At 68.2% G+C, this 55,780-nt stretch carries 57 protein-coding genes, 2 tRNA genes and 1 pseudogene (2 of these 60 running past the window's edge); 24 read left to right on the plus strand and 36 right to left on the minus strand.

Translation table 11 applies throughout. The features are described 5' to 3' along the window. The 3 genes and pseudogenes from ACWW1C_RS26575 to ACWW1C_RS26585 form a co-directional block, all read left to right on the plus strand. Positions 1 to 369 (plus strand): annotated as a pseudogene (locus ACWW1C_RS26575) (hypothetical protein) (it extends 1,463 nt beyond the left edge of the window). Positions 370 to 479: 110 nt separating this feature from the next. Beyond that, complete coding sequence (locus ACWW1C_RS26580) at positions 480 to 827, plus strand: hypothetical protein (protein ID WP_455981039.1); 348 nt, start codon at positions 480 to 482, stop codon at positions 825 to 827. A 53-nt stretch (positions 828 to 880) separates the two neighbouring features. Continuing rightward, positions 881 to 1,249, plus strand: coding sequence for a hypothetical protein (locus ACWW1C_RS26585; RefSeq protein ID WP_455981040.1), 369 nt, complete (start codon positions 881 to 883; stop codon positions 1,247 to 1,249). A gap of 16 nt (positions 1,250 to 1,265) precedes the next feature. Here ACWW1C_RS26585 and ACWW1C_RS26590 read toward each other — a convergent pair. Both ACWW1C_RS26590 and ACWW1C_RS26595 read right to left on the minus strand, forming a co-directional pair. Continuing rightward, positions 1,266 to 1,341, minus strand: a tRNA-Thr gene (locus ACWW1C_RS26590). 57 nt (positions 1,342 to 1,398) lie between these two features. After that, positions 1,399 to 2,631, minus strand: a complete 1,233-nt coding sequence (locus tag ACWW1C_RS26595) for a DNA polymerase III subunit delta' (protein ID WP_455981041.1) — start codon at positions 2,629 to 2,631, stop codon at positions 1,399 to 1,401. 83 nt (positions 2,632 to 2,714) lie between these two features. Here ACWW1C_RS26595 and ACWW1C_RS26600 point away from each other — a divergent pair, with 83 nt between their 5' ends. After that, on the plus strand, positions 2,715 to 4,310 hold the full coding sequence (locus tag ACWW1C_RS26600; RefSeq protein WP_455981042.1) for an adenylate/guanylate cyclase domain-containing protein: 1,596 nt from the start codon (positions 2,715 to 2,717) through the stop codon (positions 4,308 to 4,310). On the opposite strand, the gene topA is transcribed toward ACWW1C_RS26600, so the two are convergent. The 3 genes from topA to ACWW1C_RS26615 form a co-directional block, all read right to left on the minus strand. Further along, entirely contained in the window at positions 4,307 to 7,135 is a 2,829-nt protein-coding gene (topA, locus tag ACWW1C_RS26605) for a type I DNA topoisomerase (protein ID WP_455981043.1), read from the minus strand. The two genes, ACWW1C_RS26600 and topA, sit on opposite strands and share 4 nt — an antisense overlap. Before the next feature lie 145 nt (positions 7,136 to 7,280). Beyond that, a complete protein-coding gene (locus ACWW1C_RS26610; RefSeq protein WP_455981044.1) occupies positions 7,281 to 7,874 on the minus strand; it encodes a hypothetical protein in 594 nt (197 codons plus the stop codon). Positions 7,875 to 7,979: 105 nt separating this feature from the next. Beyond that, positions 7,980 to 8,183, minus strand: coding sequence for a cold-shock protein (locus ACWW1C_RS26615; protein ID WP_043397302.1), 204 nt, complete (start codon positions 8,181 to 8,183; stop codon positions 7,980 to 7,982). A gap of 223 nt (positions 8,184 to 8,406) precedes the next feature. Between ACWW1C_RS26615 and ACWW1C_RS26620 the strand changes: the two genes are divergently transcribed. Together ACWW1C_RS26620 and ACWW1C_RS26625 are read left to right on the plus strand one after the other, a co-directional pair. Continuing rightward, positions 8,407 to 10,770 (plus strand): DEAD/DEAH box helicase, encoded by a 2,364-nt coding sequence (locus ACWW1C_RS26620; protein ID WP_455981045.1) that lies wholly within the window; start codon positions 8,407 to 8,409, stop codon positions 10,768 to 10,770. 55 nt (positions 10,771 to 10,825) lie between these two features. Continuing rightward, positions 10,826 to 11,866 carry a PAS domain-containing protein gene (locus tag ACWW1C_RS26625; RefSeq protein WP_455981046.1) on the plus strand — a complete coding sequence of 347 codons (1,041 nt, stop codon included), beginning with the start codon at positions 10,826 to 10,828 and terminating at the stop codon, positions 11,864 to 11,866. A gap of 12 nt (positions 11,867 to 11,878) precedes the next feature. Here the strand turns inward: ACWW1C_RS26625 and soxR are convergent, their stop codons facing one another. The 8 genes from soxR to ssd form a co-directional block, all read right to left on the minus strand. After that, positions 11,879 to 12,367 carry a redox-sensitive transcriptional activator SoxR gene (soxR, locus tag ACWW1C_RS26630; protein ID WP_455981047.1) on the minus strand — a complete coding sequence of 163 codons (489 nt, stop codon included), beginning with the start codon at positions 12,365 to 12,367 and terminating at the stop codon, positions 11,879 to 11,881. Positions 12,368 to 12,477: 110 nt separating this feature from the next. Continuing rightward, positions 12,478 to 12,792 (minus strand): Rv3654c family TadE-like protein, encoded by a 315-nt coding sequence (locus ACWW1C_RS26635; protein WP_455981048.1) that lies wholly within the window; start codon positions 12,790 to 12,792, stop codon positions 12,478 to 12,480. A 16-nt stretch (positions 12,793 to 12,808) separates the two neighbouring features. Continuing rightward, entirely contained in the window at positions 12,809 to 13,153 is a 345-nt protein-coding gene (locus tag ACWW1C_RS26640) for a TadE family type IV pilus minor pilin (protein WP_455981049.1), read from the minus strand. Further along, positions 13,131 to 13,334, minus strand: coding sequence for a DUF4244 domain-containing protein (locus ACWW1C_RS26645; RefSeq protein ID WP_455981050.1), 204 nt, complete (start codon positions 13,332 to 13,334; stop codon positions 13,131 to 13,133). Before ACWW1C_RS26645 ends, ACWW1C_RS26640 begins: the two co-directional genes overlap by 23 nt. Before the next feature lie 23 nt (positions 13,335 to 13,357). Beyond that, complete coding sequence (locus ACWW1C_RS26650) at positions 13,358 to 13,924, minus strand: type II secretion system F family protein (protein ID WP_455981051.1); 567 nt, start codon at positions 13,922 to 13,924, stop codon at positions 13,358 to 13,360. Continuing rightward, positions 13,921 to 14,709 (minus strand): type II secretion system F family protein, encoded by a 789-nt coding sequence (locus ACWW1C_RS26655; protein ID WP_455981052.1) that lies wholly within the window; start codon positions 14,707 to 14,709, stop codon positions 13,921 to 13,923. The genes ACWW1C_RS26650 and ACWW1C_RS26655 overlap by 4 nt, the downstream gene beginning before the upstream one ends. Further along, positions 14,706 to 15,872, minus strand: coding sequence for a TadA family conjugal transfer-associated ATPase (locus ACWW1C_RS26660; protein ID WP_455981053.1), 1,167 nt, complete (start codon positions 15,870 to 15,872; stop codon positions 14,706 to 14,708). The genes ACWW1C_RS26655 and ACWW1C_RS26660 overlap by 4 nt, the downstream gene beginning before the upstream one ends. Beyond that, the gene (gene ssd / locus ACWW1C_RS26665) at positions 15,869 to 16,948 is read right to left on the minus strand and encodes a septum site-determining protein Ssd (protein ID WP_455981054.1); all 1,080 of its coding nucleotides are present in this window, start codon (positions 16,946 to 16,948) and stop codon (positions 15,869 to 15,871) included. The genes ACWW1C_RS26660 and ssd overlap by 4 nt, the downstream gene beginning before the upstream one ends. A 505-nt stretch (positions 16,949 to 17,453) precedes the next feature. Between ssd and ACWW1C_RS26670 the strand changes: the two genes are divergently transcribed. After that, complete coding sequence (locus ACWW1C_RS26670; protein ID WP_455981055.1) at positions 17,454 to 18,311, plus strand: HAD-IB family hydrolase; 858 nt, start codon at positions 17,454 to 17,456, stop codon at positions 18,309 to 18,311. Positions 18,312 to 18,758: 447 nt separating this feature from the next. Here the strand turns inward: ACWW1C_RS26670 and ACWW1C_RS26675 are convergent, their stop codons facing one another. Beyond that, the gene (locus ACWW1C_RS26675) at positions 18,759 to 19,529 is read right to left on the minus strand and encodes an oxidoreductase (protein ID WP_455981056.1); all 771 of its coding nucleotides are present in this window, start codon (positions 19,527 to 19,529) and stop codon (positions 18,759 to 18,761) included. Positions 19,530 to 19,628: 99 nt separating this feature from the next. On the opposite strand from ACWW1C_RS26675, the gene acs reads away from it, so the two are divergent. Then, a complete protein-coding gene (gene acs / locus ACWW1C_RS26680) occupies positions 19,629 to 21,575 on the plus strand; it encodes an acetate--CoA ligase (RefSeq protein ID WP_455981057.1) in 1,947 nt (648 codons plus the stop codon). 51 nt (positions 21,576 to 21,626) lie between these two features. On the opposite strand, the gene ACWW1C_RS26685 is transcribed toward acs, so the two are convergent. Beyond that, positions 21,627 to 22,292, minus strand: coding sequence for a S1 family peptidase (locus ACWW1C_RS26685; protein WP_455984452.1), 666 nt, complete (start codon positions 22,290 to 22,292; stop codon positions 21,627 to 21,629). 117 nt (positions 22,293 to 22,409) lie between these two features. Between ACWW1C_RS26685 and ACWW1C_RS26690 the strand changes: the two genes are divergently transcribed. Both ACWW1C_RS26690 and ACWW1C_RS26695 read left to right on the plus strand, forming a co-directional pair. Then, positions 22,410 to 22,919: a phage holin family protein gene (locus ACWW1C_RS26690; protein WP_455981058.1), complete on the plus strand. Its 510-nt coding sequence runs from the start codon at positions 22,410 to 22,412 to the stop codon at positions 22,917 to 22,919. After that, entirely contained in the window at positions 22,919 to 23,884 is a 966-nt protein-coding gene (locus tag ACWW1C_RS26695; RefSeq protein WP_455981059.1) for an alpha/beta fold hydrolase, read from the plus strand. Before ACWW1C_RS26690 ends, ACWW1C_RS26695 begins: the two co-directional genes overlap by 1 nt. Here ACWW1C_RS26695 and marP read toward each other — a convergent pair. Genes marP through nth form a run of 4 tightly spaced genes read right to left on the minus strand, consistent with a single transcriptional unit; the run spans position 23,873 to position 27,157 of the window. After that, complete coding sequence (marP, locus tag ACWW1C_RS26700) at positions 23,873 to 25,066, minus strand: acid resistance serine protease MarP (protein WP_455981060.1); 1,194 nt, start codon at positions 25,064 to 25,066, stop codon at positions 23,873 to 23,875. The genes ACWW1C_RS26695 and marP overlap by 12 nt on opposite strands. After that, entirely contained in the window at positions 25,063 to 25,827 is a 765-nt protein-coding gene (locus ACWW1C_RS26705) for an NUDIX hydrolase (RefSeq protein ID WP_455981061.1), read from the minus strand. The genes marP and ACWW1C_RS26705 overlap by 4 nt, the downstream gene beginning before the upstream one ends. Next, complete coding sequence (locus ACWW1C_RS26710; protein WP_455981062.1) at positions 25,824 to 26,474, minus strand: TlpA family protein disulfide reductase; 651 nt, start codon at positions 26,472 to 26,474, stop codon at positions 25,824 to 25,826. The genes ACWW1C_RS26705 and ACWW1C_RS26710 overlap by 4 nt, the downstream gene beginning before the upstream one ends. Then, the gene (gene nth, locus ACWW1C_RS26715) at positions 26,471 to 27,157 is read right to left on the minus strand and encodes an endonuclease III (RefSeq protein WP_455984453.1); all 687 of its coding nucleotides are present in this window, start codon (positions 27,155 to 27,157) and stop codon (positions 26,471 to 26,473) included. Before nth ends, ACWW1C_RS26710 begins: the two co-directional genes overlap by 4 nt. A gap of 204 nt (positions 27,158 to 27,361) precedes the next feature. On the opposite strand from nth, the gene ACWW1C_RS26720 reads away from it, so the two are divergent. Next, complete coding sequence (locus ACWW1C_RS26720) at positions 27,362 to 27,673, plus strand: hypothetical protein (protein WP_455981063.1); 312 nt, start codon at positions 27,362 to 27,364, stop codon at positions 27,671 to 27,673. Between the two features lie 103 nt (positions 27,674 to 27,776). After that, positions 27,777 to 28,451, plus strand: coding sequence for a cAMP-activated global transcriptional regulator CRP (gene crp, locus ACWW1C_RS26725; RefSeq protein WP_020100982.1), 675 nt, complete (start codon positions 27,777 to 27,779; stop codon positions 28,449 to 28,451). Positions 28,452 to 28,504: 53 nt separating this feature from the next. Here the strand turns inward: crp and ACWW1C_RS26730 are convergent, their stop codons facing one another. From ACWW1C_RS26730 to ACWW1C_RS26740, 3 genes are read right to left on the minus strand one after another with little or no spacing between them, the layout of a single operon-like run. Continuing rightward, positions 28,505 to 29,308: an MBL fold metallo-hydrolase gene (locus ACWW1C_RS26730; protein WP_455981064.1), complete on the minus strand. Its 804-nt coding sequence runs from the start codon at positions 29,306 to 29,308 to the stop codon at positions 28,505 to 28,507. Beyond that, positions 29,305 to 29,760, minus strand: a complete 456-nt coding sequence (locus ACWW1C_RS26735; protein ID WP_455981065.1) for a RidA family protein — start codon at positions 29,758 to 29,760, stop codon at positions 29,305 to 29,307. The genes ACWW1C_RS26730 and ACWW1C_RS26735 overlap by 4 nt, the downstream gene beginning before the upstream one ends. Then, positions 29,757 to 29,918 (minus strand): DUF4177 domain-containing protein, encoded by a 162-nt coding sequence (locus ACWW1C_RS26740; RefSeq protein ID WP_090562576.1) that lies wholly within the window; start codon positions 29,916 to 29,918, stop codon positions 29,757 to 29,759. Before ACWW1C_RS26740 ends, ACWW1C_RS26735 begins: the two co-directional genes overlap by 4 nt. Positions 29,919 to 29,966: 48 nt before the next feature. On the opposite strand from ACWW1C_RS26740, the gene ACWW1C_RS26745 reads away from it, so the two are divergent. Both ACWW1C_RS26745 and ACWW1C_RS26750 read left to right on the plus strand, forming a co-directional pair. Further along, complete coding sequence (locus tag ACWW1C_RS26745; RefSeq protein ID WP_455981066.1) at positions 29,967 to 31,007, plus strand: ArsA-related P-loop ATPase; 1,041 nt, start codon at positions 29,967 to 29,969, stop codon at positions 31,005 to 31,007. Further along, positions 31,004 to 32,152, plus strand: coding sequence for an ArsA family ATPase (locus ACWW1C_RS26750; protein ID WP_455981067.1), 1,149 nt, complete (start codon positions 31,004 to 31,006; stop codon positions 32,150 to 32,152). Before ACWW1C_RS26745 ends, ACWW1C_RS26750 begins: the two co-directional genes overlap by 4 nt. Positions 32,153 to 32,165: 13 nt before the next feature. Here ACWW1C_RS26750 and ACWW1C_RS26755 read toward each other — a convergent pair whose 3' ends face one another. Then, positions 32,166 to 32,546: a hypothetical protein gene (locus tag ACWW1C_RS26755; RefSeq protein WP_455981068.1), complete on the minus strand. Its 381-nt coding sequence runs from the start codon at positions 32,544 to 32,546 to the stop codon at positions 32,166 to 32,168. Between the two features lie 172 nt (positions 32,547 to 32,718). After that, positions 32,719 to 33,024 carry a WhiB family transcriptional regulator gene (locus tag ACWW1C_RS26760; RefSeq protein WP_020100988.1) on the minus strand — a complete coding sequence of 102 codons (306 nt, stop codon included), beginning with the start codon at positions 33,022 to 33,024 and terminating at the stop codon, positions 32,719 to 32,721. A gap of 341 nt (positions 33,025 to 33,365) precedes the next feature. Here ACWW1C_RS26760 and ponA2 point away from each other — a divergent pair, with 341 nt between their 5' ends. The 4 genes from ponA2 to ACWW1C_RS26780 all read left to right on the plus strand — a co-directional run bounded on the left by ponA2 (position 33,366) and on the right by ACWW1C_RS26780 (position 38,334). Beyond that, entirely contained in the window at positions 33,366 to 35,801 is a 2,436-nt protein-coding gene (gene ponA2, locus ACWW1C_RS26765) for a transglycosylase/D,D-transpeptidase PonA2 (protein WP_455981069.1), read from the plus strand. Between the two features lie 103 nt (positions 35,802 to 35,904). After that, positions 35,905 to 36,855 carry a metallophosphoesterase gene (locus ACWW1C_RS26770; RefSeq protein WP_455981070.1) on the plus strand — a complete coding sequence of 317 codons (951 nt, stop codon included), beginning with the start codon at positions 35,905 to 35,907 and terminating at the stop codon, positions 36,853 to 36,855. Beyond that, complete coding sequence (gene cds1 / locus ACWW1C_RS26775) at positions 36,852 to 37,952, plus strand: L-cysteine desulfhydrase Cds1 (RefSeq protein ID WP_455981071.1); 1,101 nt, start codon at positions 36,852 to 36,854, stop codon at positions 37,950 to 37,952. Before ACWW1C_RS26770 ends, cds1 begins: the two co-directional genes overlap by 4 nt. A gap of 308 nt (positions 37,953 to 38,260) precedes the next feature. After that, a tRNA-Pro gene (locus tag ACWW1C_RS26780) sits at positions 38,261 to 38,334 on the plus strand. A 135-nt stretch (positions 38,335 to 38,469) separates the two neighbouring features. On the opposite strand, the gene ACWW1C_RS26785 is transcribed toward ACWW1C_RS26780, so the two are convergent. Further along, a complete protein-coding gene (locus ACWW1C_RS26785; RefSeq protein WP_455981072.1) occupies positions 38,470 to 38,742 on the minus strand; it encodes a hypothetical protein in 273 nt (90 codons plus the stop codon). Between the two features lie 218 nt (positions 38,743 to 38,960). On the opposite strand from ACWW1C_RS26785, the gene ACWW1C_RS26790 reads away from it, so the two are divergent. Together ACWW1C_RS26790 and lfrA are read left to right on the plus strand one after the other, a co-directional pair. Continuing rightward, on the plus strand, positions 38,961 to 39,536 hold the full coding sequence (locus ACWW1C_RS26790) for a TetR/AcrR family transcriptional regulator (protein WP_455981073.1): 576 nt from the start codon (positions 38,961 to 38,963) through the stop codon (positions 39,534 to 39,536). A 45-nt stretch (positions 39,537 to 39,581) separates the two neighbouring features. Further along, complete coding sequence (lfrA, locus tag ACWW1C_RS26795) at positions 39,582 to 41,102, plus strand: efflux MFS transporter LfrA (RefSeq protein ID WP_455981074.1); 1,521 nt, start codon at positions 39,582 to 39,584, stop codon at positions 41,100 to 41,102. 59 nt (positions 41,103 to 41,161) lie between these two features. On the opposite strand, the gene ACWW1C_RS26800 is transcribed toward lfrA, so the two are convergent. The 3 genes from ACWW1C_RS26800 to ACWW1C_RS26810 form a co-directional block, all read right to left on the minus strand. Next, positions 41,162 to 42,421 (minus strand): hypothetical protein, encoded by a 1,260-nt coding sequence (locus ACWW1C_RS26800; protein WP_455981075.1) that lies wholly within the window; start codon positions 42,419 to 42,421, stop codon positions 41,162 to 41,164. Between the two features lie 493 nt (positions 42,422 to 42,914). Beyond that, positions 42,915 to 44,060: a cation:proton antiporter gene (locus ACWW1C_RS26805; protein ID WP_455981076.1), complete on the minus strand. Its 1,146-nt coding sequence runs from the start codon at positions 44,058 to 44,060 to the stop codon at positions 42,915 to 42,917. Positions 44,061 to 44,083: 23 nt separating this feature from the next. Continuing rightward, positions 44,084 to 44,461 (minus strand): hypothetical protein, encoded by a 378-nt coding sequence (locus tag ACWW1C_RS26810; RefSeq protein WP_455981077.1) that lies wholly within the window; start codon positions 44,459 to 44,461, stop codon positions 44,084 to 44,086. Positions 44,462 to 44,605: 144 nt separating this feature from the next. On the opposite strand from ACWW1C_RS26810, the gene ACWW1C_RS26815 reads away from it, so the two are divergent. Genes ACWW1C_RS26815 through ACWW1C_RS26830 form a run of 4 tightly spaced genes read left to right on the plus strand, consistent with a single transcriptional unit; the run spans position 44,606 to position 47,730 of the window. Beyond that, positions 44,606 to 45,394, plus strand: coding sequence for a PadR family transcriptional regulator (locus tag ACWW1C_RS26815; RefSeq protein ID WP_455981078.1), 789 nt, complete (start codon positions 44,606 to 44,608; stop codon positions 45,392 to 45,394). A gap of 15 nt (positions 45,395 to 45,409) precedes the next feature. Further along, positions 45,410 to 46,279 (plus strand): oxidoreductase, encoded by an 870-nt coding sequence (locus ACWW1C_RS26820; RefSeq protein WP_455981079.1) that lies wholly within the window; start codon positions 45,410 to 45,412, stop codon positions 46,277 to 46,279. After that, complete coding sequence (locus ACWW1C_RS26825) at positions 46,276 to 47,022, plus strand: methyltransferase domain-containing protein (protein ID WP_455981080.1); 747 nt, start codon at positions 46,276 to 46,278, stop codon at positions 47,020 to 47,022. The genes ACWW1C_RS26820 and ACWW1C_RS26825 overlap by 4 nt, the downstream gene beginning before the upstream one ends. A 9-nt stretch (positions 47,023 to 47,031) precedes the next feature. Continuing rightward, positions 47,032 to 47,730 (plus strand): class I SAM-dependent methyltransferase, encoded by a 699-nt coding sequence (locus tag ACWW1C_RS26830; protein WP_455981081.1) that lies wholly within the window; start codon positions 47,032 to 47,034, stop codon positions 47,728 to 47,730. 3 nt (positions 47,731 to 47,733) lie between these two features. On the opposite strand, the gene egtE is transcribed toward ACWW1C_RS26830, so the two are convergent. The 8 genes from egtE to ACWW1C_RS26870 all read right to left on the minus strand — a co-directional run. Then, positions 47,734 to 48,867: an ergothioneine biosynthesis PLP-dependent enzyme EgtE gene (gene egtE, locus ACWW1C_RS26835; RefSeq protein WP_455981082.1), complete on the minus strand. Its 1,134-nt coding sequence runs from the start codon at positions 48,865 to 48,867 to the stop codon at positions 47,734 to 47,736. Then, the gene (egtD, locus tag ACWW1C_RS26840) at positions 48,864 to 49,859 is read right to left on the minus strand and encodes an L-histidine N(alpha)-methyltransferase (RefSeq protein ID WP_455984454.1); all 996 of its coding nucleotides are present in this window, start codon (positions 49,857 to 49,859) and stop codon (positions 48,864 to 48,866) included. Before egtD ends, egtE begins: the two co-directional genes overlap by 4 nt. A gap of 42 nt (positions 49,860 to 49,901) precedes the next feature. Next, a complete protein-coding gene (egtC, locus tag ACWW1C_RS26845) occupies positions 49,902 to 50,585 on the minus strand; it encodes an ergothioneine biosynthesis protein EgtC (protein ID WP_455981083.1) in 684 nt (227 codons plus the stop codon). Next, entirely contained in the window at positions 50,585 to 51,892 is a 1,308-nt protein-coding gene (gene egtB, locus ACWW1C_RS26850; protein WP_455981084.1) for an ergothioneine biosynthesis protein EgtB, read from the minus strand. The genes egtC and egtB overlap by 1 nt, the downstream gene beginning before the upstream one ends. Next, positions 51,889 to 53,175 carry an ergothioneine biosynthesis glutamate--cysteine ligase EgtA gene (gene egtA / locus ACWW1C_RS26855; protein ID WP_455981085.1) on the minus strand — a complete coding sequence of 429 codons (1,287 nt, stop codon included), beginning with the start codon at positions 53,173 to 53,175 and terminating at the stop codon, positions 51,889 to 51,891. The genes egtB and egtA overlap by 4 nt, the downstream gene beginning before the upstream one ends. Before the next feature lie 174 nt (positions 53,176 to 53,349). After that, positions 53,350 to 53,994 (minus strand): sensor domain-containing protein, encoded by a 645-nt coding sequence (locus tag ACWW1C_RS26860; protein WP_455981086.1) that lies wholly within the window; start codon positions 53,992 to 53,994, stop codon positions 53,350 to 53,352. 46 nt (positions 53,995 to 54,040) lie between these two features. Further along, positions 54,041 to 54,877, minus strand: a complete 837-nt coding sequence (locus ACWW1C_RS26865; protein WP_455981087.1) for a mycofactocin-coupled SDR family oxidoreductase — start codon at positions 54,875 to 54,877, stop codon at positions 54,041 to 54,043. 7 nt (positions 54,878 to 54,884) lie between these two features. Beyond that, positions 54,885 to 55,780 carry the 3' portion of an NADH:flavin oxidoreductase gene (locus ACWW1C_RS26870; RefSeq protein WP_455981088.1) on the minus strand. It continues 283 nt past the right edge of the window, so 896 of the gene's 1,179 nt are visible here — the last part of the coding sequence; its start codon lies off the right edge, out of view; its stop codon occupies positions 54,885 to 54,887.

Raw genomic sequence — 55,780 nt, forward strand, 5'->3', positions numbered from 1 at the left:
TTGCAGATGTTCACCGCGACCGGCCAGCTGGTGCCGGCCAAGGTGACGTGGACCCGCACCATCGTGCCGGGACCCGCACCGAACTGCGGCTACCTGGTCCAAACCGACGCACCTGTCACCATGCCGCTCGACGGACCGCTCTTGCCGGCCGACTGGACCGCAGAGCTCAACTACCTGGCCAACAGCGACGGATCCCTGACCATGTCCCTGCCCGAGGGTCGGGAAGCACACGTCCCGGTGCACCCCGGACTGAACCGGGTGTTCGTCCGGCTGCCCGGCGCCGGGGCCGCCATCCACGTCAAGGCCAACACCTCGGCGCTGTCGGTGTGCGTCGCCTCCGGGCCGGTGGGGTTCCTGGCGCCGCGCTGAGCCGCCGCCCGAAAAAGTTTCGAAAAAACTGTCCCCCTCGGGGACGGTGCGCACTCCTACCTGTGTCAGCAAGTCCGCCGGGGCCTGCGACACCCGAAAAGGAGAACGCCATGAACAGCACCACCACCGGGACCGCAAACGGCAAGCGGATCGCGCTGGCTGCCCTCTTCGGCACCGCCGCGCTGTACATCGCCCCGCTGGCGCTGACCACGCCGATTGCCGGCGCCGAGTCCCTGGCGACCCGCTGTGGAAAAGGCGGCGGCACCTTCGCCATCGGCACCCGGTCGAACGGGTCGATCATCGAGAGCTGCACGACGACCGACAAAGAGGGCGTCAAAACACAGTGCACCGAGGTCGATCACAAACCGCAGGGCTGCATCACCGTGCCGAGGACGGTCGTGCGGGGCACCCACATCCCGACCGGTGACCTCGCCCCGATTCAGGCCGATCACTCCTGACATCCGCGACCGTCCCCCTGCCCAGCCAGCCACCCAGAAGAGAAAGCACGTCAATGAACACTGTCCGATCGAACTCGACGATCAAGCCGGCCTTCGCCGCCCTGCTGAGCGTTGCCGCGCTCTATGCCGTACCGCTGATCCTGACCGCGCCGAGCGCCAACGCCACCGTCGGCAGCGATTGCATGGGTTCGAACCAGACCTACGAAACCAAAGTCGGTAACGGGCACCTCTACGAGGCCTGCACCACGACCGACAAGAACGGCGACAAGACGAAATGCTCGTACGTCGACGGAAAGGCTCAGGGCTGCATAGCCGTCCCGATGCGGAAGCCGAAGTTCAACGTGGACCCGAACGTCGTTGCGCCGGTCACCGAAACCCCGGCTGCGGATGGCGGCGCGCGGTATCCCGCCGCACATCGATAGATCGACGCGAAAGTTGTGGAGCCACCCAGGGGAATCGAACCCCTGACCTATTCATTACGAGTGAATTGCTCTACCGACTGAGCTAGGGTGGCGTGCCCCACCGAGGCGGGGCGGGACGAGTCTACGGGACGCGTCCGGTGCAGCCAAAGTCAGTTCCGTTGTCCGGCCCGGAGCGCCTGACCCATGGTCGCCACCATGGCGTCGACCGCGAACTTCGGCTTGACGTTGGTGGCCAATGCCTCACGGCAGGCCAGCACCGCCTCGATGCACCGCAGCAGCTGGTCGGCGGGCACGTGGGCGGCCATCGCGGCGGCCTTGTCGGCCATGTCCGGATGGTTGGCCGCGGCCACGTCCGTCGCCCGCGACGACACCAGCAGCGCGTCGCGGAAGTAGGTGGCGAGGTCGATCAGCGCCCGGTCCAGCGCATCGCGCGAGGCCCGGGTCTGGCGCGACTTCTGCCGCTTCTCCAGGTCTTTCAGCGCGCCCGCGGCGCCCCGCAGTGCGCCCGCCGCGCCTTTACCGGTGCCGCCGGCGCCCAGAGCCGTCTTGAGCTCCTCGGTCTCGGTCTCGTTGCGGCCCGCCGTCAGCGCGATCGCTTCGGCCTCGGCCGACGCGACGAGCTCCTCGACGGCCGCGTATGCCCGCGTCGGCGTCGCGGCGTCGCGAGCCAGGCCCAGTGCCCGTTCGCGGCGCGAGCGGGCCTGCTCGTCGGTGGCGAGCCGGCGGGCCCGGCCGACGTGTCCGCCACTGACCGACGCCGCCCAGCGCGCATCGGCCTCGGACAATCCGTCATTCTCGACCAGGACCTGCGCGATGGCCTCGACGCGCGGCGTCGTCAACGCGATGTGCCGGCACCGCGACCGCAGCGTCACCGCGATGTCCTCGGGATCCACGGACGGCGCACACAACAGGAACACCGTCGACGGCGGCGGCTCCTCGACGACCTTCAGCAGCGCGTTGGCCGCGCCCTCGGTGAGCCGGTCGGCGTCTTCGACGACGACGATCTGCCAGCGGCCAGTGCCCGGCCGGCGGGACGCCGTCTGCACGATGGCCCGCATCTCGTCGACGCCGATGGACAGCCCCTCGGGGATCACCCGGCGCACGTCGGCGTGCGTGCCCGCCATGGTCGTCGTACACGCCCGGCAGGCGCCGCAACCCGGGCCGCCCTCAGTGGCCTCCGCAGTGCACTGCAGCGCCGCAGCAAAGCACACGGCGGCGATGGACCGGCCCGAACCGGGCGGCCCCGTGATCAACCAGGCATGCGTCATGCTGCCGGTTGTGACACCGCTGTGAGCCGAATCACCACGGGCCGCGCGCGCTGCGGCCAGCAGCTCGGCTTCCACGGCATCCTGGCCGACCAAACGCGAGAAAACTCCGCTCATCGCGCCCCACAGTAACCGTCGCCGGCGACACGAACCTGCGCGCAGCGGCAATATCCGTCGCCCCGGCCCGATACGGTTAGCGGGTGGCCACCGATGTGAAACACATCGGGCGAATCAGGGGGTTCGTCCGATGGGTGGCGCGCACGCCGTGGCCGGTGTTCACGCTGAGCCTCTTGCAGGCCGACATCATCGGCGCCCTGTTCGTTTTGGGCTTCCTGAGGTTCGGCCTGCCGGCCGAAGACCGCATCCAGCTACAGGACCTGCCTGCAGTGAACCTGGCGGTGTTCCTGACCGTCCTGTTCGTCTCCTTCGTCGTGGCGGCCTGGCTGAGTCTGCGGCTGCTGATCCCGGTGATCCGCTGGCAACGGCGGGACACGCTGCACGGCGACGCCGTCGACCCCGTCTTCACCGAACTTGCCCGCACCCGGGCGCTCAAGATGCCCTACTACCGGACGCTGATCAGCGTCGGGAACTGGTTCCTCGGCTCGGTGGTGTTCATCATCGCCAGCTGGCCGGTGGCGAGCCGCTCGGCGCCCTTCGTCGCGGTGGCCAGCGCGCTCGGTGCAACCGCCACCGCGATCATCGGCTACCTGCAGTCCGAGCGGGTGCTGCGGCCCGTCGCGGTCGCCGCGCTGCGCGACGGTGTGCCCGAGAACTTCAAGGCGCCGGGCGTCATCCAGCGCCAGGTGCTCACCTGGGTGCTGTCGACGGGCGTGCCGCTGCTGGCGATCATCGTGGCGCGGCTGGCCGGCCAGTACACGACCTTCATCGCCCAGAACGAGCAGCTCAACACGCCCATCCTGCTGCTCGCCATCACCGCCCTGGCCGTCGGCCTGGCCGGCAACGTGCTGGTCGCCATGTCGATCGCCGACCCCCTGCGCCAGTTGCGGTGGGCCCTGGGCGAGGTGCAGCGCGGTAACTACAACGCGCACATGCAGATCTACGACGCCAGCGAGCTGGGCCTGCTGCAGGCCGGCTTCAACGACATGGTGCGCGACCTGTCCGAGCGGCAACGTCTGCGGGATCTGTTCGGCCGCTACGTCGGCGAGGACGTCGCCCGCCGTGCCCTGGAGCGCGGCACCGAGCTGGGTGGCCAGGAGCGCGATGTCGCGGTGCTGTTCATCGACCTCATCGGCTCGACGCAGCTGGCCTCCACGAGGCCGGCCGCGGAAGTCGTGTCGATCCTCAACGAGTTCTTCCGGATCATCGTCGACACCGTGAACCGGCACGGCGGGTTCGTGAACAAGTTCCAGGGCGACGCGGCGCTGGCCATCTTCGGCGCCCCCATCGAGCACCCGGACGCCTCGGGCGCGGCGCTGGCCGCATCCCGCGAGCTGCACGACGAGCTCGTGACGGTGCTGGGCACCACGGAATTCGGCATCGGGGTATCGGCGGGCCGGGCCATCGCCGGCCACATCGGCGCGCTGGCCCGCTTCGAGTACACCGTGATCGGCGATCCCGTGAACGAGGCCGCCCGCCTGACCGAGCTCGCCAAGCTCGAAGACGGCCACGTGCTGGCGTCCGCGATCGCGGTCAGCGGCGCGCTGGACGCCGAGGCACTGTGCTGGGACGTCGGCGAGACCGTCGAGCTGCGCGGCCGGTCCGCGCCGACCCAGCTGGCGCGGCCGCTCTCGCTGGCCTCGCCGCGGCCGGCTCCCGAGCCGGAAGCCGCCAGTTAGGCCTTCTTCGCGGCAGCCTTCTTCGCCGGCGCCTTCTTCGCAGCGGTCTTCTTGGCCGCCGCCTTCTTCGCCGGGGTCTTCTTGGCCGCCTTCTTCGCCGGGCCACGAGCACGCCTGTCGGACAACAACTCCGAGGCCCGCTCGTCCGTGATCGACATGACGTCGTCACCCTTGCGGAGGCTGGCGTTGGTCTCACCGTCGGTGACGTACGGGCCGAAGCGGCCGTCCTTGATCACCATCGGCTTGTTCGACACCGGGTCGGTGCCCAGCTCGCGCAGCGGCGGCGTGGCCGCACCCTGGCGCCCACGGCGTTTCGGCTCGGCGTAGATCTTCAGCGCCTCTTCGAGAGTGACGGTGAACATCTGCTCTTCGGTCGCCAGTGAACGAGAGTCACTGCCGCGCTTGAGGTACGGGCCGTAGCGCCCGTTCTGCGCGGTGATCTCCTCGTTGTTCTCCGGATCGACGCCGACGACGCGCGGCAACGACAGCAGCTTCAGCGCGTCGTCCAGCGTCACCGTCTCCAGATCCATCGAGCGCAGCAGAGATCCGGTGCGCGGCTTGGGACCGACGGGCTTCTTCGTCTTCTTGGCCGCGGACCCGGCGTCCGGCTCCTCCGGCGGTGCCGGCAGCACCTCGGTGACGTACGGCCCGTAACGCCCGTCCTTGGCGACGATCTCGTGCCCGGTCGCCGGGTCGACACCCAGCACCCGGCCCTCTTGCGGTGTGGCGAAAAGCTTTTCGGCCAGCTCGAGGGTGAGCTCGTCGGGCGTCAGGTCGTCATTGAGGTTGGCGCGCTGCGGTTTCAAAGCGCCATCGGCTGCCTCTTCATCAAGAACCATGCGCTCCAGGTACGGCCCGTTGCGGCCCACCCGGACGTTGATGGCGCGGCCTTCGGCATCGTCGAACAGCTTGATGGAGTTGACTTCTCGCGCGTCGATGCCTTCGAGGTTGACGCCGACCAGCTTCTTCAGGCCGCCTTCGCGGGCCACCGAGCCCTCGACGCCGTGCTCGCCGCCGAAGTAGAAGTTCGACAGCCAATTGGTGCGCTGCTCGGTCCCGGCGGCGATGCCGTCGAGCTCGTCCTCCATCGCGGCGGTGAAGTCGTAGTCGACCAGGCGCCCGAAATGCTGTTCCAGCAGCCCGATGACGGCGAACGCCACCCAGGCCGGCACCAGGGCACTGCCCTTCTTGTAGATGTAGCCGCGGTCCTGGATGGTCTTGATGATCGACGAGTACGTCGACGGACGACCGATGCCCAGGTCTTCCAGCGCCTTGATCAGCGACGCTTCGGTGTACCGGGCCGGCGGGTTGGTGGTGTGGCCGTCGGCGGTCAGCTCGGCGGCGTCGACGCGCTGACCCTGGGTCAGGTTCGGCAGCCGGCTCTCGGCGTCGTCGGCCTCGCCGCCGGCCTGCTCGTCGAGGCTCTCGACGTAGGCCTTGAGGAAGCCGGCAAAGGTGATGGTGCGGCCGGAGGCGCTGAACACCACCTGCTCGCCACCACGGGCCTGTCCGGAGATGCGCAGACTCAGCGTGGTGCCGCGGGCGTCGGCCATCTGGGATGCGACGGTGCGCTGCCAGATGAGTTCGTAGAGCCGGTACTCGTCGGTCTCGAGCTGGCCGTGCAGCTGGCCCGGGGTCTGGAAGACGTCACCGGCGGGGCGGATGGCCTCGTGGGCCTCCTGCGCGTTCTTGACCTTGCGCGTGTACTGCCGCGGCGTCGGGTGGACGTACTCCGGGCCGTACAGCTGCCCGGCCTGCGTGCGCGCGGCGTTGATCGCCGACTCCGACAGCGTCGTGGAGTCGGTACGCATGTAGGTGATGTAGCCGTTCTCGTACAGCCGCTGCGCGATGCTCATGGTGCGCTCGGAGGAGAACCGCAGCTTGCGGCCGGCTTCCTGCTGCAGCGTCGAGGTCATGAACGGCGCGTACGGCTTGCGCGTGTACGGCTTCTGCTCCACCGAGCTGACGGTCAGCGACTCGCCGCGCAGCCCGGCGGCCAGGGCACCAGCGGCGGCCTCGTCGAGGACCAACACCTCGTCGGGCTTCTTGACGGCGCCGAGGGAGTCGAAATCACGGCCGGAGGCCACGCGACGGCCGTCGACGCTGTTGAGCTTGGCGGTGAACTTCGGCGGCGACGCCGCGGCGTCAGAGACGCTGGCGTCGAGCTCAGCGGTGACGTCCCAGTAGCCGGCGCTGCGGAACGCCATGCGTTCGCGCTCGCGCTGGACGATGATCCGGGTCGCGACGGACTGCACGCGGCCCGCCGACAGCTTCGGGGCGACCTTCTTCCACAGCACCGGGCTGACCTCGTAGCCGTAGAGGCGGTCGAGGATACGGCGCGTCTCCTGCGCGTCGACCAGGGCGATGTCCAGGTCGCGGGGGTTCGCGGCGGCGGCCAGGATGGCAGGCTCGGTGATCTCGTGGAACACCATGCGCCGGACCGGCACCTTGGGCTTGAGCGTCTCCAGCAGGTGCCACGCGATGGCTTCACCCTCGCGGTCACCGTCCGTTGCGAGGTAGAGCTCGTCGACGCCCTTGAGGAGGTCCTTGAGCTCGGTGACGGTGGCCTTCTTTTCCGGGCTCACGATGTACAGCGGCTCGAAGTTGTCGTCGACGTTCACGCCGAGGCGCGCCCAGGCCTCACCTTTATATTTGGCCGGCACGTCCGCGGCGTTGCGCGGCAGGTCACGGATGTGTCCACGCGACGATTCGACGACATAGTTGGAGCCGAGGTAACCGGCGATTTTGCGCGCCTTGGTAGGCGACTCGACTATGACGAGTCGCCGGACCCGGCTGCCGCTACCGGCACCATCGAGGTCAGCCACCGTATCTATACGCTCCACTTCTTGGTCGGCACTAGGACACCGAATGAATGCCTAACGGTCATCCGGTTCCAAGGCAAGTCACAATTTGACACTCCGCGCGAGCCTACGCAAACCGGATGCGGCCAAAATATACGGCCTGTGGCCGCTAAATCCGGGGCCATTGCAGAAACGCCTCAGTGAACCCGGGCGGCTCACCCACGTTCTCTACCAGGCGTAACAGCCTCCGCCGACCGCTGATCCGCAGGGCCGGATGATGCCCCCTGGTGCCGATCAAGGTCGGCGCGATCCCGACCCGCATAAGTGCCGATGCCAACGTGGAATGAGTATCCGGTGCGTGGGGATCCAAACCCAACAAGTAGCCATTCGGCTCCGCGGTGCCCGCGGCCAGCACCCAGGCGCGCAACTCCCGGGGCCCCGGCAACCACCCGTCGGGCACGGTTTTGACCGCTCCGCGGGTCCAGTCCTGCGCCATCGGCGCCAGTCTGGCGTCGGCCTCGGTGCGCACGAGCGGGGTCTTCTCGTCGGTATGGGTGATCTCGGGCTTCAAGCCCGCTTCGGCGATCATCTCGGCCAGCGCCTCGGCCCGCCACAACGCGTCGACGACGACGGAGAGGCGGACTTTACGGCCGTCCGCCGCGTCGCCGGCCCCGACGACCTGTCCCGGCGCAGCGAGCAACCCGGTCAGGTCGGCGACCGCAGGCGGCACCGACTCGGCCGAGAAGAAGGACAGCTGACTCACCCTGCCGACAGTAGGCCAGCACGCCGCGATTAGCCGGGAGGCCAGATGCAAAACGCCCCCGCTTCGTCGCAGACGATGCGGGGGCGTTGTGTCAGTCTCTGAGCCTCAGATGGGGCGAACGTTGAGAGCCTGCGGGCCCTTTGCGCCCTGCTCGACCTCGAAGTCGACCTTCTGATTCTCTTCCAGGGTGCGGAACCCGTTGGACTGAATCTGCTTGTAATGGACGAAGACGTCGCCGCCGCCGCCTTCCTGCTCAATGAAGCCGTAACCCTTCTCCGGGTTGAACCACTTCACAGTCCCCTGTGGCATTTATCCTTCATTTCCTTCTGTTACTACGGGTGCGGTCCACCGAGTCTTCCGGCCTACCGGGAAGCAACGACGTTCCCGGGTGTTGACACACGAACACAGAAGCTGCGACCAAGATCAGTCAACCATGTTCCACGCTGTCGCAACAGTCACACGACGATCTGTGGTTAACAATTCATCTTGGCCCGCATCATCAGGCGGCAACCAAGGCGGAGAAGGGATCACAGTGACACACGCCGAGTCCGACGACGCTGCCGCGCAGCCGAACTTCGGGCGTGAACTGTTGTCCGCCGCACTCGACGGCACGCCGGCGGACGAGGAACCGCTACGACACGTCGCCGACCTGGCCCCGCGCCAGGCACGCCGAATGCCCTGGCCCACTTGGGTTGGCGCCGACGTGGTGCAGGCGTTCACCGATCGCGGTGTGGCGCAGCCATGGTCGCATCAGGTGTCCGCAGCCGAATTGGCGCACAGCGGACGGCACGTGGTGATCGCGACGGGCACCGCGTCGGGCAAATCCCTGGCCTACCAACTGCCGATCCTGCACGCGCTGCAAACCGACGCGCATGCCCGCGCTCTGTACCTGTCCCCCACCAAGGCGCTGGGCCACGACCAGTTGCGCGCCGCCCAGGCGCTGTGCTCCTCGATTCCCGGCCTCACCAACACCGCACCGTCCGCCTACGATGGCGACAGTTCCACCGAGGCAAGGCAATTCGCCCGGGAACGGTCCCGATGGATCTTCTCGAATCCCGACATGGTGCACCTGTCACTGCTGCGCAACCATGCCCGGTGGGCAGTGTTCCTACGCCAGCTGAAATACGTGGTGATCGACGAATGCCATTACTACCGAGGAATTTTCGGCTCGAACGTGGCGATGGTGCTGCGCCGGCTGTTGCGCTTGTGCGATCGATACGGATCGGCACCGACCGTGGTGTTCGCCAGCGCGACCACGGCCGCCCCGGCGCAGACGGCATCCGAACTGCTCGGCCAGACCGTCACCGCGATCACCGAGGACGGGTCACCGCACGGCGGCCGCACGGTGGCGCTGTGGGAGCCCGCCCTGCTCACCGATCTGATCGGCGAGAACGGCGCTCCGGTCCGCCGGGCCGCGGGTACCGAAGCCTCACGGGTGATGGCCGACCTGATCGCGGAAGGCGCCCGCACCCTGACCTTCGTCCGCTCGCGCATCGGGGCCGAGTTGACGGCGCTCGGGGCACGGGCCCGGCTCGAGAACGTCGCACCCGAACTGGCCCCACTGGTGGCGTCGTACCGTGCCGGGTACCTGGCCGAGGACCGTCGGGCGCTGGAACATGCTCTGACGGAAGGCGAATTGCGCGGCCTGGCCACCACCAATGCGCTGGAACTCGGTGTCGACATCGCCGGGCTGGACGCCGTGGTGCTGGCCGGATTCCCCGGCACGGTGGCGTCGTTCTGGCAACAGGCCGGCCGGGCCGGACGACGCGGCCAGAGTGCGCTGATCGTGCTGATCGCGCGGGACGACCCACTCGACACCTACCTGGTGCACCATCCCGCCGCGCTGCTCGACAAGCCCATCGAGCGCATCGTCATCGATCCCGGCAACCCCTACGTGCTGTCACCGCAGTTGCTCTGCGCGGCAACCGAACTCCCGCTGACGCCGGCCGAGGTGCGGATGTGGGACGCCGAGGCGGTGGCCGAATCACTGGTCGACGACGGCCTGTTGCGCAAGCGTCCCGCCGGCTACTTCCCGGCGCCCGGTGTGGACCCGCACCCCGCCGTCGATATCCGGGGCTCGTCCGGCGGGCAGATCGCCATCCTGGAGTCCGGCACCGGACGCATGCTGGGCAGCACCGGCGCCGGGCAGGCGCCGGCCTCGGTCCACCCGGGCGCTGTCCACCTGCACCAGGGCGAGACGTTCCTGGTGGACGCACTCGACTTCGAGGCCGGCGTCGCGTTCGTGCACGCCGAGAACCCGGGCTACACCACAGCGGCCCGGGAGGTCACCGACATCAGTGTTCGGGGGTCCGGTGATATCCACCGGTTCGGGCCCGTGGCCATCGGGCTGGTCCCGGTGTCGGTGTCCAATACCGTGGTGGGTTTCCTGCGCCGGGCCATGGACGGCACCGTGCTCGATTTCGTCGATCTGGACATGCCGACCCGCACCCTGGACACCATGGCGGTCATGTGCACGCTGACCCCGGAAATATTGCTGGCCAACGGGATTGACCCGCTGCGCGTACCCGGGTCGCTACATGCCGCCGAGCATGCCGCGATCGGTCTGCTGCCACTGGTGGCCAGCTGTGACCGGGGCGACATCGGCGGGGTGTCCACCGCATCCGGCCCCGCCCCCGGCGATTTATCCGGTCTGCCAACGATTTTCGTGTACGACGGCTATCCGGGCGGTGCCGGGTTCGCCGACCGCGGGTTCCGGCAGCTGTCCACCTGGTGGTCCGCCACGGCCGCGGCGATCGAAGCATGTGAGTGCCGTCACGGTTGCCCGTCATGTGTGCAATCGCCCAAGTGCGGCAACGCGAACGATCCCCTGGACAAAGCCGGTGCTGTCCAGGTACTTCGCCTGGTTGTCGATATTTTGGCGGCCCACGGGAAGTAGGCCGGCGGCCGGCGTCGGGCAGAGCAAAGCGCGCCAGAACGGATAAACTGCTGTCATGACGGACGACTGGCTTCTCGTCGAGACCCTCGGCGCCGAACCCACCGTCGTCGCGCAGGGGCAGCAAACCCAGGACATGGTTCCCATCAGCGCTTTCCTGCGTCGCAACGCGAGTCTGATGGCGATCCAATCGGCGATCGGGGAAACCGTCCGCGCGGGCCTGCCGCTCACGAGCATCACGCCCAAGAGCGACCGGGTGATCCGGACCGAAGTGGTGCAGATGACCGACGGCCGCATCCACGGCGTCCACGTCTGGGTCGGCGCCCCCGATGCCGATCCGCCGGACCGGATGATCCCGGGCCCGCTGAAGTGGGACCTGACCAACGGCATCGCGACCGACACCATGGAGTCGCTCGCCAACAGCGGTCTCAACCCGGCAGCCGAGGCCACCCACGGCCGTGCGTTCGCCGACGACCTGCAGACCCGCAGGCTGAACCCGAACGAGGCGCGCGTCATCTCCGCGGTGATCAAGCCGAAACCCGGCCAAACCTTCACCAGCACTTGGGAAATGACCGATTTCCGGGGCCGGCCCATCAACGTCGGATTCGCCGCGCGGGTGCTGAACGAGCCTGACGAGGACGGCCGGGAGCAACTGGTCTGCCGGGCCATGAACTGGCGCGGTGTCCGCGACAACTCGTCGGCCACCCCGCTCGACCGGGCGCAGCAGATCGCGGACGGCCCGCACGTGCCCGGCGTGTACCGGGCCATGGTGGATCTGAACAGCTGGAAGCTGATCAAGTGGATCGACGAGCCCTGCCCGTTGTTCGACTGGAGCGCCGACGCGTCATCGGAAACGGTGGTGCACCCGGACGAGATCGCCGAGATGGCTGTCATGACGGTCGAGTTCGGCAGCGGACCGACGTCGCGGGTGCTGCGGCTGCGCGCCAACGACGGTGGGTGGGTGCCGATCCACGTCACCGCGCACCGGCTCCACGTCGCCGACGACACCTTCGCCGGCCTGCTGGCCTTGCGACTGCCCACCTACGGCGAGCTGATGGCCGCCGGGGACAGACTGAACGACGACCCACCGGAATCCTGAGCAGGACGAATCCTATTCGGCGCCTGCCGGATTCGTGTCATCGAACGGAAGCAACCGACGCGCTCCCGGGCCTTCGGCGGCGAGCGCGTCGCCAGGGTTGATGACGAGGCAGTGGTTGAGCGAGATGCATCCGCATCCGATGCACTGGTCCATCTCCGACTGAAGTCGCTCCAACTCGAGCTGCCGTTCGCGCAGTTGCGCACGCCACCGCTTGTTGAGCCGCGTCCAGTCGCGCAGCGACGGCATGCGATCGTCCGGCAGCGTCTGAAAATGCTCGGCGACCTCGCTGAGCGGAATACCGAGACGCTTCGCCACCTGGATGACGGCGATGCGGCGCTCCATGTGACGTGGGTACAGCCGCGTCCCGCCGGACGTGCGCTCAGGGTGAATCAACCCTTTTCGCTCATAGAAGTGCAGCGCGGACGCGGAGACCCCCGTTCGCTTCACGATCTCCCCGATGGTCAGGAGGTCGGTCGGACCCATACGCTTGATCTCAACCATAGTTGAGATTCTACGGTAGTGACATGGCAAGGGACACAACGACTGACCGGACGGGCTGGGGTGACCTGTTCTTCTGCGGCCTGCTGATCGTGGTGTGCACCGCGCTGCCGTCAGCCTGGCCCGGCGCGGGCCCGGCCGTGCGCCTCGCCGAGGTGCCAGCGCCCGAACCGCACCGTCACCTCCACGTCGACCACCACATCCAGCCGCTGCACCGAGCAGTGGCCGACCCGGCTGCCCATGGCTTCGGCGACGGCCGCGGCCCGACTGCAGGACTCTCCGGGTCCGTCGGCCAATGCGCCCGCGGCAGCCAATGCGGCCAGATCGGCCGCTGACTGGGCGCGGTGCCGACCGATCACCGCGGCGCCGACCGCAGCCGCCCCGGTCACGAGCCCGATGAGCACCACGATCAGGGCGACCGCGAACACCGTCGCCGAGCCCCGGTCAGCGCGCGCCAGGCTCGGGTGCCGCCACCGCCTCCGCGCCCACCGTGACACCGGGCAGCAACGGCGCGGGCGCACGGACCCGCGCGACGATCCGCCCGCCGTCGCGCCGCACCTCGATCGAGGCGCCGTCGGGTCCCGCGCGACGGGCCGTTTCGATGGCGGCGCGGTCGTCTCCGCGCGCCGCGAGCCGGGCCGCTTCGCGGGCCGCATCGATGCAACGCACCTGCATCGAGACCGCGGCCAGCCCACCGATACCGAGGACGGCGACCGCGATGAGTGCGGCGACCGCGAACGCCGCCTCGACCGTGACGCCGCCACGGTCATCCCCTCGTGGTGAGAGCACGCGAGATGATGCCCGTCAGTGCACTGACGATCGAATCCCCTGTGACGACCGTGTAGAGGATCGCGCCGAACGCCGCGGCGGCCACGGTGCCGATGGCGTATTCGACGGTCGACATGCCGCTCTCATCGGCGAGCAGCAGGGTCACGCGAGCTTCCCAATTGCGAAAGTTGGTCATTTTCATGGTTTTTCCTCCCCTTGTTGTGATCAGAACACCCCCGACCGGAACACGTCGCCCGCCAGGCCGGCGACCACCGGCACGATGCCGAGACAGACGAAGGCCGGCAGATAACAGAGCCCCAGCGGACCGGCGATCAGCACGTTGGCCCGCTCGGCGGCCGCGTCCGCCGCGTCACCGGCGTCGGCCCTGGCCTGCTCGGCCAGTTCGGCGACGCCCTGGGCCATCGCGGCTCCCGACGACGCCGACCGCCGCGCCAGCCGGAGCAGCGCGACGACGTGCGGGGCGGTGCCGACAGATGGCTCCGCCCAGGCCGTCGCCGGGCCGGCGCCCAGGGCCAGGAGTTCGGCTGCGCGCCGCAGCACCGTCGCCAAACCGGCCGGAGCCGACGGCACGGCCGCCGAGGCCGCGGCGCTGGTCGCCATCCCGGCCGACAGACAGGCCGCCAGCACGTCCAGGCTCGACGGCACCGCCATTGGGTCGTCCGGCACCGCGGCGGACGGCGAGGACCGGCCCGGCAGGCGGGGGCGGATTCGGTGCGTTGCCGCGCCGGGAAGCAGCAAGAGGGCGAACGCCAACAGCAAGATTCCGGTCATCGCTGCGCCCGCGCGATGATCCGGTCCGACCACAGCAGCCCGAGGCAGCACAACACCACGCCGACCGCCAGCACCACCGCACCGTCGCCCAGCAGGAAGCGCACGGGATGCGCACCGATCAACTGCCCCAAGACAATTCCGAGTACGGGCAATCCGGACAGGACGGCGGCCGTTGTTCGGGCTCCGGCCATGCCGGCCCGGATCCGCGATGAGAAACGTTCACGCGCAACCACATCACGCTCGGCGGCCCGCATCAGCGGGGCGATTGCCAGGCCGTGGTCGAGCGCCAGTTGCCAGTACACAGCGAGCCGTTGCCAATGGGCGGGCAGCGCGGACGATGCCGCGACCGCACGCAGCCCGGCCGAGACATCGGCACCCAGCCGCGCCCGCGCCGCGACCTCCCGCAATGCCGTAGCCACCGGCCCGTCCACTTCATGGGCCGCGGCCTCGAATGCCGCCACCGGATGTGCCCCGGCACGCAGTTCCCCGACCAGGATGCCGAGTGCGCCCTGCAGGGTTCGTGCTTCCATGACGCAGGCCGCCACCCGTCGCGAACGCCGCCATCGAAGCCCGGCGGTCATGGCCACCGCCGCCCCCGCCAGCGTCACCGGTATCGGCAGGACGACCAGCGCCACCACAGCAATCGCTGCCGCCGCCGACCAGAACAGCCGGGTTCCACCGCGAGACCTCAACCCCACCAATCGTTTTCGTCGCCCCAGCCGTGCCAGTCCACCCGGCCCGGGCGCGACCAGCACGGCCAACGCCAGTATCAGCGCGGGACTCACGACTGCCCCCGCATGGCCAGCAGCTCGCGCAGCGCGGGCATGCCAGGGCCGGTTCCCCGGTCGACTTGCCACGCGGTCACGGCCGTCACGGTCCCGTCCGGGGCCCGGCGCAGTGCCGCGATCTCGCTGAGTTGCCGACGCCCGTCCCGGGCACGGGCGGTGTGCAGCACCACCTGACACGCGGCCGACAGTTGCGAATGCAGCGCTGCCCGGTCCAAGCCGCCGACGGCGGCCAGCGCTTCCATGCGGGCGGGGACCTCGGCGGGGCTGTTCGCGTGCACAGTCCCGGCCCCGCCCTCGTGGCCGGTGTTGAGTGCGGCGAGCAGGTCCACGACCTCGGCACCGCGGACCTCGCCGACCACGATCCGGTCGGGGCGCATCCGCAGCGCCTGCCGAACCAGGTCGCGCACCGTCACCTCGCCGACGCCTTCGACGTTGGCGCCGCGCGCCACCAGCCGGACCAGGTGCGGATGCTGCGGAGCCAGCTCGGCGGCGTCCTCGACGCAGACGATCCGCTCGGTCGGGTCGACGGCCCCGAGAAGTGCCGACAGCATGGTGGTCTTACCGGCACCCGTGCCTCCCGAGACCAAAAAGGCCAGCCGCGCCGCGACGATGTCGGCGATCAGCGCGGCGGCAGGCGGCGCGATGGCTCCGGATCCGATGAGACCGGCGAGGTCCTGCGTAGCCGGGCGCAGGACCCGCAGCGAAAGGCAGGTGCCGGCCGCGGCGATCGGGGGCAGCACGGCGTGCAATCGCACGCTCAGGCCACCACCGACGCCACCGAGGTGGCCGTCGACCCAGGGCTGCGAGTCGTCGAGCCGGCGCCCGGCGGCGAGCGCCAGCCGCTGCGCCAGGCGCTGCACGGCGGTCTCGTCCGGAAATCGGATCATGCTGCGGCGCAACCCGTTTCCGTCGTCGACCCAGACCTCGTCGGGCGCGCTGACCAGCACATCGGTGGTGCCCGGGGCCCGCAGGAGTGGTTCCAGAATCCCGGCACCGGTCAGTTCGGTCTGCAGCAGCCGCATGCCGGCAAGCACATCGCTGTCGGCGAGCACGCCGCCCGACTCGGCGCGGATGGCCGCAGCCACCGCGTCCGGATGCAGGGCACCGCCGGCCTGCGCGGCCAGTCGTTCCCGGACGCGGTCCACCAATGACGACGTCATGCGCGATCCGCCTCCCCCGGCTGCCGGTGCAGCACCGTCAGCACCCGACGGGCAGCCATGTCCAGCGGCGACCGGCTCCGCAGACTCCGGGCGAGACCGCCGCGCTCCAGCGCACCGTCGAGGTTGCTCTCCGCACGCATGGCCGCCAGCAGCGGCAGCCCGAGGATCGTCGCCATCTCGGCCGCGCGGAGCCCGCCCGGCGCGGGACCCCTGACGACCAGGCCGACGTTCGGGTTGAGGGCCGTCACCCAGTCGGCCACACCCCGGGTCGCCGCACAGGCCCGCAGCTCTGCCGGCGCAACCACGACCACGAGATCGGCCACGGCCAGGACCGTCTCGGCCGCGACCGATGCCTGCCGCGGCACGTCGCAGATGACGGTGGTGCCGGCGCGACTCCCGGCCTCGACGACCGCGGCGAGCGCCGTCGGCCGCAACTCGACGGCGGTGCGTCCGGCCGACAGCACCACGACCCCGCGCCGGCGCGGCAGCGCATCACGCAGTGCCGGATAACTCAGCCGTCCGCCCGCTGCCGCCAGGTCCGGCCAGCGCAGGCCGGCGTCGCTCTCGGCGCCGAGGGCCAGGTCGATGCCACCGCCCCAGGCGTCGACGTCGACGAGCAGGCATTCGCGGTCCGGTTCACCCGCCGTCTGGGCCAACGCGATCGCAAACACCGACGCACCGCCGCCCCCGCGTCCGCCGATGACCGCGACCACGGCGCCGCGGCGCCCGTCGGATTCACCGGCCGCGGCATCGGACAGGACGCCGACCAGACCCGACTCCTGGCCGGGCAGGGTGATGACCTCCTGCGCACCGACCGCCATCGCGGCCTCGAACTCGGGGGTCCCCGGCGCGGCGGAGGCGATCAACAGCACTGCGGGCCGCCGGGGCATCCCGAGCTCGCGGCAGTGCTGCGCCGCCGCGACATCCAGCAGCACGGCCGCGGCGCCGACCCACGCCTTCCGGCCCGACGGCTCGGCCGCGTACACCACCCGGATGCCCGCCGCCGCGGCGATGCGCTCGATCTCGTCGCGCAGTCCGGCGTCGGCGATCAACGCCAATGCCCCGTTCGTTGCCATGTCTCCACCGTGAGCCGAGGCAGACTGCGACACCAGAGCGCGCACGCAGAATGTGGATGAATCGCAAACTGTGGACAACTTTTTTGACGGGCTCGTGAGAATGTCGTTCCGCAACTTTTCGCGTACTCGGCGCGACATTCGGCGGGCCTGCGTCGTCTCGGCTGCGCCGTGCCCGGGAAAGAAGAATCTGGCGCCGCAAAAAACGGGCCGAAGCGGCAGCGCCGCGAGAAAATCGACCACCCCTGAAAAAGGGACGACCCCCGCCAGGGGGGGAGGAGGCGGAGGTCGTCGTGGATCAGCCCCGGGGGGTCGGGCTGATGCACACCCGGAGCTAGCCGGGTAAAGCCCACTATACACACGTCAACAGGGCTCTGCGCAACTGTTGATTGTCTGTGAAAGGGGCGTGTCAGCACGTCAATCGCCGCCAAAGCCGCACCACCGGCGACCGACACGGCGACACCGCCGTCTACCCGGCACCGGTGTTCCGGAGCATATGCTGGGAGCCGTGACCGCATTCGATCCGGCCGCCCAGGCCGCGGCCGCGCCGCGTCAGGAGGCCGAGTCGAGCGCTCCGGTGCGCACCGCAGCCTTCTTCGATCTCGACAAAACGGTGATCGCCAAGTCGAGCACCCTCGCTTTTAGCAAACCTTTTTTCAACCAGGGACTGCTGAATCGGCAAGCTGTCCTCAAGTCCACTTACGCACAGTTTCTGTTCCTGATGTCAGGCGCCGACCACGATCAGATGGACCGCATGCGGTCCTATCTGACCAACATGTGCACCGGCTGGGACGTCGAACAGGTGAAGTCCATCGTCGCCGAAACGCTGCACGACATCGTCGACCCACTGGTCTTCGCCGAGGCCGCCAACCTGATCGCCGACCACAAACTGTGCGGGCGTGACGTCGTGGTGGTGTCGGCGTCCGGCGAGGAGATCGTGGCACCCATCGCCCGCGAACTCGGCGCCAATCATTCGATGGCCACGCGCATGGTGGTCGCGGACGGCAAGTACACCGGCGGCGTCGACTTCTACTGCTTCGCCGAGGGCAAGGTGCAGGCGATCGAGGACCTCGCCGCCCGCGAGGGTTACGCGCTCGAGCACTGCTACGCGTACTCCGACTCCATCACCGACCTGCCGATGCTCATGGCGGTCGGCCACCCCACGGTGGTCAATCCGGATCGCGCTCTGCGCAAAGAGGCTGTCGCCCGCGGCTGGCCGGTACTGACCTTCACTCGCCCGGTCTCGCTGCGCGACCGCCTGCCGGCGCCGTCGGGAGCCGCGGTCGCCACCACGCTGGCCGTCGGCGCCAGTGCTCTCGCGGCCGGCGCCGTGGCGTACTCACTGCTTCGCCGCCTGAACTTCTGAAAGCTACCGACGAGTTGCTGAGTCTCCCTCCGTAACAATCACAAATCGCCGGCGATTGGCCCTTGATGTGACTGCGGTCACGTAGTACAAAGGAAGCACGGAAGCCCCTAAGGCCAAGACCGGACCGGAAGAGAAGGTTCGACCTCCCGAAGTGGGCATCCCAGCACGGAATACCGGCACCCACGCGGAGCACATACCGCGACAATGGTAAAAGCGTTGTGGGCCTGCGTAATTGCGAAGAGCGAACGGCTAAGAGAATTCCTTGGGTGGAGTTGTAGCCGCAGCGCATTGCAGGGACGCCGAGGCCACCCACACAACCCGACAAGCACGCTTGGTAACCGGGGTTCCGTGCTAGCGGGCGGCGAGCCGAGTCAGATGCCCTCTGACGACGGAGCGCCGCCCGCTTTTATGTTTGCGTGTTTGCTGAAGAAGGTCAGGGATCGACCGCTACTTGCCAGACGCCTGTGCGATCGACAGCGCCTCGCGCGCCCCCGAATGCAGAGCGCGACTGCTTGAGATCAGCCAGGCCGTCAGGCCGTCAGCCGTCCCCGACGCGAAGCCCCGTGCCGTGGCACGGTATTCGCCGACCTCGCGCATCCAGTACATCTCGGGCACGCCGAGCCCATGCGGGTCGAGTCCACTGGACATCGTGATCAGCCGGGACACGGCGCGCGCCACCACACCGTCGGCCACTCCGAACGGAGCCAGGCTCAGGAGTTCGCCATGAGCGACGGCAGCGAGCACCGTCGCCGGCACCCGGCTCCCGCCACCCACGATCTCGCCGAGCAACTCCAGCCGCCGGCCCACGTCCGGGTCGTCGGTGCGGGGCCGGCCGAGCTGGTCCGCGTCCGTCAGATCCGCGGCCGCCAGTGAGTGCAGACGCGCGATCGCCTGCAACGGCGCCCGCTGCCACACCCCGACCAACGCGGTCGCGCCGCCTTCGAGGGCCTCGGCCACCCGCAGCGCGCCGGCGAGCACCGCGTCGGCACGCTCGCCTTTGGCCGGGGTCTCGCCGTCTTTACTGAAACTCAGTGATCCGTCGTCGAGTACGGATGACGCGCGGGCGGCCCGCATCGAGGCCTCGGCCGCGGTGGCGGGCCAACCGCGCAGGTTCACCTTGTGTCGGTGGGCCCGACCGAGCGCTTCACGCGCCTCGTCTCCGGCCGCGGCCACGCCGGGCAGTTCTGCCAAAGGAGCCAACGGGTCAGGTGCAGCCACGTCCGCACAGGGTAGTGCCACCAGGTGGCCACCACCAACGTCCCGGTGGCGGGCCACCACCAACGTCATTGCAACGTGCCAGTGACTACGCTCACAGCCATGACACAAGACACCGCTGTGCCACAGGCTTATCCGCCGCCTGCCGAGTTCGCCGCGCAGGCCAATGCCACTGCCGCGCTGTATCAAGAGGCCGACGCCGACCGCCTGGATTTCTGGCGCCGACAGGGCGAGCGGTTGTCTTGGGCGACCCCGTTCACCGAGGTCCTGGACTGGTCGAACGCGCCGTTCGCCAAGTGGTACGGCGACGGAAAGCTCAACGTGGCCTACAACTGCGTCGACCGCCACGTCGAAGCCGGCAACGGCGACCGCGTCGCGATCCACTGGGAAGGCGAGCCGGTCGGTGACGCCCGCGACATCACCTACGCCCAGCTCAAGGATGAGGTCAGCAAGGCCGCCAACGCCCTGACCGCCCTGGGCCTGCAGGCCGGCGACCGCGTCGCCATCTACATGCCGATGGTCCCCGAGGCCATCGTCGCGATGCTGGCCTGCGCCCGGCTCGGCGCCATGCACTCGGTCGTGTTCGCCGGCTTCTCGGCGACCGCGCTGGCCGCCCGTGTCGAAGACGCCCAAGCCAAACTCGTCATCACCACCGACGGCCAGTACCGCCGCGGCGTCGCCGCCTCGCTCAAGTCCGCCGTCGATGAGGCCGTCGCGAACCAGCCGTCCGTCGAGCACGTTCTGGTGGTCAAGCGCACCGGCATCGACGTCGACTGGACCGAGGGTCGCGACGTGTGGTGGCACGAGGCCGTCGACTCTCAGTCCACCGAACACACCCCCGAAGCGTTCGACGCCGAGCAGCCGCTGTTCCTGCTCTACACCTCCGGCACCACCGGCAAGCCCAAGGGCATCGTGCACACCAGCGGCGGATACCTGACCCAGGCCTCCTACAGCCACCACAACGTCTTCGACATCAAAGCCGACGACGTGTACTGGTGCACCGCCGACATCGGCTGGGTCACCGGGCACACTTACATCGTCTACGGGCCGCTGTCCAACGGCGTCACGCAGGTGGTCTACGAAGGCACGCCCACCTCACCGAACGAGCACCGGCACTTCGACATCATCGAAAAGTACGGCGTCACCATCTATTACACGGCCCCGACGCTGATCCGCACCTTCATGAAGCTGGGCCACCAGATCCCCGCGGCGCACAACCTGTCGAGCCTGCGGGTGCTGGGCTCGGTGGGCGAGCCCATCAACCCCGAAGCCTGGCGCTGGTACCGCGAGCACATCGGCGCCGGCCAGACCCCCATCGTCGACACCTGGTGGCAGACCGAGACCGGCGCCATCATGATCTCCCCGCTGCCCGGTGTCACCGCCGCCAAACCCGGCTCGGCCATGACCCCGCTGCCCGGCATCAGCGCCAAGATCGTCGACGACGACGGCAACGAACTGGTCCCCGGCGCCGACGAAGCCGAACACGTCACCGGCTACCTGGTCCTCGACAAGCCCTGGCCGTCGATGCTGCGCGGCATCTGGGGCGACGACGAACGTTTCAAGGACACCTACTGGTCCCGCTTCGCTGAGCAGGGCTGGTACTTCGCCGGTGACGGCGCCCGCTACGACGCCGACGGCAACATCTGGGTCCTGGGCCGCATCGATGACGTCATGAACATCTCCGGCCACCGCATCTCCACCGCCGAGGTCGAATCCGCCCTCGTCGGGCACTCCGGCGTCGCCGAGGCCGCCGTCGTCGGTGCCACCGACGCGACCACCGGCCAGGCAATCTGCGCGTTCGTCATCCTCAAAGAATCCGCCCACGGCGGACCGGAGAACATGATCGAGGAACTGCGCGCACAGGTGGCCCGGGAAATCTCACCCATCGCCAAACCACGCGAGATCCACGTCGTCCCCGAGCTGCCCAAGACCCGCAGCGGCAAGATCATGCGCCGCCTGCTGCGCGACGTCGCCGAAGGCCGCGACCTCGGCGACACCTCAACCCTCGTCGACCCCAGCGTGTTCGAAGCCATCCGCGCCAGCAAGTAGGCCCGGAACGCGAAGAGCCCCCAACATCACGTTGGGGGCTCTTTCGCGCGCTCAGGCGATCGGCACGTACCCCGCGCCGGGCCGGCTCTTGGCATCGAGATCGGCGATCACCGCGTTGATCGACACCGTCACGGCCGGGGTGTGCAGTGGCACGTACTTGACGACGCACGTCGGCAGATCATCACTGAATGCCCCGTGGATCATGCCGACCAGCTTGTTGTTCACGGTCACCGGCGCACCCGAGTCGCCCGGCTGCCCACACACCTGGTCCACGATGGTCCCCGGGTCCTGTCCCGGGCCCCAGGTGACACCACAGGTGTAGCCGGTGGTGCGGCCCAGCTTGCACGCCACCTGACCGAAAGCCGGATCCGGACCGATGCCGTCGATCTGGAAACCGTTGACATTGTTCAGGGGCTGCACCTTGGCCGGATCGAATTCGATGACGGCGTAGTCCAGGGGCTGGCTGCCGGCCACCATGACGCCCAGGGGGCCGCGGTTCTCGGCGCCTTCGGCCGACACCTCGTGGCCGGGACCACCGCAGTGCGCCGACGTGAAGCCGACCAGCTTGCCGCGGTTGTCATGCCCGATCGTCGTCAGGGTGCAGAAGGTGTCGCCGTCCACGACGATGCCCGAACCGCCGCCCAGCGGCACCGGTGCGTCCGCGTGTGCCGGCACCCCGACCGACGTGCCGAGCAGAGCAATGGCCAGGCCAGACATCGAAGCAATCAGGGGTGCCGAACGCATCGGGGCAGTGTATCGCTGGGCCGGATCGTTAAGCGGCGTCCCACGTGGCAACATATGCCAGGACTACACCGACGCCGGGAGGACGTGTTCGTGAGCAATGGCGATCGCAAGAATGGCCCAGTTCCAGCCACGGTGACCTCGATCCCGCTGGTGGATCCGCATGCGCCCAAGGCTGATCCGTCGATCGGCGACCTGGTCAAGGAAGCCACCTCGCAGATGTCGACGCTGGTGCGCGCCGAGGTCGAGCTGGCGCGCGCCGAGATCACCGCGGACGTGAAGAAGGGCCTGACCGGCAGCGTCCTGTTCATCGCCGCCCTGGTCGTGCTGTTCTACTCCACATTCTTCTTCTTCTTCTTCCTCGGTTCGCTGCTGGAGCTGTGGCTGCCGAGCTGGGCGTCGTACCTGATCGTCTTCTCGTTGATGGTGCTGACGACCGGCGCGCTGGCGTTCCTGGGCTTCCTCAAGGTCCGCAAGATTCGCGGCCCGCGGGACACCATCGCCACGGTCAAGGAGGCCAAGGTGGCGCTGACGCCTGGGCACGACAAGCCCTCGAGTCAGATCACCGCCCGCTCTGCGTCTAGCGACACCTCAGGCTGGTAGTGCCGCCACCTGATCCGTCGGTCGTCCGGATCGACGGTCCGTGGCGACACCTTCAGGTGCACGCGAACGGGATTCGCTTCCACGTCGTGGAGAGCGAGGGCTCGGAGCCCGACGATCGGAACGCGGACGGCTCCTCCAACGCCGAGCGCCCGCTGGTGATCCTGCTGCACGGGTTCGCCTCGTTCTGGTATTCGTGGCGGCACCAGCTGCGCGACCTGCGCGGCGCCCGCGTGGTCGCGGTCGATCTGCGCGGCTACGGCGGCAGCGACAAACCACCGACCGGCTACGACGGCTGGACGCTGGCCGGTGACACCGCCGGTCTCGTGCGCGCTCTGGGACACCACTCCGCCGTGCTGGTGGGGCACGCCGACGGCGGCCTGGTCTGCTGGGCCACCGCCATGCTGCATCCGCGGGCGGTGCGGGGTATCGCGCTGGTCAGCTCACCGCACCCGGTGGCCCTGCGGGCCTCGACGCTGACCGATCGGGACCAGCGGGCCGCCCTGTTGCCGGCGATGCTGCGCAATCAGGTGCCGTGGTGGCCCGAACGTGTCCTGACCCGGCGGGGCGGTGCCGCCGTCGAGCAGCTGGTCCGTAGCCGTGCCGGCACCGCCTGGCCGGCTTCGGCGGATTTCGCCCAGTCGGTGGCGCACCTGCGCACGGCGATCCAGATCCCGTCGGCGGCGCACTCGGCGCTCGAATACCAGCGGTGGGCGGCACGCAGTCAGGTCCGCGGCGAAGGCCGGCGCTTCATGCGGGCGATGAAGCAGCGCACCACCGTGCCGATCCTGCACCTGCACGGCACGGCCGATCCCTACGTGCTCGACGACCCGGTTCGCCGGACCCAGCGCTACGCCCCGCAGACGCGTTTCGTATCCGTCACCGGCGCAGGCCATTTCGCGCACGAGGAGCAGCCGTCGACCGTCACCTCGGAACTGTCGACGTTCCTGCACCAGCTATCCGGCTGAGATGCACTTTCCGGTCGGCACCGCGTCCTGATTGTCGACCTTGGCCATCTGCTTGGCCACCTCGTCGGCGGTGAGGACGAAGCCGGTGTCGGCGTCGTCGACCGCGGCGCCGAACACGACACCGAGGACCTTGCCGCTGCCGTCGATCAATGGCCCGCCCGAATTACCTTGGCGGACATTGCCTCTGATCGTGTAGACCTCACGTGTGACGGTCGTGGAGTGGTAGATGTCCGGGCCGTTGAGCTTGATGACCTCGCGGATGCGGGCCGGGGTCGCGGCGAACTCACCGCCACCCGGGTAACCCATGACCACTGCGCCGGTGCCGGTCTGGGCCTCCTGCATATCGAACTTCAGCGGTGCCGCGGGCAGGTCCGGTGCGTCGAGAATCGAGATGTCGGCCTCGGGGTCGTAGGAGACGACCTTGGCGTCGTAGCTCTTGTCGTCGACCTGGACGGTGACGCTGTTGGAGCCGGCCACCACGTGCGCGTTGGACATCACCCGGCCGGGCGCCACCACGAAGCCGGTGCCCTCGAGCACCTTCTGGCAGCTCTGCGCGACGCCGCGGATCTTGACGACGCTGCCCTTGGCCGCGGCCACCGCCGGGTCGGCCACGAGCGTGGGGTCAGGCGCCGAGACGCTGACGATCGGGGTCCGGCCGAACGGCTGCAGCACCGACGGCAGGCCCGAGGTGTTGAGCAGCGCCGACAGCCGCGTGGGCACCCGCTTCAGCCAGGCCGGCGCGAGGTCGTTGACCTCGGAGAGCACCCGCGAGCCGTTCACCGCCGCAGCCAGGTTCGGCTGGTCGGACGACGTCAACGGAGTGGCCAGCAGCCAGGCGGCGACCAGGACCGCGACCAGTTGCAGCGCCATGCCGACGACCGAGTCGAACCCGCGCACCACCTCGTTGCGCATGGCGCCGCGGACGGCGCGGCCCAGCACCACACCGGCGATCTCGCCGACCACGACCAGGCCCAGGATCAGAAACAGGGCGATGAACAGCTTGCTGCGGGCGCCGTCGACATGGGCCACCACGTGCGGCGCGAGCAGCACACCGGCAACCGCGCCGAGTACGACACCGAGAAAAGACAGCAGCGAGCCCAACGCCCCCGACCGCCAGCCGGAGACGGCAGCGACGAAGGCGACGGACAGAACGGCCAGATCCAGCCATTGTGAAGGTGTCATGGTTGATCCACACGGTAGCTGCTGGACCCGCCCAGCAGCGCCATTGCCGCGTCCAGTTCCTCGATGACGTCGGCGTTCCATGGCTCGGCCCACCCTGCGACGTCGAGCATCGCGGAGATCACCTGCGCCGTGAAGCCCCACACCAGCATCTGGTTGAGCAGAAATGCCGGGCCGGCGAACCGCCGGGTGTTCTCCTTGCGATACACCATCAGCCGGTTCTCCGGATTGACGAAGGCGCGCACCGGAACCCGCGCGGCGATCGCCGTCTCCGCCGGGTCGACCGCGAGGACCGGGCCGGGATCGGGCGAGTACGCGAGTACCGGGACCACGTGAAAACCCGAGGGCGGGATGAACATTCGGTCCAAGGTCGCCAGGACGTGCAGTCGGGAGACGTCGAGGCCGGTTTCCTCGGTCGCCTCTCGCAGCGCGGTCCCGATGGGACCGTCGTCCTCCGGATCGGACGCGCCTCCCGGAAACGCCGCCTGGCCGGCGTGGTGCCGCAGTGTCGACGCGCGGACGGTGACCAGCAGGTCGGCGTCGGGCGGCAGCGCACCGGCCGGAGCGTCGGGCGCCCCGGAGAACAACACCAGGACGGCGGCGTCGCGCTTGGTTCCGGTCAACGTCGCGGTCGCACCGGCGGCGGTGATGGCCGCCAGCACGCTGGCCGGCACCCGGCGGCGGTAGGCCTGCGGCAGGTCCGGCGCGTTGTCGACCAGTGGGCGCAGCCAGGCCGGGGCGGCCTGCGGGTTCAGCACGTTCACCCCGACACTCCTAACTGTGGGTTCACCGCCGCGACGACCTCATCGACACTGGTGAACGGCCGGGGCAGGACCTGCGCCACGCTACCGTCCGGGCGCAGCAGGACGGTCGCAGGCATGACGTTCGGCACACGCAGCGCCGCCGCGATCAGCCGCCGGCCGTCCTGCAGCATCGGCAGCTTGACGCCCAGGTCGGCCAGGCGCAGCAGCCCGGCGGTCTCGTTCTCGTCCTGGTGGACCGTCAGCACCGTCACCTTGGTACCCATGCGGCGCTGGTACTCGGCCAGCGCGGGCAGTTCGTCCGCGCAGGGGCCGCACCAGTAGGCCCACAGGTTCAGCACGACGGCTCGGCCGGCGACGGCCTTCGCGACGTCGACGGGCACGCCGTCGCCCGCGCAGTCGACCGTGATGCCCTGCAGGGCTTGCGGGCCCGGCTGGCCCTGCGGCGTGGGACAGGGCGGCAGGGCCGCCTTGGCCCGGGGCCCGGCCAGGGCCGCCGGGGTGTCGGCATCGCGATGTGCCCGGGCGACAGTCTGCCGGCCCGCCGGCCCGGACGCGGTCCGGTCGTCACCGAGTTGTCGCCACAGCGCGACGCCCAGTACCACGAAGACTGCCAGCACCACCACGGTCCAGCGGGCAGACCGACTCACTCGGTGATCCCGGCCAGGGCCAGCAGGTGTTCGGTTTCCGGCCCCTTGACCAGCGCCGCGGCGGTCGCCAGGTCCGTGGGTCCGGTGCCGTAGGACGGGCAGTCCCGGGCCAGCACGCACACGCCGCAGGCCGGCGTGCGGGCGTGGCAGACCCGGCGCCCGTGGAAGATCACGCGGTGCGACAGCAGGGTCCACTCCTTGCGCGGGATCAGCTCACCGACCGCGTGTTCCACCTTGACCGGGTCTTCCTCGGCGGTCCAGCGCCAGCGTCGCACGAGCCGGCCGAAGTGGGTGTCCACCGTGATGCCCGGGACGTCGAAGGCGTTGCCCAGGATGACGTTCGCGGTCTTGCGCCCGACTCCGGGCAGGGTGACCAGTTCCTCCAGGGTGTCGGGCACCTCGCCGTCGAAGCGGGCCACCAGTTCCTGCCCCAGCCCGATGATCGAGGTGGCCTTGTTGCGGTAGAAGCCGGTGGGCCGGATCAGCTCCTCGAGTTCGGTCCGGTGGGCCTGCGCGTAGTCCAGCGCGGTCGGGTATTTGGCGAACAGCGCCGGCGTGGTGAGGTTCACCCTCTTATCCGTGCACTGCGCCGACAGGATCGTGGCCACCGCCAGCTCGAGCGGATTGGTGAAATCCAGCTCGCAGTAGACATGCGGGAACGCTTGCGCCAGTTCACGATTCATTCGCCGGGCGCGACGCACCAGACCCAGGTGGGTTTCGCGGTCGTATTTTGCGGTGGATCGTCGCGCAGGCACGCCGGTAAGCGTACTGAGAGAAGTCGGTAAGGATACTTTGACCGGCGTCGTTTCGTGATCACCCTGAGACATTCGGCGTGTTTACTTCTGCGTGTGTCCTGGTTGCTCGTAGTGTGCATTCCCGGGTTGCTGATGCTGGCAACCTTCGGGTTGAGCCGCCTCGAAGCCATGCTCGATACGTCCAAGGAGACGTACACCGCGGCCGACGTCAAAGCCTTCGTCGACAAGGTGAAGACGGCGTGGTCGCAACAGGCGGCAGCCGCGGACACATTGCCGCACCGATCGGCGCCCCGATTCGAAGAACCCCGCGCGCTGTCGGCCCCGTCGCCGACGCGGGACAACCCGCTCGGAGCCTTCGGTGAACCCGAATTACCCAGCCGTGCGTACGCCCACTATGCGGGCAATCCGCAATTTCGCGAGACTCGCCAGGCAAATCGTGTGTAGCGTGGCTGGTTGCGAAACGGCTTACCACTAGACTGACTTTGTTAACCAGTTCACTGGCTAGCTTGCGCGCGTTTTTTATCACTCACCAGCCTTAGGGAGCAACGTGGACGAGATCCTGGCGAGGGCCGGAATCTTCCAGGGTGTCGAGCCCACCGCGGTATCCGCACTGACCAAACAGCTGCAGCCGGTCGACTTCCCCCGCGGACACACGGTGTTCGCCGAGGGCGAGCCCGGCGACCGCCTTTACATCATCATCTCCGGCAAGGTGAAGATCGGCCGCCGGTCACCGGACGGCCGTGAGAACCTGCTGACGATCATGGGCCCGTCGGACATGTTCGGTGAGCTGTCGATCTTCGACCCGGGTCCCCGGACGTCGAGCGCCATCACCATCACCGAGGTGCGCGCGGTCTCGATGGACCGTGAAGCGCTGCGCGCATGGATCGCGGACCGCCCGGAGATCGCCGAGCAGCTGCTGCGCGTGCTCGCCCGCCGGTTGCGCCGCACCAACAACAACCTGGCCGACCTGATCTTCACCGACGTGCCCGGGCGCGTGGCCAAGCAGCTGCTGCAGCTGGCCCAGCGCTTCGGCACGCAGGAGGGCGGCGCCCTGCGCGTCACCCACGACCTGACCCAGGAAGAGATCGCCCAGCTGGTCGGCGCCTCCCGCGAAACCGTGAACAAGGCACTCGCCGACTTCGCGCACCGCGGCTGGATCCGGCTCGAGGGCAAGAGTGTGCTGATCTCCGACTCGGAGCGGCTGGCGCGCCGCGCGAGGTAGTACGTCACGCGAACTGGGGCACCTCCCGCTTGCCGGAGGTGCCCCGTTCGTGTCTAAGCAGTCCGCAGGTAATCCAGCTGCGCCTGCACCGATTTCTCGGCGGCGTCCCACAGTTTCTGGTCAACGTCGGTGTAGACGTGTTCGACGACCTGCCGCGCCGAGGCCTCGTCCCCGAGCACCTTCAACGCGCTACGCACCTGATCCAGCCGCTCCTCGCGGTGGGCGAGGTACATGGTCGTCACCTCGGCCAGGTCGGCCAGGTCGGGACCGTGCCCAGGGAGAACGGTCCGCGGCCCGAGACCCTGCAGCCGCCGTAGCGATTCCAGGTAGTCGCGCAGACTGCCGTCCTCGTTGTCGATGACGGTGGTGCCGCGGCCCAACACCGTGTCGGCGGTCAGCACTGAACTCTTCCCGTCGCTGCGCTCGCCCTTGACGTCGTCGACGACGAACGACAGGGAATCAGCGGTATGCCCCGGCGTCGCCATGACCTTGATCCGCAGGCCCGCGGCGTCGATCACCTCGCCGTCGGTGAGCGGCCCGCCCAGGCCTCGCAGAAACCCGCTGCCGACCGACCGCACGACCGCCCCGGTCATGCCGACCAGCTTGTCGATGCCGCCCGTGTGGTCGTCGTGCTTGTGACTGATCAGCACCAGCGGGATCTTGCCCAGCGCCGCAATCCGTTCGAGGTGCGCATCGTCGTCCGGCCCCGGGTCGACGATGACCATCTCGTCGCTACCGGGCCCGCGCAGCACCCAGGTGTTGGTGCCGTCGAGCGTCATGATCCCGGGGTTGTCGCACAGCAGGACCGAGGCCGATTGGGTCACCGGCCGCAGCACGCCGTACGCGGGATGGGTCATGCGACCTCGACGATCAACTCCACCTCGACGGGAGCATTCAACGGCAACTCGGAGACGCCGACCGCCGAGCGGGCGTGCGCGCCGGCCGGGCCGAACACCTCGCCAAGCAATTCGGACGTCCCGTTGATCACCGCGGGCTGCCCGTTGAAACCGGGCGCCGAGGCGACGAAGCCGACGACCTTGACGATTCGCACCACCGAGTCGATGCCGACCAGCGCGTGCACTGCGGCCAGCGCGTTGAGGCCGCAGATCCGGGCCAGTGCCTTGCCGTCATCGGCACTGACGTCAGCGCCGACCTTGCCCTCGGCCGGCAGCTTGCCGCCCTGCATGGGCAGCTGTCCTGAGGTGTAGACGAGGTTTCCGGTGCGAACCGCGGGGACGTAAGCAGCAAGGGGCGCAACGACTTCCGGCAATTCGATGCCCAGTTCGGCGAGCCGCTCCGAAACGCTCACTTCGGCCGCTTCAGGTACGCGACGTGCTGCTCACCGCTCGGGTTGGCCAGTACCGAAACCAGCTCCCACCCGTCCTGGCCCCACTGGTCCAGGATCTGCTTGGTGGCGTGGATCAGCAACGGGACGGTGGCGTACTCCCACCGGGTCGGTTCGCTCATGCCGCCGAGCTTATCGGCAGCGGGGTACCGCATGGTTAACATGCTGGGGTGACCTCCGAATCGACGGGCCAAACCCACACCGGTTGGCCCGCACGCCTGGACCAGGCGCGCCTCCATTTCGTCACCGGCAAGGGCGGTACCGGCAAAACGACGGTCGCCGCGGCGCTGGCACTGGCGCTGGCCGCCCGCGGCCGCAGCGTGTTGCTGGTCGAGGTCGAGGGACGCCAGGGCATCGCCCAGCTCTTCGACGTGCCGCCGCTGCCGTACGGGGAGCAGAAGATCGCCACCGCGGAGGGCGGCGGGCTGGTCAACGCGCTGGCCATCGACACCGAGGCCGCGTTCCTGGAATACCTGGACATGTTCTACAACCTCGGCATCGCCGGCCGCGCCATGAAGCGCATCGGCGCCGTCGAGTTCGCCACCACGATCGCTCCCGGCCTCCGTGACGTCCTGCTCACCGGCAAGATCAAAGAGGTCGTGGTCCGCAACGGCAAGAGCGCCAAGGAGCTCAAGGGCCAGCGGCCCTATGACGCCGTCGTGGTCGACGCCCCGCCGACGGGCCGCATCTCCCGCTTCCTCGACGTCACCAAGGCCGTCTCGGATCTGGCCAAGGGCGGCCCGGTGCATTCCCAGGCCGACGGCGTCGTGAAACTGCTGCACTCGGAGCTCACCGCCATCCACCTGGTCACGCTGCTGGAGGCGCTGCCGGTGCAGGAGACCCTGGAGGCCATCGAGGAACTGCGGGAGCTGGAACTGCCGATCGGCAGTGTCATCGTCAATCGCAACATCCCGGCATACCTGTCGCAGGATGATCTGGCAAAGGCCGCCGAGGGCGTCGTCGACGCCGACGCGGTGCGCGCCGGACTGACCGACGCCGGAATCACGTTGTCCGACACCGACTTCGCCGGACTGCTCACCGAGACCATCCAGCACGCGACGCGCATGATGGCGCGCGCCGAGAGCGCCGAGGCGCTCGACGCCCTCGAAGTGCCTCGCCTCGAACTGCCCGCCCTCCCCGATGGGGTCGACCTGGGCAGCCTGTACGAACTCGCCGAAGCACTCGAGCAGCAAGGGGTTGGCACCAAATGAGCGGCAAGCCAGGCCATGAACTGTTGAAGCTGGACATGCACGCGATCCTGTCGGACAAGGCGAACCGCGTCGTGGTGTGCTGCGGCGCGGGCGGGGTCGGCAAGACCACCACGGCCGCCGCGATGGCGCTGCGGGCCGCCGAGTACGGCCGCACCGTCGTGGTGCTGACCATCGACCCGGCCAAGCGCCTGGCGCAGGCCCTCGGCATCAAAGATCTCGGCAACACCCCGCAGCGCGTGCCGCTGGCGCCTGAGGTGCCCGGCCAGCTGTTCGCGATGATGCTCGACATGCGCCGCACCTTCGACGAGATGGTGGTGCAGTACTCGGGCGAAGACCGCGCAGACTCGATCTTGGAGAACCAGTTCTACCAAACCGTCGCGACGTCGCTGTCGGGCACGCAGGAGTACATGGCGATGGAGAAACTCGGCCAGCTGCTGGCCGAGGACAAGTGGGATCTGGTCGTCGTCGACACCCCGCCGTCGCGCAACGCTCTGGACTTCCTGGACGCCCCGAAGCGCCTGGGCAACTTCATGGACAGCCGCCTGTGGAAGCTGCTGCTGGGACCGGGTCGCGGCATCGGCCGGCTGGTCACCGGGGCCATGGGTCTGGCGATGAAGGCGCTGTCCACCGTGCTGGGTTCGCAGATGCTCTCCGACGCGGCCAGTTTCGTGCAGTCGCTGGACTCGACGTTCGGCGGTTTCCGGGAGAAGGCCGACCGCACCTACGAACTGCTCAAGCGCCCCGGTACTCGGTTCGTCGTGGTCTCGGCCGCTGAGCCCGACGCGCTGCGCGAGGCGTCGTTCTTCGTCGACCGGTTGTCGCAGGAACAGATGCCGCTGGCCGGCCTGATCCTCAACCGCACCCACCCGATGTTGTGCGACCTGACCGCCGATGCGGCCGACGAGGCCGCGGCCAAGTTGGAGCAGTCGGGCCAGGACACCGATGCGCTGGCCGCGGCGACGCTGCGGATCCATGCGAACCGCACCGTCATCTCCAAGCGTGAGGTGCGGCTGCTGTCACGGTTCACCGGGGCCAACCCGCACGTGGCGCTGGTGGGCGTGCCGTCACTGCCGTTCGAGGTGTCCGACCTCGAGGCGCTGCGGGCGATCGCCGATCAGATCACCGGGGACATCGTCAAGGCGTAAGCCCCGGCGTCGGTCAGCTTTCGGCGCGTTCGACCGAGATTCCGGTGAGGCACTGCTCTTTCTCCCGGATTCCGAAGTTGAGGGTGCCCCAGCCGTAGCTGACGCTCCAGACGAACTCTTCGTAGGCAGAGTGGCCGGTGGGTGCGTGCGTCTGCTCCGCGGACGGATACCGGGCGCGAACCATGTCCGCGGTGATGCACGGAGTCGGGACGACGTCGACGGACGCGAACAGCCACCGCCCGTCGTTGATCGCGATCACCGACGACGACACCTGCAAGGTCGGGCTCAACCGCACCGGACCGCCGTTGAGCCGCACCGGATTCACCTTGTCGGGCTGTAGTTCAGTGCCCAGCAGCTCTGAGAACTTGTCCGCGGTGAGCGGAGTTCGGGCCACCAATTGCTCCGCCAGTTGCCAGACGTCCCCGGGTTTCGGCGGTGCCGCCGGTACTCCTTGGATCGACTGCGAGCATGCCGTACCGAGCAGGACGCCGCCGACCACAACTGCGCACGTTCTCAGCAGCGGCAGTCCGCAGAAAGCTGCGGTGATGCGTTGCGCCAGAAGGAAATTAGACCGCGTTGCGGTGCTTGCGCTGGGTCGCGAAGAACTCCGCCCAGGACACCACCTCGGGGTGCTGCTTGAGGAGGGCGCGGCGCTGACGCTCGGTCATGCCGCCCCACACGCCGAACTCGACGCGGTTGTCGAGGGCGTCGGCGCCGCACTCGACGATCACCGGGCAATGCCGGCAGATGACTGCGGCTTTGCGCTGTGCGGCCCCGCGGACGAACAGCTCATCCGGGTCGGCCTGTCTGCATCGGGCTTGGGAGACCCAGGCGATTCTGGCTTCAGCTTCAGGTTGGACCACACCCTGCATCGCGCCGTTTCCGGCCTGGGGAGCGATTGTCGCGCGAACTACTGGCTGTGTACCTGCCACCAGCGATCCCTTCGTCACACCGTCTCCCGACGGCCGAGTCCTCCCGAGTAGGTCGCTGATGCGATCTACGCCACATTGCGGCTAGTAGTGTTACCTAGATCGCATTGTGTGTTCAAGTTAGGTGGTCAGGGGCCTATTGCGCAATGGGTCTGGGGCCGCTTTTTTGGGACGTGTGTCCAAACGTTAATTTTTGCCCGTGTCGCAGCCCCCTAGATGCCCTAAGGACGTGGTAATCGACCAGCACTCAGCTGCTGGCCATGGCGGTCGCTAGGCTGTACCCCATGTCCGAGCGACCGCAGAATCGTCCGCCGACCGCGGTCACCGTCATCAAGATGACTTGGTGCGTTCTGCTCGCCAGCGTGGTCCTCGCCGCGATGATGTTCCCGCTCATCGGGGGTGTCGGCCTGATGTCCAACCGGGCATCCGACGTCGTGGCCAACGGTTCGGCCCAACTGGTCGAAGGCGACGCACCCGCCGTGTCCACCATGGTGGACGCCAAAGGCAACCCCATCGCCTGGCTGTATTCGCAGCGCCGCTTCGAGGTTCCGAGTGATCAGATCGCCAACACCATGAAGTTGGCCATCGTCTCGATCGAGGACAAACGGTTTGCCGAGCACAACGGAGTTGACTGGAAGGGCACCCTGACGGGCCTGTCCGGCTACATGTCCGGTGCGGCCGATACGCGCGGTGGCTCCACCATCGAGCAGCAGTACGTCAAGAACTATCAACTGCTCGTGGTGTCCCAGACCGACGCCGAACGGCGGGCCGCCATCGAGACCACCCCGGCGCGCAAGCTCCGCGAAATCCGGATGGCGCTGACGCTCGACAAGACGTTCACCAAGTCCGAAATCCTGACGCGCTACCTGAACCTGGTGTCGTTCGGCAACGGCGCGTTCGGCATCCAGGACGCCGCCCAGACGTACTTCGGCGTCAACGCCAATCAGCTGAACTGGCAGCAGGCCGCACTGCTCGCCGGCATGGTGCAGTCGACCAGCGGACTGGATCCGTACGTCAACCCGGACGGCGCCCTGGCACGTCGAAACCTGGTGCTGGACACCATGATCCAGAACGTCCCTCAGGAAGCCGAGGCCCTCCGCGCCGCCAAGGCCGAGCCGCTCGGCATCCTGCCGCAGCCCAACCAGCTGCCCCGCGGCTGCATCGCCGCCGGTGACCGCGCCTTCTTCTGCGATTACGTGCTCGACTATCTGTCCAAGGCCGGTATCAGCAAGGACCAGGTTGCCAAGGGCGGCTATCTGATCCGCACCACGATCGACCCCGACATCCAGAACTCCGTCAAATCCTCGATCGACGGCATCGCCTCCCCCTCCATCGACGGCATCGCCAGCGTCATGAGCGTCATCCGTCCCGGCAAGGACAACCACCAGGTCGTGGCGATGGCCAGCAACCGGACTTACGGCCTGAACACCTCGGCCGGGGAAACCATGCAGCCGCAACCGTTTTCGTTGGTCGGTGACGGCGCCGGGTCGATCTTCAAGCTGTTCACCACCGCGGCCGCCCTGGACATGGGCATGGGCATCAATGCGCAGCTGGACGTGCCGGGACGGTTCGAGGCCAAGGGCCTGGGCAGCGGTGGCGCCAAGGGCTGCCCGAAGGACAAGTGGTGCGTCGAGAACGACGGCCGCTACCGGGGCAGCCTGAACGTCACCGAAGCGCTGGCGACGTCGCCGAACACGGCTTTCGCCAAGCTGATCTCGCAGATCGGCGTCGCCCGCGCTGTCGACATGGCGGTGAAGCTGGGTCTGCGCTCCTACGCCGACCCGGGCACCGCCCGACCGTACGACCCGAACAGCAACGAGAGCCTGTCCGACTTCATCAAGCGGCAGAACATCGGCTCGTTCACCCTGGGCCCGTTCGAGGTCAACGCGCTCGAACTGTCGAATGTCGCCGCCACGCTGGCCTCGGGCGGTACGTGGTGCCCGCCGAACCCGGTGGACAAGGTGTTCGACCGGCACGGCAACGAGGTGTCGGTGACAACGCAGACCTGTGAGCAGGCGGTCCCCGAGGGCCTGGCCAACACCCTGGCCAACGCGATGAACAAGGACGCCGTCAGCGGCACCGGCGCCGGCGCCGCGCAGTCGGTGGGCTGGACTTTCCCGGTATCGGGCAAGACCGGGACCACCGAGGCCCACCGGTCGTCGGCGTTCCTCGGCTTCACCAGCGCCTACGCCGCCGCCAACTACATCTACGACGACTCGACCACGCCGTCGGACCTGTGCTCGTTCCCGCTGCGCCAGTGCGGCCGAGGTGACCTCTACGGCGGCCACGAGCCGGCCCGCACCTGGTTCACCGCGATGAAGCAGTTCACCCCGCCCAATGTGGTGATGCCGCCGACCGACCCGCGCTACGTGGACGGTGGACCGGGTTCGAGGGTGCCGAGCGTCGCGGGCATGGACATCGATCTGGCACAGACCCGAGTGAAGGAAGCCGGCTTCCAACTGGCCCCGCAGCCGTCGTGGGTCAACAGCACCGCACCGTCGGGCCAGGTGGTCGGTACCTCCCCGTCGGGCCAGACCATCCCCGGCTCGATCGTCACGATCCAGGTCAGCAACGGCATCGCGCCGCCGCCACCGCCGCCACCGCCGGTGGGGATTCCGGGGCTCGACGGGTTGCCGCCGGTGCAGATCGGGTCGACGGTTGTGGAGATCCCTGGCCTGCCGCCGATCACCGTGCCGGTCCTCGGCCCCCCGCCCCCATAGGCCGGGCCGAAACCTCAGAACGACCTAAGCCAACCCTGTGGGCTTTCTAACGATGACCAGCGACAACGGGTCAACTGCGGCACTGAGCAAGTAGGCTGCCTGCATGTCTGCGATCGTCCGCAATGCTGCCGTCACCGTCGCCGGATCACTGGCTGCAGGCCTCGCCTACGCGTCGCTCATCGAGCGCAACGCGTTCGTGGTCCGCGAGGTCACCATGCCGGTGCTGACGCCCGGTTCGTCGCCGCTGCGGGTGCTGCATCTGAGTGATCTGCACATGATGCCGGCACAGCGTCGCAAGCAGGCGTGGCTGCGCGAGCTGGCCCGCTGGGAGCCGGATCTGGTGGTCAACACCGGCGACAACCTCTCGCACCCGAAGTCGGTGCCGGCCGTGGTGCAGGCGATGGGTGATCTGCTGGCGGTGCCCGGTGTGTTCGTGTTCGGCAGCAACGACTACTTCGCGCCGAAGCCGAAGAACCCCGCCAACTACCTGTTGAACAAGCACAAGCGGATCACGGGTCGACCGCTGCCGTGGCAGGACCTGCGCGCGGCCTTCACCGAGCGCGGCTGGCTCGACATGACCCACACCCGGCGCGAGATCGAGGTCAACGGGCAGCTCATCGCCGTGGCCGGCGTCGACGATCCGCATCTGGACCGCGACCGCTACGACACCATCGCCGGACGGCCCAACCCCGCGGCGAACCTGTCGCTGGGCGTCGCCCACGCGCCGTACACGCGCGTCCTGGACCGGTTCGCCGACGACGGCTACCAGTTGGTGCTGGCCGGACACACGCACGGCGGGCAGCTGTGCGTGCCGTTCTATGGCGCGCTGGTGACCAACTGCGACATCGACACCTCTCGGGTGAAAGGCCCGTCCCGCTGGGGCGCGCACACGCAGCTGCACGTGTCCGCCGGTCTGGGCACCTCGCCGTACACGCCGGTGCGCTTCTGCTGCCGGCCCGAGGTGACGATGCTGACGCTGGTAGCCGCACCCACCGGCGGCGGGCACGCCGGTATCGGCGCCGATATGACGCAGCCGGCCGTCTCGGCACGGTGACCTCACCGGTGGCGGCGCGCAGCGTCGACCGGGGCTGGGTGGACAACGCTGTCCGCCTGATCGAGGCCGACGCGCGGCGTAGTGCCGACACCCATCTCCTGCGTTATCCGTTGCCCGCCGAGTGGAGCGCGGATGTCGACGTCCAGCTGTATCTGAAGGACGAGAGCACGCACATCACCGGCAGCCTCAAGCACCGGCTGGCCCGGTCGCTGTTCCTGTACGGACTGTGCAACGGCTGGATCGGTCCGCAGACGACGGTCATCGAGGCGTCGTCCGGTTCGACGGCAGTGTCCGAAGCGTATTTCGCGGCGCTGCTCGGATTGCCCTTCATCGCGGTGATGACGGCGTCGACGAGTCCGTCGAAGATCGTCCTGATCGAATCACAAGGCGGCCGTTGCCATTTCGTGGAGCAGTCGTCTCAGGTGTACGACGAGGCGGAGCGGCTGGCGCGCGAAACCGGCGGCCATTACCTGGATCAGTTCACCAACGCCGAGCGGGCTACCGACTGGCGGGGCAACAACAACATCGCGGAGTCGATCTTCTCGCAGCTGCGCGACGAGGCGCATCCGATTCCGGAGTGGATCGTGGTCGGTGCGGGCACGGGCGGCACCAGCGCCACGATCGGGCGGTTCCTGCGCTACCGCCGTCACGCCACCCGGCTCTGCGTGGTGGACCCGGAGAACTCGGCGTTCTACCCGTCGTGGGCCCAGGGCGACCGGGAGGTGTTCACCGGAGCGTCGTCGCGCATCGAGGGCATCGGCCGGCCGCGCGTGGAGCCGTCGTTCCTGCCCGGCGTGGTGGACGCCATGGTGTGCGTACCGGACGCGGCCTCAGTGGCCGCCGCGCGCCACGTGAGCAGGGTGCTGGGCCGCCGGGTCGGTCCGTCCACGGGAACGAACATCTGGGGCGCGTTCGGGCTTCTCGCCGAGATGGTGGCGCAAGGCCACAGCGGCTCGGTGGTGACGCTCCTCGCCGACAGCGGCGACCGCTACGCCGATACCTACTTCGACGACGCGTGGGTCAGCAGCCGCGGGCTCGATTCCGCCGAAGCCGTCGCGGCACTGGCAGAGTTCGAGCGGTCCGGGCGCTGGGCATGATCGTGGCGGCCGTTCCAGGCCGCCCGATAAGCCGCGCGGTAGTCAGAGGTCGCGAACAGCCACAGGGCCGCCAGCGCGAAGAATCCGCAGTAGAGCAGAGCTCCCAATCCGGTCATGTTCGTTCCTCGCTTTCTGGCGTTCGGCTGCCGTTGATCACAGTTACCGGATTCAACGCACGTTGCGCAAAAATCCATCCCTTCTGCGGACGTGATCTTCGCCGCTACCGCTATCTACCTGCGGCTACCTCACCTGGCAAGGGCCGTTTGGCTTCTGGAGGCTCCCGTGCGATAGGCTGTCGAAGCTTCACACGGGGTGTGGCGCAGCTTGGTAGCGCGCTTCGTTCGGGACGAAGAGGTCGTGGGTTCGAATCCCGCCACCCCGACAAGTGAGCAAGGCCCTGACCAGGGAAATCTGGTCGGGGCCTTCTTCGTTCGCGCAGCAGTGGGGCAGCGGCTCGCTACCCGGACAAGCGGTACCCGTCAGCCGATGCGCGCCCCACAGATGACGGCGTGGCAGCTTATGCGCAGATGCTGACGAACGGGACGGTCACGCATGGTGGCGGCCACCCCGGGCCGCCGTTCCAGCCCTGATCGTCGCCCCAGCCACGATGACCCCAGCCCCAGCCGTGGTGGTCGTCCCAGTCGCCGCCGCCCCAGCCGTGGTCCATCGGGATCAGGCCGGGATCATGCGCCGGCGAGGCGACGGCGCTTCCCGAACCGATACCCAGAACCGCGGCAACAAGGCCTGCGGCGAGTGCTGTTGTCGATGCAATCTTCCTGTACGTGGCCATGGCCCGCCTCCGGAAACAACCCAACAAAATCAGTAATAGATACCGTCAAGTGTAGTTTTTTGACGCTGCAGATGACATTGACCGGATACCCCCGGCAGCCGGATTTGAACCCGGTTCCGCAGCCCACCACCGCGCAAAAAATCCTGTTCGCACCGCACCTTCCGGTGGCTTGGGACACAACTGTCCCATTTTAGGTCACATTGCGCTATCTTTGACGCATGGCCGAAGTGAAATCGTTCGACACTGGTGCGCGGTCGCGCACCCGCAAGGCGATCCTCGATGCCGCCACCGCCGTCCTGGCCACCAACCCCGCGGCGTCGCTCAGCGACATCGCCACCGCCGCGAACGTGGGCCGCAGCACGCTGCATCGCTACTTCGCCGAACGCTCCGAGCTGATTCGCGCCGTCGCGCTGTACGTGCACGAGATTTGCAACGCTGCCATCGACAAGGCCGAGCCGAACTGCGGTCCCCCGCTCGCGGCCCTGCGCCGCGTCGTCGAATCTCAGCTGGACCTCGGACCCATCGTGCCGTTCGTCTACAACGAGCCGACCATCGTGGCTGATCCGGACCTGTCCGCCATCCTCGATACCGGCGACGAGGCGATAGCCGAAGTGCTGGCGCGGGTTTCGGCACGACCGCAGACCAGCCCTCCGGAGTGGCCGCGCCTGGTTTTCTGGGCCCTGCTCGACGCCGGATATGAGGCACTGCGCCGGAACATCGCGCCGCGGGTCGAGATCGTCGACGCCATCATGGCCAGCCTGACGGCCGGCACCATCACCCCGGATCAGTCCTGATCCTCACGAATTTGCTTTCACCCCAACAAAGTTAGGTAATTCCCCATGTCCACCAGTCTCGTCACCAACGAGGTGACGAACCGGACCCCGCAACGCCATTGGTGGGCACTGGCAGTGCTGATGCTGCCGGTACTGCTCATCTCCATCGACAACACGGTCCTGGCCTTCGCGTTGCCCAGCATCGCCGAAGAGTTCCGCCCGTCGGCCGCCACCCAGCTGTGGCTCGTCGACATCTATTCACTGGTGCTGGCAACGCTATTGGTCACCATGGGCAGCCTCGGTGACCGGTTCGGCCGGCGCCGGCTGCTGCTCATCGGCGCCGTCGGGTTCGCGGCCGTCTCCGCCGCCGCCGCGTTCGCGCCCAGCGCCGGCTACCTGGTGGCGGCGCGCGCCACGCTCGGTGTGTTCGGCGCCATGCTGATGCCGTCGACGCTGTCGCTGATCCGCAACATCTTCACCGACGCCACGTCGCGCCGGCTCGCCATCGCCATCTGGGCGTCGTGCTTCGCGGCCGGCTCGGCCCTGGGTCCGATCGTCGGTGGCCTACTGCTGCAGCATTTCCACTGGGGCGCGGTCTTCATGATCGCCGTGCCGATCCTGCTGCCCCTGCTGGTGCTGGCGCCGAAACTGGTGCCCGAGTCACGGGACCCGAATCCGGGCCCGGTCGACGCGCTGAGCGTGCTGTTGTCGTTGTTCGCGATCCTGCCTGTGATGTGGGCGATCAAGACCGCGGCACACGACGGCCTGTCGACGCTGACGCTGGCGGCCGTCGCCCTGGGCGTCGCCGCGGGCATCTGGTTCGTCCGCCGGCAGAACAGCAGTGCCGCACCGATTCTCGACATGCGCCTGTTCGGCCACGGCCCCTTCACGGCGTCGATTCTGGCCAACTTCCTGTCGATGGTCGGCCTCATCGGGTTCCTCTTCTTCGTCTCACAGCACCTGCAGCTGGTACTCGGACTGGACCCGCTGACCGCCGCGCTGGTCATGCTGCCGGGCGCAGCGGCGTCGACGATCGCCGGCATCGGCGTGGTGCGGCTGACCAAGCGCTTCGCGCCGCAGACGCTGATCGTCACCGGCCTTCTCCTGGTAGCCGCGGGCTTCCTGCTGATCCTGGCGTTCCGACACGACCTGACCATGGTCGGCGTCATCGCGTCGTTCACCGTGCTCGAGCTGGGTGTCGGTGTGTCGCAGACGATCTCGAATGACACCATCGTCGCGTCGGTGCCACCGGAGAAGGCCGGCGCGGCGTCCGCGGTGTCGGAGACCGCCTACGAACTGGGTGCGGTGATCGGTACCGCCGGGCTGGGCACGATGTTCACCGCGTTCTACCGCGCGAATGTCGAACTCCCCGGATCACTTTCGCCTGAACAGTCGGCCGACGCCGGGGAGAGCATCGGCGGCGCGATCTCGGTGGCACGTACGTTGCCCACCGAGCTCGGCAACCATTTGATCGAGTCGGCAAGAGTCGCCTTCGATTCGGGGATCGGCGCCACCGCAGCGACCGCGGCCGGACTGGCTCTGGTCGCCACGGCGATCGTGGCCGCTGCCTTTCGCGGCCGGCAATAGTCACTGAATGCACTGTGGCCCCACCGCCTTCCGGCGATGGGGCCACAGTCGGTAGTTGACTACTTGCTACCGGCCTTGCCCTTGCCACCCTTGGTGACACTCTTGATGGCGCCGCTGATGGCCTTCGCCACCTTGGCCCCCGGGTTCTGCGCCTTCTTGGTCTTGGGCGCGCTGTCCTTGGGCGTCGTCACCGTGTCGGTGCCCTTGGTGTCGGTGGCCTTGGTGTCGGTGGCCTTGGTCGCATCCTTGGCGTCAGCAGCCTTGGTGTCCGTGGCCTTGGCGTCAGCAGCCTTGGTGTCCGTGGCTTTGGCGTCCGTGGCCTTGGTGTCGGCAGCCTTGGTGTCCGCAGCCGTGGTGTCGGCAGCCTTCGTGGACGTGTCCTTCGCCGCATCGGTGGACGGTGCCGACTCGGCCGGCGTCGCCGCGGTAGCCGCGGTGGCCTTCTTCGTCGTCACCGGCGTCGGGTCCGTCGAGTCCGCGGCCGTCTTGGCGGTCTCGGTCGCCGCACCGGCCGTCAGTGCCGCAACCGACGTCGCGGCCGCGGGGACGGTGACGCCGCCGGGTGCGTTCGGGTTCACGTTGAGCGCAGTGATGATCCGGTTCACGATGTACGGAACGGTGCCGGTCTCAAAATCCGTGACATTCTTCTGAATGTTCTGCACCAGGCTCACCACGTTGTTGAGCACGCCGTTGTAGATGGTGCCCGGGTTCAGCGTGAGCACCGACTGCAGAATTCCCGTCACACTCTTGACCACCTGCTGAACCACCGGTGTGGTCCCGAGGCATGAGCCGCACCCGATGCCGACGGTCGAGATCGCCAGGCCGGCGACCAGCGCGGTGACCGAATCCAGCACCGCGGGCACCATGGCCTCCGCCACCGCCAACGGCTGCTGCAGGATGTTCTGTACGGGCCCGTTGATGCCGGTGATCAGCTGCAACCCACCCGGAAGCAGACCACCCACCAGCGAGTCGATCGCGCCGTTGACATTGAGCGTGCCGAGGTTCCCCAGCACGTTGACGAGCGTGCCCGGCAACGCGCCACCGAGGGTGAACGTCGCGCCGGTGATGTTGCCGATCAACTGCATGCCCTGCTGCACGCCGTAGTTGGCATCGAGCACCACCTGGCGCACCAACGGATTCACGCTGGTCTCCACCATGTAGCTGGTTTGCCCGACGGTCTCGGCGAGGGCGTTGTAGATGTTCCCCAGCGCGACGATCGGGTTGACCAATGCCGTCAACTGCACATCGGAAACCTGAACCTGCGGAACTGCCGGCAGATGCGTTGCGGTCTGCGGCACCATCGGCGCCACAGCAATCACGCTTGCTCCTGCGAGGGCAACGCCCGCAGTGAGATACGGCTTCATTGTGAGCTGCATTTGAGTCCTCCCAGTTATCGCGACACCCGTGTGGCGGTGAAATTTACCCCTAGTAGATAGGCATTTTTATCGAACCTACACATTTCCCAGCTAACCAAAATGAACTGGTTGGAAAATTGTCAACATCGTTAGATTGCTGCTCTAGCAGGCAAGTTAGCCGCTCTACAAATTCAGCAAATTGGTCTGGGGGAACCGCCCAAATCCGGTCTCCCGATGTCACAGCCACCTCCCAGCCAGACGAGACCCACGTCACAACCACAATCGAGCCACGCGTCGCAAACGCAATCCGTCGATAAATTGCATTTTCAGCAAATTTCGCTACGCACAATTGTCGCCGGCGTCATTCATAGCCGCAGGCATCGCGCGAGGACCCCATCCCGGGCACCTCGAGTCCACATACTGAGACGGTGCGGCGAGCCGGGCCGCCCGGCGGAATTCAGGCCGCGACGGTTTGCCGGCGCTTCGCGACCGCGCCGCCCGCGGACGTTGCCACGACGGTCAGTAGCGCGCCCAGAATCAATGCCGCCGGCTCCCCCGCACTCAGCAGATGCTGTTGGGTCCCGAGCGTGGCGGCGGCCACCGGAACGCCCAGTTGTGCGGCCGCCAGCACCCCGAGCGACAGCGGTTGTCCGAACAGTCGGCCGCTCAGATGCGCGAGCACAGCTCCAACGCCCAGTGCCACGCCGAGACCGATGAGATCCGGGTGCTCGCCCAGTTCGCGCACCTGCAATGACGCACCGAGCCAGACGAAGAACAGCGGCGCGAAGAAGCCCTCGGTGATACCGAAGAGCTGGCGCGCCAGTCGACGCGGCTCACCGATCGCCGAAAGGCAAAGGCCCAGCGCGAAACCGGCGAGCATGATCGACACGTGGGTCGACTTCGCCAGCGCCGCCAGACCGAACAACACGATCAGGCTGATCCGCAGTTCAAGCGCCAGGTGCCGACTGTGCGAGTACTTGTGCATCCGCCTGAGCCACCCGCGCTTGGCTTCGTATCGCAGAAAGAAGTACAGCAGGACCGCGCACGCGGCGATCGCCAAGGCTCCCACCGCGGCGCGCGGGGCGCCCGCCGGGTTGATCGCCAGCGGCAACAGCACAATCGAGGCGGCATCGGCTATCGCAATCTGGGCGGTGACCGACAGCACCGGTGGTCCCGTCAGGCCCAACCCCTGGATCACCGGCAGCGCCAGCGCCGCGGAGGACGAGGCCATGAGTACCGCATAGAGCGGGGCATGGCCCGTGCCGAACAGCTGCGCGATCACCGCGCCGAACGCTGCCGCGAACGCGCCCACCACGACCACCCGCAGCAGCGCTTGGGGCAGGTCGCCCCGTAATGACCTGTCGCGCACCGGCACATGCGTGCCGACGATGAACATCACGAGCGCAAAACCGATGTCCGCCAGCAGCGCAAACGTCGGGTTGTCCGCGTCGACGATGCCGAAGCCGGTGCGCCCCACGATGATTCCGGCAACGAGTTCGCCGACGATCACCGGCACCCGGAGCTTTGGCACCGCCGCCAGCAGTGGCCCCACCAACCCGATGACAGCCAGCAGGGCCAGGGCATGGAATCCGAAGTCGCCCATCGGTCAGGCGATCTGCACGGCAGTCAGGACTGCCACGACACGAGGCGGCAGGGAATGCCGGTGTTCTCGTCGGTCAGATAGCTGGCACACACGCGGTGATAACCGTCGCCGATCTGTAGTGGCGCACCATTGTGAACATCGCCGCGTACCAACAGGATTGGCGAGAGCTTCGTGCCGTCACTGATCTTGCTCAAGTCGGCACGCACGTGGGCGTTGGTTTCCGGCAGCAATGGCAGTTGCGCCGCACGCAGGATGTCTTTTGCTTTGCGCGTCGTCGTCTTCGCCGCCTTCAGCGCTGCCACCACCTTGGCCACCTCGTCCTTGGAAGCCAGCATGGTCAGGTAGTCGGCCGCCGCGTCGTAGTCATGGTCTTCGGGATCCTCCAGCCACTTCACCGCCATCGCCACACCCTAAACGCGAGCACCCTGCGCGCGGGCTCCACGCAGCCAACTCTCAGCGGACTGTTGCGTTCCGATATCTTCCGATATATCGTTAATGCATCGGAGGTGCAGTAGGCGCCTCCCGCCGAAAGAGAGAACACATCTATGGAAACCCCATTCAACCCACCCGGCCGCCCGTTCGACGGCGGTCCCTTCAATCACCCCGCCCACGGAGGCGGCTTCGGTTTCACACCCGGCGACCGTTCACCGTTCGTCGGCCCGGCGGACCGACGCGCCCGGTTCGACGAACGCCGCGCAGCCCGTAGGGAAATGCGCGAGCAGTTCCACAACCACGTGCGGGAACACCGCGGCGAGGGCGGCTTCGGATTCGGTCCGGGCTTCGGCCCTGGTTTCGGATTCGGGCCCGGTTTCGGACCAGGCTTCGGCGCCGGCCCCTTCGGGCCGGGCGGTCCCCGCGGTCGACGCCACGGTGGTCGAGGACGCGGCAGCGGCCGCAGCCGGCGTGGCGACGTCCGCGCCGCCATTCTCAAGCTGCTCACCGAGCGGCAGATGCATGGCTATGAAATGACCCAGGAGATCGCCGCGCGCAGCGACGGCCTGTGGAAGCCCAGCCCCGGCTCGATCTACCCCACCCTGCAGCTTCTGGAGGACGAGGGCCTGATCGCGCCGACCGAAAGCCACGGCAGCAAGAAGACTTTCGAGCTCACCGACGAAGGACGCACTGTCGCCGACGCGATCGAGACCGCCCCCTGGGAGGAGATCGCCGAAGGCGCCGACCCGGCCGCCTTGAATCTGCGCAATGCGCTCGGTCAGTTGTTCGGTGCGGTCGGCCAGTCGGCGCATTCCGCGAATGACGAACAGCAGCAACGCATCCTGGACATCGTGAACAACGCCCGGCGCGAGATCTACCAGATTCTCGGCGAGTCCGACTAGCGTTAGCCTGGCTACATGACGACGTACGCGCTCGGTCAGTACCAGGTCCACCGGGTCGGATTCGGGGCCATGCAGCTACCCGGGCCAGGCGTTTTCGGCCCACCACGGGATCGCGACCAGGCGCTCGCCGTGTTGCGACGCGCGGTGGAGCTCGGCGTCAACCACATCGACACTGCGCAGTTCTACGGCCCTGACGTGGCCAACCAGCTGATCCGCGAGGCCCTGCACCCTTATCCGCAGGGCCTCGCGCTGGTCAGCAAGGTCGGTGCCCGCCGGGACCAGGCCGGCGACTGGCTGCCGGCACAGCAGCCCGACGAGCTGCGCGCGGCGATCGAGCAGAACCTGGAAACCCTCGGCACCGACCGGCTCGCGGCGGTGAACCTGCGGGTGATGGGCCCCGATGGCGATGCCAGTGCGCCGGGCGAGGTCGACCGGGAACTGTTCGACCGCCAGCTCACGGCCATGATCGCCGCGCGCGACGAGGGGCTGATCGACGGCATCGGTCTGAGCAGCATCTCCCTCGAGCACCTGGAGATCGCGCTGCAGCGCACCGACATCGCGTGTGTCCAGAACGCCTACAACCTCCTCGACCGGTCCTCGCAGCCGGTGCTGGACGCCTGCGCCGCACGCGGCATCGCGTTCGTCCCGTTCTTCCCGCTGGGATCAGCGTTCGTGCCGGATAACCCGGTGCTCGGCCACCCCGAGATCCGCAAGGCCGCCGGCGAACTCGACCGGACGCCCGCGCAGGTCGCGTTGGCCTGGACCCTGGCTGCCGCACCCAACATGCTGCTGATCCCCGGCACATCGTCGGTCGCGCATCTCGAGGAGAACCTCGCGGTGGCCGACATCGAGGTACCCGCCACTCTGACGGCGGCACTCGGATGAGCATCGACATCGATCGCATGCCGCGCGGCGGTCCGCGAGCGTCATGCCTTGATCGCGCGCTGGAGACGGATCAGCCCGAGTACCTCGACCGCGACGACGTCGACCCGGCGATCAAGCGCAGCGTGGTGCGCGCGCTGGAGCTCACCGGCAATTGGTTCGGTCTCCATGAGCGTTTCGCGTACATCGTCATGGACGAAGTCGCCGAGGTTCCGGATCCACACATCCTCGAGTTGGGGGCCGGCCACGGGGGCCTGTCGAGGAAGGTGCTGGAGATGCACCCCACGGCAACCCTCACGGTCACCGATCTGGAGCCCGACGCGGTCGCGGCCATCACGGCCGGTGACCTGGGTTCCGATCCGCGGGTGACGGTGCGCCACATGGACGCGGCGGCCATCGACGCGGCCGACAGTGCTTATGCCCTGGCCGTTTTCGCACTGTCGTTCCACCACCTGCCGCCGTCCGCCGCCGTCCGGGTGCTCGCGGAGGGCACCCGGGTGGCGGACAAGTTGCTCATCATCGACCTGCCTCGGCCACCGTCGCCGCTGCATCTGCTGCGGCTGGCCACCATGCTGCCGCTGGCCCCGTTCGTGCCGTTCGTGCACGACGGCGTCATCAGCTCATTGCGGGCCTACAGTCCGTCCGCGCTGCGGGCACTGGCCGACGCCGCCGGCGTCGACATCGAGTTGCGGAGCGGCCTGTACGCGCCGCAGATCGCCATCGCCACCCGGCGACCGCCCGCGTAGGTTGGACGCATGACCGACTCGTCGAATGAAGTGATGGATTGGGACAGCGCCTATCGGCAGGAGGGCGGGTTCGACGGTCCGCCACCGTGGAACATCGGTGAGCCGCAGCCTGAACTGGCTGCGCTGATCGCCGCGGGTCAGGTCACCGGTGAGGTGCTCGACGCCGGTTGCGGCTACGCCGAGTTGGCCCTCGCGCTGGCCGCCGACGGTTACACCGTGGTCGGCATCGAACTCACGCCCACCGCCGTGGCCGCGGCGAAAAGGGCTGCCGCCGAACGCAATCTGTCCAATGCCACGTTCGTTCAGGACGACATCACCACGTTCACCGGCTTTGACGGCCGATTCAACACCATCATGGATTCGACGCTGTTCCACTCGATTCCGGTCGAAGGGCGCGATGGATACCAGCAGGCGGTGTTCCGGGCCGCCGCACCGGGCGCCAAGTACTTCATCCTGGTGTTCGCCAAGGGGGCCTTCCCTCCCGAGGCCGAGCAGAAGCCGAACGAGGTGACCGAGGACGAGCTGCGGGAGGCTGTGGGCAAGTACTGGACCATCGACGAGATTCGGCCGGCCTTCATCCACGCGAGCATGCCCGGCCGCGCGCCGGCAGGCCCCGGACAGCCCACGTTCGAAATGCCGCCGCACGCTCTGGACGAGAAGGGCCGCATGAAGATGCCGGCGTTCCTGCTCGCGGCACACAAGGCCTGACGGTCAGGCTGACGCGGCAGTCAGCGCACCGGCGAAGAGCTCGAGTTCTTCGTCGGTGACGTCGACGTGCGGCGAGACCCGCAGCACCGGAATCTTCATCTCGAACGGTGCCCGGTCGATCCCTGCCACCGTGGTGACGACATGATGTTCGGCAATCAGCTTGGTGCGCACGGTGTTCGGGTCTGCCCCTCGCGTCGGCTCCAGCGTGGTCATGGCCGTGGGCTCGTCGACGTCCTCGACCACGCGCCAGCCGGGCAGCGCCGCCAGCGCGGTGCGGGTGAGCCGTCCCACCTCGGCCAGCCGCGCCCGGACCAGTTCCGGACCGGCCACCAGATGCTCGTCGAGCGCCCTCGAAAAGGCCACGCGGGCAGCGATATTGGCCTCACCGAGGTCAAGCCGTTTCAGTACCGGTAACGGCGTGCCCCATTCCGGTAACGGTATGCGCGGCCGAAGCCGGTGCGACACAGAGGAACTGATCGCCAGCACGCCGACGCCTCGTGGACCCGCCAGCCATTTACGTGACGACGCATAGATGACGTCGGGTGCCACGGCACAGTCCAGGTGGCCCAGCGCCTGTGCCGCGTCCACTGCCACCGGCACGCCGATCGCGCGGCAGGCCGCGACGAACTCCGACAACGGCTGTGCCACACCGCGATGGCTGCCGAGCGCCGTCAAGTGGGCGAGCGCCGGCGGGTCGCCCTGCATCAACGCGACCGCCACCTCGACGTCGAGTCGCCCCTGACCGTCGACCGGCAGTTCCCGCACGGTGAACCCGTTGGCTTCCATCACCACCAGATTGGGGCCGTACTCTCCCGGCAGGCAGGCGATGGTCTTCTCGCCGTCCCAACTACTGAGCAGAAGGTTGAGCGCGTTGGCCGAACCCGTGGTGAACACGACGTCACCGGCGGCCATCCCGGTCAGCGCAGCCACCGCGGCGCGCCCGCCCTCCAGCACCGGTTCGGCGGATTCGGCAGCCACGTAACCGCCGACCTCCGCTTCCAGCCTCGCGTGCTGGGCTGCGGCGTCGATGACGGCAAAACTCTGCCGCGAACAGGCGGCGTTGTCGAAATGCAGGCCCAGCGGTTTGGGCCGGGCAGCGCGCCACAGGTGCGCGACGGCGAGATCAGCTCCAGTCACGTCCGCAGGTCCGGCTTGACCGCCAGCGACAGCCCGAAGTCCGCGGCGGGGTCGGTCCACCAGTCCGTCTGCCGCAGCCCGGCAGCCGCCAACTCGGCCGCGACGCCCTCGGGGCGGAACTTGCACGACACCTCGGTCAACATCTCCTCACCCGCCTCGAACTCCACCGACAGATCCAACTCACGTATCTGAATCCGTTGCGCGGCAACGGACCTCAGCCACATCTCGATACGCTCGTGCTCGGAGTTCCATCGTGCCACATGTTCGAAGCCGTCGAGATCGAAATCAGCGTCCAACTCCCGGTTCACCACCGCCAGCACATTGCGGTTGAACCGCGCGGTGACCCCGGCGCTGTCGTCGTACGCCGCGACCAGCCGGGTGGTGTCCTTCACCAGGTCGGTGCCCAGCAGCAGCGTGTCTCCCGGCCGCATCGCCGCCGCCAGACTCGCGAGGAACTCGGTTCGCGGGCCGGCCGTCAGGTTGCCGATCGTCGACCCGAGGAACACGATCAGCCGACGGCCCACGACGGGCAGCTCGCCCAGATGTTGCTCGAAATCGCCTCGTACCCCGCTGATCTCGACGCCGTCGTACTCGTCGGACAACTGGGTGAGCGCCGCGCTGAGCACGCTCTCGTCGACGTCGAACGCCACGAACCGGCGCAGTGCAGCAGCATCCCGGAAGGCGTCGAGCAGGATGCGCGTCTTCTCCGACGTGCCGCTGCCCAACTCGACCAGGGTGTCCGCACCGGAGGCCGCGACGATCGCGCCGGCCGCCTCCTGCAAGATGTGCGCTTCGGTGCGGGTCGGGTAGTACTCGGGCAGACGGGTGATCTGGTCGAACAGGTCGCTGCCGACCGCATCGTAGAACCACTTGGGCGGCAACGATTTCGGTGACTGCGACAAGCCGTCCCGGACATCACGCCGTAACGCCCGGGGCGCCCAGTCGGCGGCGAGATGGTTGGTCAGCAGCGGTGCCGTCTTGCACCGATTCATTGCGGTCATCGCGGTCCTCTTCTCGTGTTCACGCCGGCCGATTCATGTCAATGGCGTCATCGCGACGCCGGTGACCGTCACCTCGACGAGGTGACGGTCCGGGATGTCCTGCCAATCAGGGTGGTCGTCGTAGGGCTCGCTGGCCAGCACCACACCGTCAGGTCGGCGCAACACCGACAGTGTGTCGCCCCAGACGGTGGCCACCATGCGGGAACCGTTGGCAGCAAGGATGTTCAGTCGCGCCGACGGGTCGGATTCCCCGACGCTGCGCACGGTGTCCGCCAGGTTGGCCATGCCCTCGGCGAAGATGTGCGCGGCCAGCACCGCGCTGTCGACCGTCGATTCAGCGGCCCGGGACACGGGCAGCACCGCCCGGTCCACGACACCGTTGTGCGACAACAGCCACTCGCCATCGGTGAACGGCGCCGAGGCCGAGGGTTCGATGGGCATCCCGACGGTGGCCGACCGGACGGCAGCCACCACACATCCGCTGCGCAGCGCCGGCGCGACCGATGCCAGCGATGCATCACCCCACAACGGGGCGGCGCTGCGCCAGCGTCGCGGTGTCGAGCCGTCGAAGAAGCCGACGCCCCAGCCATCGGCATTGAGCAACCCGTGCTTCTGCCGACGGGGCGAATATGACTGCACCAGAAGGCCGTTCGCGGGTTGCAGGATCAATGACGACACCGAGACCGGATCACCGAGCCAACCCAGGTGGCGACACATCAGCCGCGCTCCTCGTCGCCGGACCAGGCCAGGCGCACGCCGGAGAAAATCTGCCGGCGGATCGGATGGTCCCAATTGCGGAAGCTGGGTCGCAGGATGTCGCCCGCCACCGCCCAGGAACCGCCGCGCAGCACCCGGTAGTCACCGCTACCGGTGCTTTCGAAGAACGGCTGCGAATAGCGGTCGTAGATCATCGGTGTGAACCCCGGCCACGGCCGCAGTGGCGACGTCGTCCACTCCCACACATCCCCGAGCAACTGTTCGACACCGTAGGCCGAGGCGCCGTCCGGGTATGCCCCGACCGGCGCCGGCCGCAGCGCGCCCCCGCCGAGATTGGCCCGGCTCGCATCGGGTTCGGTGGCACCCCAAGGGAATCGGCGCCGTACACCAAGTTCCGGATCCCAGACGCAGGCCTTCTCCCACTCGACCTCGGTGGGGAGCCTGGCGCCGGCCCAGGCCGCGTAGGCCTCGGCCTCATAGAAGCTGACGTGCTGCACGGGTTCGTCGGCCGGCAGGTCCTCCACGTGCCCGAACCGTACTCGCGTGGTGCCGTCGGCGCGCCAGAACTGAGGGGCGACCAGGCCCGCTTGCTGCCGATGCTCCCATCCGGCCGCAGACCACCACCGGGGCTGCCGATAACCACCGTCGGCGACGAACTGACCCCATTCGCCGTTGGTCACCGGCACCCGGCCGATCCGGAACGACGGCACCTCGACGACGTGCGCGGGCCCCTCGTTGTCGAGCGCGAACGGTTCCTCCGCGGCGTCGACACCGAGCACGAACGGTCCGCCGGGCACCAGCACCGACGTGCCCGCCACCCCGTCGCGCCCATCCGGCAGAACGGCGCCCGGCCCCAGCAGCGGTGGGCCGCTGCGCAGATTCAGGGCCTGCAGCATGGTCTCGTCGTGCTGGTTCTCGTGGCTGATCACCAAGGCGAACGGAAACTCGGCACCGGCTTCGTCGGGCAGCCGGTCAAGGGCGTCAAGGGCTTTGGACCGGATGGTGCGGCAGAACGCGCGCGCGTCGGTCGGGGGTAGCAGCGGCAGCGCCACCCGACTCGCGCGCGAATGCACGAACGCGTCGTAGAGACCGTCGACCTCCGGCGGCAGCAGACCGGGACGGTTCGGGTCGCCACCGCGCAGCAGCCACAGTTCCTCTTGCTGACCGATATGCGCGAGGTCCCACACCAGGGGACTCATCAGCGGGTCGTACTGACGCAACAACTCGGCATCGTCGAATGCGACCAGGGCCAGAGTCCGCTCCCGGGCTCTGGTCAGCCCACGGGCCAACAGCTCGCGCGTACTCACACCCCACCTTTCAGCCGGTCATCATGTGCCAACCCGGTGATGGCCGAATCGATTCCGTGCGCGACCACCCGGTCCGCGAAATCGTCGGCGGCACTGCGCCCCTGCGTCACCTGGCGCAGCAGCCGGTCCATCGAGTCCGCCACGTCGGCCGGCGCGACGTCGGCCGCGGCCTGCACGCAGCGCACGGCGGACGCCCGCAGCCGCGGATCGGCCAGCCCCACCCGCGCCGCCTGATCCCACGCGGTGGCGACTGATTCTGTTGCCTCCCAGGCGATCTGCGACATCCGCGCATCGTCCAGCAAGGTCACCAGGGCGAACACCACGGCCGGCCACAGGTCGTCGGACACGGCGTCGAGGTAGCGGATCTCCAGCCAGCGCCGGGGTCGAACCGGCGGGAACAGCGTCGTGAGGTGGTAGTCGAGGTCGGCCTCGGTCGGGCGACGACCGCCGAGCAGCGTCCGCCCGTCCGCCCAGTCGGCGAACGGCACCCATTCGGTGATCGGTTCCGCCTCCGGCGTGTGCACCAGCATCACCGGCGCCTTGAGGGCGTAGCGCGCCCAGTCGCTGGCCGGATCGTCACCACTGGCGCCGAGAACGGGTCCACAGCGGGCGGTGTCGAGCTGCCCCCAGATGCGCTGGCGCGTGCTCTGCCAGCCGGTGAACTCGCCGCCCAGCATCGGTGAGCTCGCCGACACGGCGATCATGGTCGGACCCAGGGCGTGGGCCAGCCGCACGCGGTCTGCCCAGCCATCGCGCGGGCCGGCGTCGATGTTGATCTGCAGCGAGGCGGTCGACGTCATCATCGCGGCACCGGCGGCACCCGTCCCGCCGGCTGCGAAGAACGCCTCCATGGCTTGATACCGACCGCCGGGGTTGACGCGTGCCTGCGGTCGGAGCGGATCGACCCCGACCTGCAGCAGGCCCAACCCGCGCCGCCCCAAGGATTCCCGCAGTACCGTCTGGTCCGCCTGCATCGCCGCGATCGCGGCCGCGGCGCCGTCCAGCGGCGGTCCGGACAGTTCGATTGCGCCGCCGGGTTCCATGGTGATCGCGCTGCCGCCGGGCAGTTGCGGTACGGCCTCGACGGCCGCGGTCAGTTCATCCCAGCCGGGACGCCGCGCCAGGTCGGACAGATCGAAGCAGTGCGCCTCGAGTTCGAGACCGACACGGCCCACGGGCCCGTCCCGCAGGCACCCGCCGCCGGCCAGCAGCGCGGCGCCGTACGCACTCGACAACTCGGGGTATTCGGCGTGCGGACGTCGCACGGCGGTGGCGGTGCCCATCTGAACATCCCTTCCGAGATTCGGAGTCCTATCCCCGCATCCGTTGGTTGGTGTTCCCGGACCAGGCCTGGTTGAGACTCGTCCCGAGCAATACGTGTTCGTCCGACGATGCCATGGGGCACCGACAAAAATCTGCGCAATATATGTGCGACGCCTGACACTCGGCGGACATCGTCATTGCCCCAAGGCGTTCTGCATGGCTCCGGCCAGCACGTTGACCGCGAGGCCGGCGTTGCCGGATTGGCAGACTTTCGCCTGCAGCAGAACGTTCTCCCGCAACCGGGTCTGCGCAAAACAGCGGCGATCGGTGCCCGCTTCCTGTTTGACCCAGGCCTCGTCCGTCGGACCGGCCTGTGCACCCGCGAAGCTCCAGACTTGAGTCCGGCCATCGTCGAGATGCATCGCGGTGGTCTGGCCCGAGCATCCGCCGGTCCGGTCGACGACCCGGCGGAATGCGCGCGCCGCGGCCTCCGAGGTCGCGAAGACGCCCACCACCTGTTTGGCCGAGTGGCTGTCGTCGGTCGCTGTCGTCTGCGTCGCGGCGCCGTTGAACGACGCCAGGTCCGGGTCGCCGTACACCTCGGGCAGGCCGATGTCGCCCCAGTTGTTGCACACCGGCAGGTCGACGAAGAAGCCCTGGTAGGGCGCGGTGAAAGTGGTCTCCCAGCCCATCGGAGCGCCGACCACGTTGCCCACTGATCCCTTGCCGAGGACCGCATACGACACCACACCCGGGTCCGACGGTTTGGCGGCCGCCGTGGGCGCCACGACGAGTGCCGCGGTGACGCAGGCTGTGAACCAGATCGGGCGCGCAGTCATGGTTTCGATGATGCCAGTTGCGGCCGGCGTGACCAGCCGGGTGATGTCAGCCGGTCAACCGGGCCGTGGCCCCCGCATCGACCGGCAGCACCGTCCCGGTGATGTGGCTGCTGTCCGGATGCGCCAAGAACATCACCGCGCGGGTGATTTCGGCAGGCTTCAGGAAGGGCACCGGCTGAAGATGCAACGAGGCGAACACCGACTCGACGTCGGCCAGCGTCGGTTGTTCCAGATCGGGACGCATGGCTCCGAACAGCGCATCGTTGAAGGTCATCGGGGTTTCGACGTTGCCGGGCGCCACGGCATTGACGGTGATGCCGTACCCGGCCAGATCGTGCGCGGCGACCTTGGTCAGCCCGATCACGCCCCATTTGGACGCGGCATACGCGGCCTGCGCGAAATTTCCGCTGCGGCCCAGCATCGAGGACACGGTGACGATCCGGCCGAATCCGCGCGCGATCATGCCGGGCGCCACCGCGGCGATCGTGTTGAACGTGCCGGTCAGGTTGGAGCCGATCACTTCATCCCATTGCGCCGACGGGACCTCGGGCAACATCGCGATCGCACTGACGCCGGCGTTGGTGACGGCGATGTCCAGGCGCCCGAACTCCGATTCGACGCGGGCCACGAACTGCTCCAGTGCGCCCCGGTCGGCTGTCGACAGTTTCGCTGTGAGACAACGCCTTCCGGTTGCCTCGACCAGCTCCGCAGTGGCGGCCAGATCCGCGTCCGTCGCCAACGGGTACGCGATCTGCTCGTTGTTCTCGCACCGGTCACAGATGGCGATATCCGCACCTGCCTCGGCAAGTGCCACCGCGTGCGATCGGCCCATTCCCCGTGCCCCGCCGGTGATCAGCGCAACGCGGCCAGCAAAGTCGCCCATGTTTCTCCTAATCCGAGTCCGGCTTGCCGGTGACCACGCAGTGGGTGTGGCTGTAGATGGTGGGCATGCACAGATTGCAGTGTGTGCAGCCCGATTGGGTGGTTTGGTCGGCCTGGATGCGATTGAGCAGGTCGGGTTCGGCCAGCAGGGCCCGGCCCATCGCGACGAATTCGAACCCCTCGGCCATGGCCAGATCCATGGTCTGGCGGTTGGTGATCCCACCCAACAGGATCAGCGGCATGGACAATTCGGCCCGGAACTGGCGGGCCTGCTCGAGCAGGTACGCCTCCCGATACGGGTATTCGCGGAAGAACTTGTGCCCGCTGGCCCGGATCCCCCAACTCAACGGCGGTTTGAAGTTCGCGGCGAACTCTTTGACGGGCGCGCCGCCCCGGAACAGGTACATCGGATTGACCAGCGAGCTGCCCGCGGTCAGCTCCAGCGCGTCCAGGGCGCCGTCCTCCTGCAGCCAGCGGGCGGTCTGCAGCGACTCGTCCATCGGGATACCGCCGCGCACCCCGTCGGTCATGTTGAGTTTGGCGATCACCGCGATCTGGCCCCCGACGGCCTCCCGCACCGCCTGCACCGTGGCGCGGGCCACTTTGGCCCGGTTCTCCAGCGAGCCACCGAACTCATCGCGCCGCTTGTTGATCAACGGCGACAGGAACGAGGACGCGAAATAGTTGTGGCCCAGATGGACCTCGACGGCATCGAACCCGGCCTCGATCGCCAACCGCGCAGCGTTCGCGTGCGCGGCCATCACCTCATCGATATCGGCACGGGTGGCCTTCTTCGCGAAACGCATCGACAGCGGGTTGAAAAACCGTACCGGCGCCAGCGCCCCGGCCTTATTGGTGCGCGGGTTCGCCACCGGCCCGGCGTGCCCGATTTGCGCGCTGATCG

The organism is Mycobacterium sp. HM-7 (assembly GCF_053852335.1).

Bases quoted from the DNA above. Each gene is read 5' to 3' on its own strand.
- ACWW1C_RS26615 (WP_043397302.1), bottom strand. From the start codon at position 8,183: ATGCCACAGGGGACTGTGAAGTGGTTCAACCCGGAGAAGGGTTACGGC.
- egtA (WP_455981085.1), bottom strand. From the start codon at position 53,175: ATGGGCACCGCCACCGCCGTGCGACGTCCGCACGCCGAATACCCCGAG.
- nth (WP_455984453.1), bottom strand. From the start codon at position 27,157: ATGAATCGTGAACTGGCGCAAGCGTTCCCGCATGTCTACTGCGAGCTG.
- ACWW1C_RS26645 (WP_455981050.1), bottom strand. From the start codon at position 13,334: ATGAAAATGACCAACTTTCGCAATTGGGAAGCTCGCGTGACCCTGCTG.
- ACWW1C_RS26750 (WP_455981067.1), top strand. From the start codon at position 31,004: ATGAGCGGCAAGCCAGGCCATGAACTGTTGAAGCTGGACATGCACGCG.
- ACWW1C_RS26825 (WP_455981080.1), top strand. From the start codon at position 46,276: ATGAGCATCGACATCGATCGCATGCCGCGCGGCGGTCCGCGAGCGTCA.
- ACWW1C_RS26865 (WP_455981087.1), bottom strand. From the start codon at position 54,877: ATGGGCGACTTTGCTGGCCGCGTTGCGCTGATCACCGGCGGGGCACGG.
- marP (WP_455981060.1), bottom strand. From the start codon at position 25,066: ATGACACCTTCACAATGGCTGGATCTGGCCGTTCTGTCCGTCGCCTTC.
- ssd (WP_455981054.1), bottom strand. From the start codon at position 16,948: ATGGCAACGAACGGGGCATTGGCGTTGATCGCCGACGCCGGACTGCGC.
- ACWW1C_RS26785 (WP_455981072.1), bottom strand. From the start codon at position 38,742: ATGGCCACGTACAGGAAGATTGCATCGACAACAGCACTCGCCGCAGGC.
- ACWW1C_RS26790 (WP_455981073.1), top strand. From the start codon at position 38,961: ATGGCCGAAGTGAAATCGTTCGACACTGGTGCGCGGTCGCGCACCCGC.
- ACWW1C_RS26625 (WP_455981046.1), top strand. From the start codon at position 10,826: ATGACGGACGACTGGCTTCTCGTCGAGACCCTCGGCGCCGAACCCACC.
- lfrA (WP_455981074.1), top strand. From the start codon at position 39,582: ATGTCCACCAGTCTCGTCACCAACGAGGTGACGAACCGGACCCCGCAA.
- ACWW1C_RS26770 (WP_455981070.1), top strand. From the start codon at position 35,905: ATGTCTGCGATCGTCCGCAATGCTGCCGTCACCGTCGCCGGATCACTG.
- ponA2 (WP_455981069.1), top strand. From the start codon at position 33,366: ATGTCCGAGCGACCGCAGAATCGTCCGCCGACCGCGGTCACCGTCATC.
- ACWW1C_RS26660 (WP_455981053.1), bottom strand. From the start codon at position 15,872: ATGACGTCGTCATTGGTGGACCGCGTCCGGGAACGACTGGCCGCGCAG.
- ACWW1C_RS26815 (WP_455981078.1), top strand. From the start codon at position 44,606: ATGGAAACCCCATTCAACCCACCCGGCCGCCCGTTCGACGGCGGTCCC.
- ACWW1C_RS26830 (WP_455981081.1), top strand. From the start codon at position 47,032: ATGACCGACTCGTCGAATGAAGTGATGGATTGGGACAGCGCCTATCGG.
- ACWW1C_RS26685 (WP_455984452.1), bottom strand. From the start codon at position 22,292: ATGTCTGGCCTGGCCATTGCTCTGCTCGGCACGTCGGTCGGGGTGCCG.
- ACWW1C_RS26810 (WP_455981077.1), bottom strand. From the start codon at position 44,461: ATGGCGGTGAAGTGGCTGGAGGATCCCGAAGACCATGACTACGACGCG.
- acs (WP_455981057.1), top strand. From the start codon at position 19,629: ATGACACAAGACACCGCTGTGCCACAGGCTTATCCGCCGCCTGCCGAG.
- ACWW1C_RS26760 (WP_020100988.1), bottom strand. From the start codon at position 33,024: ATGCAGGGTGTGGTCCAACCTGAAGCTGAAGCCAGAATCGCCTGGGTC.
- ACWW1C_RS26740 (WP_090562576.1), bottom strand. From the start codon at position 29,918: ATGAGCGAACCGACCCGGTGGGAGTACGCCACCGTCCCGTTGCTGATC.
- ACWW1C_RS26585 (WP_455981040.1), top strand. From the start codon at position 881: ATGAACACTGTCCGATCGAACTCGACGATCAAGCCGGCCTTCGCCGCC.
- ACWW1C_RS26805 (WP_455981076.1), bottom strand. From the start codon at position 44,060: ATGGGCGACTTCGGATTCCATGCCCTGGCCCTGCTGGCTGTCATCGGG.
- ACWW1C_RS26595 (WP_455981041.1), bottom strand. From the start codon at position 2,631: ATGAGCGGAGTTTTCTCGCGTTTGGTCGGCCAGGATGCCGTGGAAGCC.
- soxR (WP_455981047.1), bottom strand. From the start codon at position 12,367: ATGGTTGAGATCAAGCGTATGGGTCCGACCGACCTCCTGACCATCGGG.
- ACWW1C_RS26650 (WP_455981051.1), bottom strand. From the start codon at position 13,924: ATGACCGGAATCTTGCTGTTGGCGTTCGCCCTCTTGCTGCTTCCCGGC.
- egtC (WP_455981083.1), bottom strand. From the start codon at position 50,585: ATGTGTCGCCACCTGGGTTGGCTCGGTGATCCGGTCTCGGTGTCGTCA.
- ACWW1C_RS26720 (WP_455981063.1), top strand. From the start codon at position 27,362: ATGCTGGCAACCTTCGGGTTGAGCCGCCTCGAAGCCATGCTCGATACG.
- ACWW1C_RS26820 (WP_455981079.1), top strand. From the start codon at position 45,410: ATGACGACGTACGCGCTCGGTCAGTACCAGGTCCACCGGGTCGGATTC.
- ACWW1C_RS26730 (WP_455981064.1), bottom strand. From the start codon at position 29,308: ATGACCCATCCCGCGTACGGCGTGCTGCGGCCGGTGACCCAATCGGCC.
- ACWW1C_RS26860 (WP_455981086.1), bottom strand. From the start codon at position 53,994: ATGACTGCGCGCCCGATCTGGTTCACAGCCTGCGTCACCGCGGCACTC.
- egtD (WP_455984454.1), bottom strand. From the start codon at position 49,859: ATGAATCGGTGCAAGACGGCACCGCTGCTGACCAACCATCTCGCCGCC.
- ACWW1C_RS26580 (WP_455981039.1), top strand. From the start codon at position 480: ATGAACAGCACCACCACCGGGACCGCAAACGGCAAGCGGATCGCGCTG.